The organism is Pseudomonas sp. HUK17 (genome assembly GCF_001566765.1).
In genome coordinates, this window is record NZ_LSMW01000015.1 from 112,978 (window position 1) to 167,086 (window position 54,109).

Sequence of the window (54,109 nt, forward strand, 5' to 3'; positions counted from 1 at the left end):
AGGCCCTGGACGCCCAGGTCAGCGAAGTCCGCGTTTCCCATCGTCTGACCGATTCGCCGGCGATCCTGGCCATCGGTGAGCAGGACCTGGGTCTGCAGATGCGCCGGATCCTGGAAGCCAGCGGCCAGAAGGCGCCGGACTCCAAGCCGATCTTCGAGATCAATCCGCAGCACCCGCTGATCGAGAAACTCGATGGCGAGCCCGATGAGGACCGCTTCGCCGACCTGTCGCACATCCTGTTCGATCAGGCTGCACTGGCCGCGGGCGATAGCCTCAAGGATCCCGCCGCCTATGTCCGCCGGTTAAACAAACTGCTGGTGGAATTGTCCGCTTAAAGATAGAGAAGCCCGCCTCGGCGGGCTTCTTTCTATCCACCCTTTGGAGGACCCCATGGTCGATGTCACTGTAAAACCCGTTGCCTACGAAATCGATGGTGAACCGTTCGAGAGCCAGCTGGTGTACGCCACCAGCGGTAATCCGACCCGTCCGGGCGTATTGTTTGCACCCAACTGGATGGGGGTGTCCCATGGCGCCGTCGAGCAGGCCAAGGCGCTGGCCGAGGCCGACGGCCTGGCTTACCTGGTAGTGGATTTCTACGGTCGCAATGTGCGTCCGCAGAACGCCGACGAGGCCCTGGCGGCCATGACGCCGATCCGCGGCGATCGCGCCCTGCTGCGCCAGCGCATGCAGGCAGCCTATGCGGCCCTGGTCGCCCAGGCCGAGACGGCGGCGGTGGACGTCCACCAGATCGCTGCTATCGGCTTCTGTTTTGGCGGCTGCGCGGCTCTGGAACTGGCGCGCGACGGGGCCCCGCTGAGCGCCGTGGTGACCTTCCACGCCAATCTGGATACGCCCAACCCGGCCGATGCGGCGCGTATCACCGGTCCGGTGCTGGTGCTGCACGGCGCCGCCGATCCCATGGTGCCTGACGAGCAGCTCGCTGGCTTCCGCCAGGAAATGGATGCCGCCCAGGTGGATTGGCAGTTGCTGAGCTATGGCGGCGCGGTGCATTCCTTCACCGATCCCGAAGCCAATAATCCGGGCAAGCAGCAGTACCACCCGGTTGTGGCCAAGCGCGCCTTCCTGGCGATGCACAACCTGTTCGACGAAGTCTTCGCCCAGGGCTGAGTGCTTTCCCTGCCTGCCGGTACCCGGAACGGGTCTGGCAGGCTCAGCCGCTGATCACTTCGTCGGTGAAGGCCAGCGGTCCATGGCAGCGTCGGCACAGATAGCGCCGTCCCTTGCGTACCAGGGCGTGCCGCTGGGCGGTGAACTCGAAGCGACCATCCGGGCAATTGCAGCGATATAGATAGAGCGTTCGGGCGCGCTGTGGCAGCTCATAGGTATGGCAGCGATCCGGCGGCAAGCCATAGACGCCCCGCATGATCAGCTGCCACTGCTCGCCATGGGGCCTGATACGGCCACCGAACAACTGATGCGCCACCAGATGCGCCACCTCGTGAGCGACGGTCTGTTCGAGAAAGTGGACGGTATTTTCCTGATAGAGCTGCTTGTTGAATCTCAGCCAATTCTCGGTGAGATGGGCAACGCCTGCGCGCTGGCCACGCAAGGCCAGGCTGACGTCGGGACGAGGAAAGCGGCGTTTGAAGAAGGCCTCGGCCTGGCGATAGCAGTCTTCGACCCGGTCTTTGAGTGGTTCAGGCATGGGCAACCTCTGGGGAACCGGGCAATTATGCCGAAGCTCGTGCCTGCGCCCTAGCGTCCGCGGTCGGCTGGTGACCGTAGTGCCGCCGTAGCGTATCCATGGCCGCGTTGATGGCTTGTAGCCGGCCGGTGCTGCCGCCGTGATCGGGATGATGACGGCTGGCGAGCTGGCGATAGCGGCGGCGGATCTGGCCGTAGTCGGCCGAGCGATCCAGGCCTAGCAGGCGCAGGGCTTCCAGCAGTTCCGACTCGCCATTGACCAGCGCCCAGAAGTGATTGAGCAGATCGGCCACGTCTTCCGGGGTGGTGGTTTCGAGCTGGGTGAGATCCAGGTAGTAGGCGCGCAACGGATCGGCCACCACCAGCCCGGCACGGGCGCGCAGGTAGGGCCGCAGTTCGATGCGCAGGGCGCTGATGATGAGTTCGGCGCGCTGTTCGGCGCGCAGTTGGTCACGCAGGCGGTAGAGCGCGTTGAAGACGCGAAAGTGCAGGCGGAAGAGTTCGTAGTTGTCGGTCACCGGGCGCGGGGGCACCAGGGGCGACCCCGCCCGGCGCAAGGCCTGCAGCAACTCGTACTCCGACAGGCCGGACTTGGCCCGGAGCAGTTCCTGATGGAGCGCCGTCATGAGCGCCTGGGTCTCGCTCATGGCTGCCGGTCGCTGCGGACTGACGTTCGGGGTAGGGCGGCGGACGCTTTGCGCGTAAAATGCCGGCCTTTCGTTTTTTCCTTTCGCGGATTCATCCATGGGCACCCTTTCGGTCAACCAGAACAAGCTGCAGAAACGCCTGCGCCGTCTTACCGGCGAAGCCATCGCCGACTACAACATGATTGAGGACGGCGACAAGGTCATGGTCTGCCTGTCCGGTGGCAAGGACAGCTACACCCTGCTCGACATGCTGCTCTATCTGCAGAAGGTCGCGCCGATTCGCTTCGAGATCGTGGCGGTCAACCTCGACCAGAAGCAGCCGGGCTTTCCTGAGCACGTTTTACCTCAGTACCTGAAGGAACTGGGAGTCGAGTACCACATTCTGGAACGTGATACCTATTCCGTGGTGAAGGAAAAGATCCCCGAGGGCAAGACCACCTGTTCGCTGTGCTCGCGCCTGCGGCGGGGCATCCTCTACACCTTCGCCGACGAGATCGGTGCGACCAAGATGGCGCTGGGCCATCATCGCGACGACATGGTAGAAACCTTCTTCCTCAATTTGTTCCATGGCGGCACGCTCAAGGCCATGCCCCCCAAGCTGCGGGCCGATGACGGCCGCAACGTGGTGATCCGCCCGCTGGCCTATTGCAACGAAAAGGACATCGAGGCCTACGCGCTCTTGCGCGAATTCCCCATCATTCCCTGCAACCTCTGCGGCTCCCAGGAAAACCTGCAGCGCAAGGTGGTCAAGGAGATGCTGCTGGAGTGGGAGCGCAAGACGCCGGGGCGTACCGAGATCATGTTCCGTGCCCTGCAGAACGTGGTGCCGTCGCAATTGGCGGATCGCGAGCTGTTCGACTTCGCCAGTCTCAAGATCGATGACAGCGCGACGCCGCGCTTCGTCCAGGTGATGAATCTCTGATGCGGGATTACGCCTGGCTGCTCGAATACGCTCTCAACCGCTGCGGCTCCCGCGCGGCCCTGGAGGCGCGGCTGCCGCAACCGGTGGACGCCGCGACCCTGAGGTCCGTGGGCGATGACCGCTATCTGTCGCTGCTGACCCGCCGCATCTTTCGCGCCGGACTCAAGCACAGCCTGGTGGATGCCAAGTGGCCGGCCTTCGAGGAGGTCTTCTTCGGCTTCGATCCGGAGAAGGTGGTGCTCATGGGCGGCGAACGCCTGGAGCGGTTGATGCAGGATGCGCGGCTGATCCGCCACCTGGGCAAGCTGCGTAGCGTGCCCATCAACGCTCAGATGGTGCTCGATTTCCAGCGCAGCCACGGCAGCTTCGGCCAGTTGCTGGCCGATTGGCCGGGGCAGGACATTGTCGGCCTGTGGGAGCTGCTGACCAAGCGTGGCAATCAGTTGGGTGGCCTGTCGGCGCAGCGCTTCCTGCGCATGGCCGGCAAGGACACCTTCCTGGCGACCGACGACGTGGTGACGGCCCTCAAGGCGCAGAACATCCTCGACAAGGCGCCCACCGCCAAGCGCGATCGGCAGAAGATGCAGGAGGCCTTCAACCTCTGGCAGGAACAGAGCGGGCGTCCGCTCTGCCAGCTGTCGGTGATGCTGGCTCTGACGGTGAATCATTGAGTGATGCCCTGACGCGCGCTCAAGGCCTGCTCGAACGGGCTGAGCGGGTGCTGTTCATCACCGGGGCAGGGCTGTCCGCCGACTCGGGCTTGCCGACCTATCGCGGCCTGGGTGGGCTGTACAACGGCCTCACCGAAGAGGGCGTTCCCATCGAGGCGGCGCTGTCGGGCAGCATGTTGCGGCAGCGTCCCGACGTCTGCTGGCGCTACCTGGCTCAACTCGGAAAGGCCTGCGCCGCGGCGGTGCCCAATGCGGCGCACCGGGCGATTGCCGCTTTCGGCGTGCGTCACCTTGGCAGCTGGGTGCTGACCCAGAACATCGACGGCTTTCATCGACAGTCGAGATTTCCAGCGGAGCGTTTGATCGAGATCCATGGGCAACTCGAACCGCTGGCCTGCATGAGGTGTGGCCAGGCGGTAGCGGATGCCCAGGCCTGTCTGGCAGGTCCGTTGCCACCGCGCTGTCACTCTTGCGGCGGGATCCTGCGGCCACCCGTGGTCCTGTTCGAGGAAGCCCTGCCGATCACCGAACTGCAGCGTCTGCAGGATGCAGCGGAGGAGGGCTTCGATCTGGTGATCGCCGTCGGCACCACGGCGGCCTTCGGCTATATCCAGGCGCCGATCGGGCAGACCCTGGCGCAGGGTGGTGACCTCATCGAGATCAATCCGGACCGTTCGTCGCTGAGTGGCTTGGCGACCGTTCAACTCAAAAAAAGGGCCGTAGACGTCCTTCCTCGGCTTTTAAGTCACATCGAGGGCTAAAAAAACTTGCCATCTGTGATCCAGGTCGGCAAGGTGTCGAAACTTTGAAAAAACGACACGGTCGTGCCCATGCCAAGGAACCGCCTCGCACCCCTCGTGCCCCTGTCTTTTGTCTGTCTGCTCGCCGCCTGTGCGAGTGCGCCGCAAAGTCCCGACACCACCATTACCCAGGATTCGCCCGTTACCTCCCGGACGTTCCAGACCGCTTCGCTGCATGGCCTGGGTGGCGCTGGCAACGGCTCCGCGCCTGTGGAGGCCGAGGGTGCTCAGCAACGCCCGGTCTTCCCTCATACCCAGTCGCCGCATCAGCTCGACTGGGAGCGCGAGGTCGGCCCGCGCCAGGCGCTGCCGAATCTGGCGGACCAGATCCTCGACCGTGCGACCCAGCTAGTGGGCACGCCTTATCGCCGTGGCGGCAGTAGCCTGGCCGGTTTCGATTGCAGCGGTTTCGTCAATTATGTGTTCCGCGAGCGGGCCGGCATGACCCTGCCGCGCTCCACCCGCGAGATCATCGATCTCGAAGTACCGGTAGTCAGCAAGAACGACCTGGAACCTGGCGACCTGTTGCTGTTCAATAGCAACGGCCGTGGCCGGGTCAGTCACACCGGTATCTACATGGGCGAAGGCAAGTTCATCCATTCCTCCAGTCGCCGGAGCGGCGGGGTGCGGGTGGACAGCCTGAACGACCAGTACTGGAAGGTGAGTTTCCTGGAAGGCAAGCGCGTATTGCGCTGAGGCGTATCGCCGCGATCTTCGCCGGTGCGCTTCGAGGACCCGTCGAGGCTGCGTGGCAGGCCGACGGTGATCGATGGATAACTAAGGATGTCTCCAATGCCGCATGCGGCTCGCCTCGGATTGTATTGCGCCTTTGTACTGCTGGCCGCCTGTGCCGGCAGGCCGCCCCAGGCCCCCGCACCGGCTGCCCCGGTCGTCTCTCGTCCCCTGCTGGAAAGCCAGGCCCAGGCAGCCAACGATGTACTCTTTCGGGCCATCGGCCTAGTCGGCACCCCCTATCGCTATGGCGGCAACACCCCGGCCGGCGGTTTCGACTGCAGCGGCCTGATCGGCTACGTCTATCGCGATGCGGCTGGGGTGACCCTGCCGCGCTCGACCCGCGAGATGATCACCCTGGGCTCGCCTAATGTGGCGCGCAATGCCCTGCAGCCCGGTGATCTGATCTTCTTCGCCACTGCCGGTGGCCGTCAGGTCAGCCATGCCGGCATCTATGTAGGGGAGGGGCGCTTCGTCCATGCGCCGCGCACCGGTGGCACGGTACGCCTGGACAGCCTGGCCAAACCCTACTGGCAGAACAGCTACCTGCAGGCCAAGCGGGTGCTGGTCACGCCGAGTCTCGCCGGCGGCTATTGAACCCCGTTTCGCCCGGGCCGCTCGAATAGGTATCCAGCCCATGCGGAGCCCATCATGCCCCAGGCGATACGTCTGCCGCCCCAGCCGGCTCGCTGCGAGCTGTGCGGTCGGGCGGCGCCGCTCACCCGCCATCACCTGATCCCTCGCTCGCTGCACGACAAGGCCTACGTGCGCAAGAGATTCGACCGCGTCAGCCGGATCACCGCCACCCTCTGGGTCTGCCGCCCCTGCCACAACCATATCCACCAGACCTTCGACGAAAAGACCCTGGCCCTGGAATACAACAGCCGCGAGTTGCTGCTCAGCGACGCGCGCATCCGCCAATTCGTCGACTGGCTGGCGGCCAAGCCCGATGGCTTCGTGCCCAAGCGATAAGTAATACCACCCCTATAATTGCTTAGATCTGCTGTCTTTGTCCTTCCTGTCCTGAGGGTAGGCAATCAGGAAAGGAGGCTGTCAGCGATCCGGTAATTCCGCGCCAGAACGCAGCCGGACCGGCACGGTAATGTAAAGGCCGCCGCTGACGCGCTGGCCGAAACTGTCGTCTGCATCTCACCTCCAGGGGTGAACGCCACCGCGGTTGGCCGCTGCGATTAGGATGACGGCGAAGCCGCGGCGACATCCGCCAGTCCGGTTCGATCTCACGAGGAGGGCCGATGAGATCCTTTGCCCTGCCCCTGCTGGCGGGGATGCTGCTCCTGTCTAGCGTCGCATCGGCCGGCGCCGATGAGGCGACCCTGGCGCGGGGCGAGTATCTGACGCGCCTGGGCAACTGCCAGGGTTGCCATACCCGCCCGGATGGCGCGCCCTTCGCTGGCGGGGTCGCCTTCGACACGCCTTTCGGTCGTCTCTATTCGAGCAACATCACCCCGGATCGCCAGCAGGGGCTGGGTGACTGGACGGTGGGTGAGTTTCGCCGCGCCTTGCATGACGGGCTGGGGCGTGAGGGCGAGCAGCTCTATCCCGCCTTTCCCTATACCGCCTTTACCCGGTTGAGCGACGAGGACGTCGCCGCCATCTTCGCCTTCCTGCAGATCCAGCGACCGCTGCCCTATGCGCCGCCGGCCAATGCGCTGCGCTTTCCCTTCGACCAGCGCGCGCTGATCCGTGGCTGGAAGTGGCTCAACTTCACGCCAGGTCCGTTACCGGCGACGGCCGATGCGCAGGTGGCGCGAGGCGCCTACCTGGCGGAGGCGCTGGGGCACTGCCAGGAATGCCATACCCCGCGGACCTGGAGTCAGGGGCTCGACAGCGGCCGGGCCTATGCCGGCGCGACCCAGCAGGGCTGGACCGCCTGGAATCTCACCGCGGATCCGCGTGGCCTCGGCGGCTGGAGCGATGCCAAGCTGGCCAGCTATCTGCGCGAAGGCCATCAACGCGGCGAAGCCGTGGCGGCCGGGCCAATGGCCGAGGTGGTCAGTGGTGGCACCCGTCATCTGGACGACGCCGATCTCGGTGCCCTGATCGCCTATCTGCGAACCCTGCCGGCGCAGCCCGGAGCGGTCCCGGCGCGCGCCGAGGTGCAGCCGCCCGGAGAGGCCGGACCTCTCACGGCCGCGGAGGCGGAAAGCGCGGCTTTGCTGCAATCCGCTTGCGCCAGCTGTCACGCACCGGATGACCAGGGGCCGGCGGGTCCCTATCCGCGGTCCTTCAGCAACTACTCGGTGGTGCGCGATCCCACAGGGACTAACCTGGTGCGCGTCCTGCTCGACGGTCTCGACCGCCAGGGGCGTAGCGAGCACGCCTTCATGCCAGCCTATCGGGAATTGCTCAGCGATCAGCAGCTCGCCGATCTGGCCACCTACATCGGCCGCCGCTTTGGCGGTCATGCCGCCGACATCCGCCCCGAGGATGTGGCAGCGGCGCGTAACGCGGAGAAATAGCGGTGGCGGTCATTGAATTGAAGGTCAACGGCGAGCCGCGACAGCTCGACGTCGACCCGCGCATGCCCCTGCTGGAGGCCTTGCGCGATGAACTGGGCCTCAAGGGACCGAAATTCGGTTGCGGCCTGGGTGAGTGCGGCGCCTGCACGGTGCTGGCGGATGGCAAGCCGGTGCGCGCCTGCCTGTTGCCGGCAGCCTCCTTCGTCGGTCGCGAGGTGCTGACCCTGGAAGGTCTGGGCACGCCCGAGGCCCCTCATGCGCTGCAGCAGGCCTTTATCGAGGAACAGGCGGCGCAGTGCGGCTATTGCATCCCCGGCATGGTGATGACCGCCCAGGCCCTGCTCGCACGGGTGGCGGATCCCAGCGATGCGCAGATCCGTCAGGCATTGGCCGCCAACTTCTGCGGCTGTGGTACCCACTATCGGATCCTGCGCGCGATCAAGCGCGCGGCGGTGCTGCTGCGCGACGGGAAGGCCCCGGCATGACGCTGTCACGCCGCACCTTTCTTGGCGGCGGTGCAGTCCTGCTGCTGGGTTTCAGCCTGCAGCGGCCGATCGCCGCCCAGGTGCTAGCAGCCCCGACTGACCATGCGAGCTTGGCCAAGACCCTCGATCAGCGCCAACTGGACGCCTGGCTGGCAGTGGATGCCCAGGGCCAGGTCACCGTCTACAGCGGCAAGGTGGAGCTGGGCACCGGGGTCAGCACGGCGCTGCGGCAGATCGTGGCCGAGGAGCTGTGCGTGTCTTTCGCCGCCACCCGGTTGATCCAGGGCGATACCCGGCTGACGCCGGACCAGGGCATTACCGCTGGCAGCAAGAGCTTGCAGGTAGGCGGTGCCCAGTTGCGCAAGGCCGCCGCCAGCGCGCGGCAATTCCTGTTTCTGGAGGGATCGCGGCGCCTGGGGCTGGATCTGGCCGTGGTGGACACGGTGGACGGCCGCGTGGTCTATCGCGGCGATCCCACCGGACGCTATGTCAGCTATGGCGAACTGGTAGGCGGACGGCCCCTGGGGCGGCTGGTCAATCAGGCCGTGCGCACCCGGGCCGTCAAGGATTACCGCCTGGTCGGCACCTCGGTGCCACGGGAGGATATCCCCGCCAAGCTGTTCGGCCATTTCGACTATGTCCACGACCTGCGTCTGCCCGGCATGCTGCACGGCTGTGTGGTGCGACCGCCCTGCACCGGCTCGGCGCGACTGGCAGGGGTAAGCATCCGCGGTATCGATGCCAGTGCGCTGCCCGCCGGCGCGCGACTGGTCTACGAAGGCGCCTTCGTCGCGGTGGTGGCGGAGCAGGCGTGGCTGGCGCGACAGGGCGCGGCGGCGCTACGGGTGGACTGGAGCCTGGTACCGGACCTGCCGCTGCCGGGCGAGCTCTATGCCCGACTGGAAGCCAAGGCCGGACCGGCCGACATCCAGCAGGAGACCGGCGATGTCGCGGGCGAACTGGCGAGCGCTGCGCAGCGCCTGGAGGCCGAGTATCGCTGGCCCTATCAGAATCACGATTCCATCGGTCCCTCCTGCGCAGTCGCGGACGTGGGGGCCGAGGGCGCTACCGTCTGGAGCGGTACCCAGGGCGTCTATCAGCTCAGGGCGGCACTGGCGGACCTGCTGGGGCTGCCGGAAGACGGTATCCATGTCATCTATCAGCAGGCGTCCGGTTGCTATGGCCACAACGGCGCCGATGATGCGGCGGCCGATGCGGCACTACTCTCCAAGTTGTGCGGCCGTCCGGTGCGGGTGCAATGGAGTCGGGCCGACGAGCACGGCTGGAATCCCAAGGGGCCGGCGATGCTGATGCGTCTGGCCGGCGGCCTGAGTGTGACTGGCGATCTGCTGGCCTGGCGCTTCGCCAACTGGACGCCCACCCATCTGACCCGACCCAATGGCCAGACCGGCAAGGCGGCGCTGCTCGCCGGGCAGTTGGCCTACAGCCTGCCGCTCAAGGGCGGTAGGGGCGGCGGCAATCGCAATGTGCCGCTGGACTACGATCTGCTCAATGTCCAGGTGGCCACTCATTGGCTGGAAGCCGGGGATTCACCGTTGCGGCCGTCGGCCTTGCGTGCCCTGGGGGCAGTCGGCAACACCTTCGCCAATGAATCCTTCATGGACGAGCTGGCCCTAGCGGCAGGTGTCGATCCACTGGAATTCCGCCTGCGCTATCTGCAGGACCCACGCGCGCGGGCGGTGCTACAGGCCGCCACCGCCAAGGCCGGGTGGCAACCGCCCGCCGCGCACGAAAAGGCCTGGGACGGCGCGTTGGTGAAGGGGCAGGGTTTGGCCTTCCTGCGCTACGAAAACGAGAACGCCTATGTGGCTGCGGTGGTGGAGGTGGCGGTGAGCGAGGCCACGGGTATCCGGGTCACGCGGGTGGTGGTGGCCCACGACTGCGGTCTGATCGTCAATCCGGACGGCTTGCGCAATCAGCTGGAGGGCTGCGTGGTGCAGGGCATCGCCCGGACCCTCAAGCAGGCGGTGCGCTTCGATCACCAGGGGGTGACGAGTCTGGAGTGGGGCGCCTATCCGCCGCTGACCTTCAATGAATTGCCCGAGCTGGAACTGGAGCTGATCGATCGTCCCGAGGAGCCGGCGGTGGGTGCCGGGGAGGCCTCCACTGCCGCCATCCCCGCGGCCATCGCCAACGCCGTGGCGGCGGCGACCGGTCTGCGGCTGCGCGAGGTGCCGCTGAATCGTGAGCGCCTGCGCGAGGCGCTGGCCGCCCGGCGTTAGGCGCGTTTCAGCCGCTGCTTGAAGAACAGCACGGCGCCGGCGCCCAGCAAGGCGACGACCCCCGCACCGATCCAGAGGGGTTCGTTGCCGGCAAAACTGAAATGGTTGGCGCCCTTGGCCGCGAGGTAGCCCGGGCCCATCATCAGCGGCGCCCAGACGATGGCCGACAACACGTTGGCCGACTGGAAGCGCAGTTGGTTCATCGCCATCATCCCGGCCACCAGGGGGACGGTGTTGCGGATCATGGTCAGGAAACGCCCGCCGAACACGGCGAAGAAGCCATAGCGGCGGAAGAACAGCCGGGTCTTGGCCACCTGCTTGCGATAGCGGCGAAAGGGCGGGCGGTGAACGATGCTGGGACCGAGCCAGCGGCCGATGATGTAGGAGCAGATGTCGCCGAGGATGGCGCCAACGATGGCAGCCAGCACCAGGGGCACGGGCGCGAGGACTCCGGAGCCGGCAAGACCACCGACTACCAGCATCAGCGCCGTGGCCGGAATGAAGACGCCCAGCAGCACCAGGGATTCGCCGAAGGCGAGCAGGCCGACGATCAGCGGCGCCCAGGCCTGGTGGGTTTCGATAAAGCCAAGCAGCGATTGCGTCAGGGATTCCATGGGAGGCTACTCTTGCCGAAAAGTCCTAAGACTACGCGGCGCCCGCAGTCTGTCCGCCGTTTCAACAGCTTGAATCAATTTCCTTGGCTGGAAGTGCGCAGGAGCGCGCATCGGCGCTCCGCGTGGACGCCTCAGGTCTCCGCCAGGGCATCCTGGGCGGCATGCCAGCGCAGTTCGTGACGCTCGCCGACCATGAAACGATCGCCATGGAAATCCCAGCGTTCCACGTCCACGGTCTTTTCCGCGCCTTCACCGACCAACAGGCGGTTGAAGGAGTTGGGCGAGGTGCCCCGCACGCGCGAAGAAAGCGCGGTGCCGGCCTGAACGATCCAGACCTCGCGGGGCAGGGTAGGGTACTGGCGACTCAAGGGCAGCACATAGGGCAGGTGGATATGCCCCCCCATCACCAGATCCAGGCCGGCATCGGCCCAGGTGGCAAGGGCGTGATCGGCGTTGTGCTGCAAATTGCTCAGGTCACTGAGTTCGAGGGCGCCAAAGGGCTGGTGGGCGATGACGATGCGCAGCTTGCCGGGACCGGCGCGGCGCAGGCGTTCGGCCACCCGCTCGATCTGCTCGGCACTCACCGCGCCATCCTTGTGGCGTTGCGGGGCGGTGGTGTTGAGCCCGACCAGCAGCAGCTCGTCGTTCTCGAAACTGGGTTCCAACTCCTGACCGAAATGGCGGCGATAGTTGCCATAGGGCATCAGGAAACGGGTGAAGAGGTTGTACAGCGGCAGGTCGTGATTGCCCGGGATCACCAGGGTACGCGGGATACCGTAGCTTTCCAGGCGTTCGATGAAGGTCTTGGCGGCAGCGAATTGCTCGCGCCGGGCGCGCTGGGTGATGTCCCCGGAAAGGATGAGGACATCGGCGCCGTGTTCGCGGACATGGGCTTCCAGGGCCGCGACCACAGCAGGTTGCTCGGTGCCGAAGTGGGTATCGGAGATTTGCAGAAGGGTCGTCATGAGGACCTGGTTTCCAACGGATTCCCCTTTACGACCGCAACGGGCGCCAAGCTATCCGACGAGGGTTGCCCAGAGGCTGTTCCAAGGCTCGCGAGCTAGAGCCACACAAGCCTAGGCGGCCCCGCGAAAATGGCTGAGGAAGCAGCGTTTACGAGTGGTAAACGAGCATTCCGAAGCCATTTTCAACGCCGTTTGGCCGACACGCAGCCGCCTTCGAACAGTCTCTTAGACTTCGCCGTCGTGGTGCCAGGCGTCATGCAACTCGGAGGCATTGGCTTCGCCAACTTCGGCGCGGGCCTTGAGCCAGTCCAGCAGAGCGGTACGGTCTTCCGCGGTGGGCGAGGTGTAGCGCTTGTTGGCCATGATGGTGCCTTCGACCCAGGCGTTGTCGAAGCCACCGATGTAGTCCAGCTTGCGCTCTTCGACGTAGTCGATGAAGTCGCCGAGGAAGGTGTCCAGGTCGTCTTCGCTGAGTTCGTTCTTGAAGCTCACCTTGATTTCGAAGGCCAGTTCCTGGAATTCACCCAGGTACTGCTTCTTGCGCAGGCGACGCTTCATGCGGCTCAAACGGGGATCTTGGTTGGTATCGGTCATGGCGAAGGCCTGGATATCGATGAAAGGGCGGGCATTATCCCTGGCGTCGACGGGTAATGCCAATGGTGGCCGCCAGGAGGGCCGGTTAGCATGGTGGTTTTGGCTGCGACCAGAGCGCGCAGGGGTGGAAGGATGACGGGCAAGACGAGAAGCCGCTCCGGTAGCGTGACCATCCGCGATGTGGCCAGCCTGGCCGGCGTCGCGCCGATCACGGTCTCGCGGGTAGTGAACGCGCCCGCAAGCGTCAAGGCGGCCACCCGTGAGCGGGTACTTACCGCCATAGCAGCAAGCGGCTACATGCCCAACCTGGTGGCTGGGGCCTTGGCCTCCAATCGCAGTCGGCTGGTGGCGGTGCTGGTGCCCATGCTGACCAATCCGCTGTTCGCCGACAGCTACCAGGCGGTGGCCGAGCGACTGGCCCAGGCCGGGTATCAGGTGTTGCTGGGCGTCACTGGCCACGATCCCAGGCATGAAGAGGCGCTTCTGGCGACCATTCTCAGTCGGCGGCCGGATGGCCTGATCCTGACCGGCGTTGATCACACGCCGGCCAGCCGTGCCCGGCTCCAGGCGGCGGGTGTGCCGGTGGTGGAAACCTGGGATCTCAGCGCTGAGCCCATCGATCAGGCGGTAGGGTTTCACCACGAGGCAGTGGGTGCCCTGCTGGCCAAGCGGGCGAACGCTGGCGGCTATGCCCAGGTCGCCCAGGTGGCGGTGGACGATCCCCGCGGTACCCGGCGACGTCTGTCATTGAGTCAGGCCCTGGCCACCCTCGGCATCGCCGAGACGGCGCCGGCGCTATTCACCGGACTGCCCAGCCTGGAGCAGGGGCGCCAAGCCCTGTGCCAGCTGCTCGCCCAAACCAAGGTGCGGCCGCTGCTGGTGGTCTGCACCTCCGACACCCTGGCCCATGGCGTGCTGACCGAGGCCCTGGCGCAGGGGCTGGCGGTGCCCGGCGACGTGGCGGTGATCGGTTTCGGCGATATGGCCTTCGCGGCCCATACCCTGCCTGCCTTGACCACGATACGGGTGGATGCCACGGCCTTGGGGCACACGGCAGCGGAACTGTTGTTGGCCCGTCTGGCGGGTAGTGATGGAGCGCCGCAGCAGCACGACCTGGGTGTCGCGTGGATCGAGCGCGCTAGCGCCTAAGAACAGATTGCGGTTGTCAGACGACTCCTTGGGCGCTAGGGTAATAAAAATGGTAGCGGTACCATTTTTTCTCAGCAGGGGGAGGAGCCGGATGAAGATCGTGATGATTGGCGAAGCCGCCACGCACCAGGAGACACTCGCCAGGGACCTGACCAGCCCGGCCACCTTTATTACCTTGCCTCGGGAAGCCCACGCATCAGCCGCCTGGGACGAGCGAATCGAGGGCGCCGATGTCCTGGTCGCTATGCGTCTGCAGCGTTCAACGCGGGCGCCCAGGGTACGGCTGCTGCAGGTACCTGGCGCTGGCCTCGATGGCATCGATTTCGGAGTGCTGGCAGCGGACTGTCGCGTCTGCAACGTCTTCGAGCACGAGATTCCCATGGCCGAATACGCCCTGGCCTGCCTGCTGGATCATGAGGTGCGCCTGGGTGAGGCCCAGGCGGACTTCGCCAGCGAGCGCTGGACCAATGCCTATCTGGGGCGCCAGCCGCGTGGTGAGTTGCAGGGCAGGACCCTGGCGATCCTGGGTTTTGGCAGGATCGGCCAGGCGGTGGCGCAGCGGGCGCGGGCCTTCGGTATGCGCATCCTGGCCATCACCCGTAGTGCCCGCGACGGCCGGGTGCCCGCCGGGGCCGATGCTGCCCTTGCGCCCGAGGCGCTGAACGAGGCCCTGGGCCTGGCCGATTACGTAGTACTGGCCTGTCCGCTGGACGAGACTACCCGGGGCTGTTTCGGCGCTGCCCAGTTCGCCGCCATGCGGCCGGAGGCCGTGCTGCTGAACCTGGCACGGGCGGCGGTGGTGGAAGAAGACGCCCTCTATCAGGCGCTCGCCGACCGGCGCATCGCCAAGGCGTACCTGGACGTCTGGTACCGCTACCCCAGTGGCGAAGGCGATCTCGTGGCACCCGCACGGCATCGCTTCGAAGAACTGCCCAATGCCGTCTGCACGCCGCATGTCTCGGGTTGGACCCACGGGCTGTTCGCGCGCCGCTATGCCTTCATCGCCGCCAACATCGAACGCCTGCGGCGGGACGAAACGCTGCTCAATCAGGTCCACGGACCGCGCTAGAGGAGGCGCCATGCGCATCACTCGTATCGAAACCACCAGGCTCACGCAATTGCCCAATCTGCTCTGGGTGGAGATCCACACCGACAGCGGCCTGATTGGCCTGGGTGAGACCTTTCGTGGCGCCGAAGCGGTGGAGGCGCAGATCCACTCGCTTTGCGCGCCGCTGCTGCTGGGTCGCGATCCCCTACAGATCGAAGCCCACAGCCGGGCGCTGCTGCGTGGCTATCTGGGCTTCAACGGCAGCGGCGTGGAAACCCGAGCGGCTTCGGCGCTGGACATCGCCCTCTGGGACCTGTTCGGCCAGACTATGGGCGTGCCCATCCATCAGCTGCTGGGTGGCCAGGTCCACGAGCGGATGCGCGCCTATAACACCTGCGCCAGTCCCAACTTCAATACCGGTGGTGACCAGCGCCGGCTGATCGCCAAGGGCGAGGCCCGCGTGGCCGGGCGCTACGACGATCAGGTGGCGGTGGTGGAAAACCCCGGTGAACTGGCCCAGAGTCTGGTGGACGAAGGGTTTGCCGCCATGAAGATCTGGCCCTTCGATGCCTTCGCCCTGGCCAGTGGCGGTCAGTATCTGTCCAGCACCGATTTGCGCCAGGGTCTGGAGCCCTTCGCGCGCATCCGGGAGGCGGTCGGCGATGGCATCGAGGTGATGTGCGAATTCCATTCCTTGTGGAATCCAACCTGCGCCCTGCAGATCGCCCGAGCACTCAAGGACTACAACATCTTCTGGGCGGAAGATCCGATCAAGATGGATCACGTTCAGGGGTTGGCGGATTTCCGGCGGCTGGCGGGCATTCCGGTCTGCGGCAGCGAGACCCTGGCGATGCGCGGCGCCTTCCGCGATCTGCTGGCGGCCGATGCGCTGGACTATGTGATGGTGGACCTGTCCTGGTGCGGAGGACTGAGCGAGGCGCGCAAGATCGCCACCTTGGCCGAGGCCTATCAGAAGCCCATCGCCCCGCACGACTGCACCGGGCCGGTGGTGCTGATGGCCTCGCTGCATCTGGGGTTGGCCTCAGCCAATGCCATCTTTCAGGAAGTGGTGCGAGCCTATCTGGCGGGCTTCTATCGTGAGCTGGTCACCGAGCTGCCGGTACTGGAGCATGGCTGGCTGCTACCGCCAACCGCACCGGGCCTGGGCACCGCCCTGCATCCGGCGCTGCGTCAGCGGCCGGACCGGATCGGGCGGGTATCAGCGCGGTAAGGGGTTCAGGCGGCCAAGGCCGCGCAGGCATCGGCGCAGGCTTCACAGGCCCGAGCGCAGGCCTGGCAGTGATCGGCCTTGTGCTTGCTACATTCGGCGGCGCAGGCGCGGCAGGTGGCCAGGCACAGGGCGCAGGCTTCGGCGACGCGATCGCTGCCGCGCTGCATGAAGGTGGCGGCCAGGCGACAGGCGTCGGCGCAGTCGCGATCCAGGCGGACGCAGTCGCGCATCATGTCCAGATTGGCTTCGCCCAGGCAGGCGCTGGCGCAGGTTTCGCAGGCGGCGGCGCAGTCGAGGCAGGCCTTGATGCAGGCGGCGAGGGTGGCATCGTTCATCCGGTAGCTCCTGGCGGTGGGTGCTTAGGGTGGACCCGTCCGCTCGACGCCGAGTTCGGGCGGTGCCATCGATTGACGCTCTCCCGGCTAGTCCGTACCCTGCGCCCTTGCACGTGGTGCCCCGCCTGGAGCGGGGTGAAACAGGGAAGCCGGTCGAGCCGGCGCTGCCCCCGCAACGGTAGTTGAGCAGTAGCTGCGCGATGCCCACTGGCCCTGGCCGGGAAGGGGCGCGGCGGATGCCACCAGGCATCGGCTCACCAGCCCGGAGACCGGCCACGCTTGCGCTCATCTCGGCGATGCGGAGGGCTTCGCGCGGCGTCGCCATCTGCCTTGCGCGGGTGGCGTCTCTGCCCGTTTCTCCGCCGCGCCCGCACCTGGAGAACCGCCCCATGACCGACACCCCCGATTCGACCAGCCCCGAGCGCGACGAACGCCACCGCGCGCGCATGGTGCGCAAGAAGGCGGTGATCGACGCCCGTATCGCCGACGCCCAGGACGAGCGTGGCCTGCTGCTGGTGCATACCGGCATCGGCAAGGGCAAGAGCAGCTCCGCCTTCGGCATGGCGGCGCGCGCCCTCGGCCATGGCATGCAGGTGGGCGTGGTGCAGTTCATCAAGGGCCGTCGTGACACCGGCGAGCAACTCTTCTTCAAGCGCTTCCCCGACGAGGTGCGCTACCACGTCATGGGCGAGGGCTTCACCTGGGACACCCAGGATCGTGCCCGCGACCTGCAGTCGGCTGCCGCCGCCTGGGCTGTGGCGGTGGAGCTCCTGCGCGATCCAGCCATCGGCCTGGTACTGCTGGATGAACTCAACATCGCCTTCAAGCACGGCTATCTGGACGTCGATCAGGTGCTGGCCGATCTGGCCGGACGTCCGGCGCACCAGCACGTGGTGGTGACCGGCCGCGGCGCCCCGCCGGCGCTGATCGAGGCCGCCGACACCGTGACCGACATGAGTCTGGTCAAGCATGCCTTCCAGTCCGGCGTCCGCGCCCAGCAGGGCATCGAATGGTAGGGGATACGCGGCACTGCCCGGCGCTGCTGATCGCCGCTCCGGCCTCCGGGCAGGGCAAGACCAGCGTCACCGCCGCCCTGGCCCGGCTGCATGCCCGCCAGGGGCGACGGGTGCGGGTGTTCAAGTGCGGTCCGGACTTTCTCGATCCGATGATCCTGGCCCGCGCCAGCGGCGCACCGGTCTACCAGCTCGATCTGTGGATGATAGGCGAGGCCGAGAGTCGGCGCCTGTTATGGGAAGCGGCGGCGGAGGCGGACCTCATCCTCATCGAAGGCGTCATGGGGCTGTTCGACGGGCAGCCGTCGGCGGCGGACCTGGCCGAGCGCTTTGGCGTACCGGTGCTGGGGGTGATCGACGCCGCGGGCCTGGCGCAGACCTTTGGTGCCCTGGCCTATGGCCTGGCCCACTATCGGCCGAGCCTGCCCTTCGCCGGGGTGCTGGCCAATCGCAGTGGCAGTCCGCGGCAGACCCAGTTGATCCGCGGCAGCCTGCCGGCGGGCATGACCTTCTTCGGTAGCCTGCCGCGCGATGCCGGCATCGAGTTGCCCAGTCGTCACCTGGGGCTGATCCAGGCCGACGAGGTCACCGACCTGGATCGCCGTCTGGACATGGCGGCCGACGCCCTGGGTGCCAGTTCCGACATCGAATTGCCAGCGCCGGTGGCCTTCGCCGCGCCGGAACCGGCCGTGGTCGAGCCGCTGCTGGCGGGGGTGCGCATCGGCGTGGCCCGCGATGCGGCCCTGGCGTTTCTCTACCAGGCCAATCTGGACTTGCTGCGCGCCCTGGGCGCCGAGCTGCAGTTCTTTTCCGTGCTCGCTGATCCGACGCTGCCGGAGGTGGACAGCCTCTATCTGCCCGGGGGCTATCCCGAGCTGCACCTGCAGACGTTGTCCAACAATCTGGGCATGCGCGCGGCCATCCGCGCCCATCACGCCGCCGGCAAGCCGATCCTCGCCGAGTGCGGCGGCATGCTCTATCTGCTCGACGAACTCACCGACAAGGCCGGCGAATCCGCCAGCCTGCTCGGGCTGCTGCCCGGCAGCGCGCGAATGCAGACGCGCCTGACGGCGCTGGCGCTGCAATCGGTGGAATTCGAGCAGGGCACCTTGCGCGGCCACACCTATCACCACTCCGCCCTGGAGTCGCCCGAGGCGCCCTGGGCGCGCGGGCTGTGTCCCAATGGCAAGGCGGTCGCCGAGGCGGTCTACCGCGACGGTCGCCTCACCGCCAGCTATATTCACTTCTACATGCCGTCGGCACCCGCCGCGGCCGCCGCGATGCTCAAGCCGTGACCACGACCCCCTATACCCCCGCCGAACAAGCCGCCGTCTACCGAGCCATCGCCGAGCGCCGCGACATGCGCCATTTCTGCGGTGGCGAGGTACCTCCCGAACAACTGGCCCGGCTGCTGGGTGCTGCGCACCAGGCCCCCAGTGTCGGGTTGATGCAACCCTGGCGCTTCCTGCGCATCAGCGATCCAGCCCTGCGCCAGCGCCTGCACGAGCTGGTGGAGGAAGAACGTTGCGCCACCGCCGAAGCGCTCGGCGAGCGCAGCGACGACTTCATGAAGCTCAAGGTGCAGGGCATCCTCGATTGCGCCGAGGTGCTGGTGGCGGCCCTCATGGACGGCCGCGAAGCCCATGTCTTCGGTCGCCGTACCCTCCCGGAAATGGACCTCGCCTCGCTGTCCTGCGCCATCCAGAATCTCTGGCTGGCGGCGCGCTGCGAAGGCCTCGGCATGGGCTGGGTGTCGCTGTTCGAACCGGAAGCCGTGCGCAACCTGCTGGAGATGCCCGAAGGCTCCCAGCCGGCGGCCATCCTCTGCCTGGGGCCGGTGGAAGCTTTCTATCCGCGACCCATGCTGGAAGAGGAGGGCTGGCGTCAGGGCCGGCCGCTGGAAGAACTGGTCTTCGAGAATCGCTGGGGCCAGAAGCCATGATGCTGGCCTTCGCGGTCGTCGGCGGCATGCTGCTTGACCTACTGTTCGGCGAACCCCGCCGTGCCCATCCTCTGGTGCTGTTCGGTCGCCTGGCCGACAGCCTGGAAGCCCGTTTCAATCCCGGTGGCCGCGGTTGGCGCAGTCATGGGGTGATGGCCTGGAGCCTGGCGGTGCTGCCCTGGGTGCTGCTCACCGCCTTGCTCTGCCAGATCGGCTGGCTGGCCTGGATCATCCAGCCCCTGGCGCTGTATCTGGCGGTGGGACTGCGCAGTCTGGGCGAGCATGCCGAACCGGTAGCGCGTGCCCTGCAACGCAACAATCTGCCCGAGGCGCGTCGCCGCGTCGGTTACCTGGTCAGTCGCGAAACGGGCGAGCTGGACGAGACCGCCGTGGCCCGCGCCGCCACCGAATCAGTGCTGGAGAATGGCAGTGACGCCGTCTTCGCCGCCTTGTTCTGGTTCGCCCTGCTGGGGGCGCCAGGCGTGGTGCTCTATCGCCTGGCCAATACCCTGGACGCCATGTGGGGCTATCGCACGCCGCGCCTGGAGCGTTTCGGCTGGGCCGCGGCGCGTCTGGACGACGTCCTCAACTATATTCCCGCGCGCCTGGTGGCCCTGACCTATGCCGGCCTTGGCCGCTTCTGGAGCGCCATCGAAAGCTGGCGCACCCAGGCGCCGCTGTGGGACAGCCCCAACGCCGGCCCGGTGATGGCGGCCGGTGCCGGCGCCATGGGCGTGAGCCTCGGCGGCGCGGCCCGCTACCATGGCGAGTGGCACGAGCGCCCGGTGCTGGGTCGCGGTCCGGCGCCGACCTTCCTGGCCATCACCCGCGCCCTCAAGCTGGTGCGCCGTGGTGCCTGGCTGTGGACCCTGCTGATCGCCCTGGGAGGGCTGCTGCTTGCTTGAGCACGGCGGTCGCCTGAGGCGCGCGGCGCGCACCTACGACATTCCCCTGGCCGACTGGCTGGATCTGTCCACCGGTCTGGCCCCCTGGCCCTGGCCGCTGCCGGAGATTCCCGCCAGCGCCTGGGCCCGGCTGCCGGAGCCCGACGATGGTCTGGTGGAAGCCGCCTGTGCCTGTTACCGGGCCGCCGCGCTGTTGCCAGTGGCCGGCTCCCAGGCGGCCATCCAGGCGCTGCCGACTCTGCGCCCGCCCGCGCGGGTCGCGGTGCTGGCACCTTGCTATGCCGAGCACGCCCTGGCCTGGCAACGCGCCGGGCACGAGGTGCTGGAGTGGAGCGAAGATCAGATCGCGACCCACCTCGACCAGCTGGACGTGGTGGTGGTGGTCAATCCCAACAATCCCACCGGGCAGCGCCTGTCGCCAGCCCGCCTGCTGGACTGGCACGCCCGGCTCGAACGCCGTGGCGCCTGGCTGGTGGTGGACGAGGCCTTCATGGATCCCACTCCGGCGGCGAGTCTGGCGCCTTTCAGCGATCTGCCCGGGCTGATCGTCCTGCGCTCCTTTGGCAAGTTCTTTGGGCTGGCCGGGATGCGCCTGGGCTTCGTGCTGGCGGCGCCAGCACTCTTGGCGCGCCTCGACGAGCACCTCGGGCCCTGGACGGTGAACGGCCCCAGCCGCTATCTCGCCCGGCAACTGCTGGCCGATCAGCAGGGCCAGCAGCGTCAGCGCGAGGCGCTGCTGCAGGCGGGCGAGCGCCTGGCCGCGTTGGTCGTCCGACACGCCCTGGCACCCAGCGGCGGCTGTGCCCTGTTTCAATTGCTGCGGCGTCCCGATGCCGCAGCCCTGCATGAACACCTGGCCCGCCAGGCCATCCTGACCCGCCTGTTCCCCGCGCTTGGCGCCCTGAGAGTCGGCCTGCCCGGCGACGAGTCGGGTTGGCAGCGGCTGGACGCCGGTCTAGCCGGATACCGGAGCCCCCTATGAGTACGCTGATGGTGCAGGGCACCACCTCCGACGCCGGCAAGAGCACCCTGGTAGCCGCCCTGTGCCGCTGGCTCTATCGCCAGGGCGTGGCCGTGGTGCCCTTCAAGCCGCAGAACATGGCGCTCAACAGCGCCGTGACTGCCGATGGCGGCGAGATCGGCCGCGCCCAGGCGGTCCAGGCCCAGGCCTGTGGCCTGGCGCCCCATACCGACATGAATCCGGTGCTGCTCAAGCCCAACACCGACGTCGGTGCCCAGGTGATCATCCATGGCCGTGCCGTCACCAGCATGGACGCCAAGGCCTATCACGCCTACAAGCCGATAGCCCGGGAGGCGGTGCTGGCGTCCCATGCCCGACTGGCCGAAGGCTATCAGGTGGTACTGGTGGAGGGCGCCGGTTCGCCGGCCGAGATCAACCTGCGCCAGGGCGACATCGCCAACATGGGCTTCGCCGAGGCGGTGGACTGCCCGGTGCTGCTGGTGGCCGACATCGACCGTGGCGGCGTCTTCGCCCATCTGGTCGGCACCCTGGACCTGCTCGAGCCCAGCGAGCAGGCGCGCGTCGCCGGCTTCATCATCAATCGCTTTCGCGGCGACCTGGCCCTGCTGCAGCCGGGCTTGGACTGGCTCGAAGCCCGCACCGGCAAGCCGGTAATGGGCGTGTTGCCCTATCTGCACGACCTGCACCTGGAAGCCGAGGATCGCCTGGCCACTGGCCAGGTCGCCAAGCAAGGTCCGCGGCTGCGGGTGGCGGTACCGGTGATGCCGCGGCTGAGTAATCACACCGACTTCGATCCCTTGCGTCTGCATCCCCAGGTGGAGCTGCTCTTCGTCCGCCAGGGTGAGGAACTGCCCGCAGCGGATCTGATCATCCTGGGCGGCTCCAAGAGCGTGCGTAGCGATCTCGCCTTTCTGCGCGCCCAGGGCTGGGACAAGGCCATCGTCCGTCACCTGAGATACGGCGGGCGGGTGCTGGGCATCTGCGGCGGCTTCCAGATGCTCGGCGAGCGGATCGCCGATCCCCTCGGCCTGGAGGGCACGCCCGGCGACAGCGCCGGTCTGGGCCTCTTGGCCATGACCACCGAACTGGCGGCGGAAAAGCAGCTGCGCAACGTGCACGGCTGGCTGAGCGACGGCGACGCCGAGGTGGCCGGCTACGAGATCCATGCCGGCGTCAGCCAGGGCGCGGCGCTGGCGCGTCCTGTGCTGCGCTTCGCCGATGGTCGCGTCGATGGCAGCCTCAGCGACGACGGCCAGGTGCTGGGCACCTACCTGCACGGCCTGTTCGAGTCGCCCGCCGCCAGCGTTGCCCTGCTGCGCTGGGCGGGTCTCGCCGAACCCCAGCAACTGGACTACCACGCTCTGCGCGAACGGGATCTGGAGCGCCTGGCCGATCTGGTCGAGCATCATTTGGACACCGGGCGCCTGCGCGCCCTCTGCGAGCTCTAGATGCGCGAATTCGTCCTCGGTGGCGCTCGCTCCGGCAAGAGCGCCCTGGCCGAGCGCCTGGCCGCCGAGTCCGGCCTTGCCGTCACCTATATCGCCACCGCCGGCGGCAGCGACGCCGAACTGGCGCGGCGCATCGAACGTCATGCCGCCCGCCGGCCGGCGCACTGGGCGCTGGTGGAAGAACCCCTGGCGCTGGCCGAACGCCTGCAAGCTCTGGCGGCGCCGGATGCCTGCCTGCTGGTGGACTGCCTTACTCTCTGGCTGACCAATCTGCTCTTGCTCGACGATCCCCGGCGCCTAGACAGTGCCTGTGCGGAGCTGCTTGACGTCGTGCCGCAGTTGCCCGGCCACCTTATCTTCGTCAGCAACGAAACCGGTCTGGGCGTCGTCCCGCTGGGCGAGCTGACGCGCCGCTATGTCGATGCCGCCGGCGAATTGCATCAGGCCCTTGCCGCGCGCTGCGAGCGCGTGGTGCTGACCGTCGCCGGTCTCCCCCTGACCCTCAAAGGAACCCCGCTATGAGCATGCCCTGGTGGCAAGGACCCTGCCGCCAACCCGATACCGCCGCGGCCGAAGCCGCACGCCAGCGGCAGACGGTATTGACCAAGCCGAGCGGTTCGCTCGGCGATCTGGAGGTGCTGGCCATCCAGCTGGCCGCCCTGCAGGGTACGCCCCGGCCGCTGCTGCAGCGCACCGCCATCGCCGTCTTCGCCGGTGATCACGGGGTGGTGGAGGAGGGCGTCTCGGCCTATCCGCAGGCCGTCACCGCCGAGATGGTGCGCAACTTCGTGCGCGGCGGCGCGGCCATCAGCGTGCTCGCCCGGCAGTTGGACGCGGCCCTGGAAGTCATCAACCTGGGCACCGTCACGCCCCTGGAAGCCTTGCCCGGCGTCATCGACCTGCCGCTCGGACGCGGTACAGCGAACTTCACCCTGACCCCGGCCATGACCCATGACCAGTGCCAGGCCGCGCTGCAGGCCGGGCGCGACGCCGTCCTGCGCGCCTGCGCCGGGGGTGCCGATCTGTTCATTGGCGGCGAGATGGGCATCGGCAACACCACCGCCGCCAGCGCCATTGCCAGTGTGCTGCTGGATACCTCGCCGCTGGCCCTGGCCGGACCCGGGACCGGGCTGGACGCCGATGGCGTGGCGCGCAAGGTGGCGGTCATCCAGCGCGCCCTGTTGCGCCATGGCGATACCCTGCAGGATCCCTATGAACTCTTGCGCCGCCTGGGCGGTTTCGAGCTGGCGGCCCTGACCGGCGCCTACCTGGCCTGTGCCCAGCAGGGCCTGCCGACCCTGGTGGACGGCTTCATCTGCTCGGTGGCCGCGCTCTGTGCCCAGCACCTGCAGCCCGACACCCGCGACTGGCTACTGTTCGCCCATTGCGGCGCCGAGCCCGGTCATGCGGCGGTGTTGCTGGCCCTGGGCGGCGAACCCCTGCTGGATCTCGGCCTGCGCCTCGGCGAAGGCAGTGGCGCGGCCCTGGCGGTTCCCCTGCTGCAACTGTCCTGCCGCCTGCACAGCGAGATGGCCACCTTCGCCGAAGCCAGTGTCTCCAGTCGCGCCCATGACTGATTGCTGGCTGCTGCGCCATGGCGTCACCGAGGGCCCCGAAGGCTTTCGTGGGCGCCTCGATCCGCCCCTGTCGGAACAGGGGTGGAAGCAAATGCGCGCCGCCGTTGCCGCGCAGCCACCGTTCGAACTCATCCTGACGTCGCCGCAGCAACGCTGCGCGCGCTTCGCCGAGTGGCTGGCGGCGGAGCAGGGCACCGAACTGATGGTGGAGGCGGATCTGCGCGAACTGGATTTCGGCGCCTGGGAAGGCCATAGCGCCGCGGAGCTCATGCAGGACCAGGCCGAGGCCCTGGGGCTGTTCTGGGCCGATCCCTATGCCTATACCCCCCCTGGCGGTGAACCCGTGGCCGCCTTCGCCGAACGAGTGCTGGGAGCGGTGGCGCGCTGGCGTCCACGCCTGCACGGGCGGCGCAGTCTGCTCGTCACCCACGGCGGCGTCATCCGCCTGTTGCTGGCTCGCCAGCGCGGTCTGGCGGCCAAGGACCTGCTGCAGGTCGAGGCGCCCTATGCGACCCTGCAGCCACTGGCGCTGGAGGAGAGCTGATGCCACTGCCGCTGCTGATCGCCGTGCAGTTTCTCACGCGACTGCCGATCCGGCTGCCCGGCCTGCCGCCCGCCGAGGCCGTCGGCCGCTCGGTGCTCTGGTATCCCGCAGTGGGCTTGCTGCTGGGCGCGCTCCTGAGCCTGATCGCCTGGTTGAGCGCGGCGGGCGGCGTCTTCCTGCAGGCGGCGCTGGTGCTGGCCGGCTGGGTGATCCTCACCGGCGGCCTGCACCTGGATGGCCTGGCCGACACGGTAGATGCCTGGATCGGCGGCTATGGCGATCGCGAGCGGACCCTGGCCATCATGAAGGATCCGGCCTGCGGCCCCATGGGCGTGCTGGCGCTGCTGTTGACCCTGCTGCTCAAGTGGAGCGCCCTGGTCGTCCTGCTACCGCATGCGCCGGCTGGCCTGTGGCTGGCGCCGCTGGCCGGTCGCCTGGCGCTGCCCTGGCTGTTGCTGACCACGCCCTATGTGCGCCCCGGTGGCCTCGGCGATCTGCTCAGTCGCCACCTGCCGCGGACTGCGCTCAAGGGAGTGCTGCTGCTGGGGGCCATTGGTATGGTCCTGCTACCCCAGGGCGTGACCGCGCTGCTGGTGACCGCCATGGTCGCGCTGCTGGTGCGTCGTGCCCTGCGCCAGCGTCTCGGCGGCACCACCGGCGATACCGCCGGAGCGCTGCTGGAGCTCGCCGAGAGCGGGGTGCTGGTCGCGCTGGCCCTGTCGCTGGGCTGAAAAATCGACCCAAGCGTGAGATACCCGGGATTTTGCGATCTCCGTCCTTGAACGACCCTGGTTAAACCGTTAAGAAGGCGCCTGGTTGCGCGCCCAGCGAAGCCACCTCGGCACGTGCGGGTCCAGAGGGAGTCGTCGTCAACTGGACAAGGAGCCCCAATGCCCGATGCGCCCCAAAGCGCCGCCTCGCCCCGGGAAGTCGCCCCCGCGTCGCGGCTCAGCCTCAAACCGCGCAGCCTGTTCGCCACCTTCTTTCTGGCGTTCATCCTGGTGGATGCCCTGGGCACCCTGTTGTTTACCCTGCACAGCTATCGCCAGGCCCGCGATGCCAGCAGCCAGAGCATCGACTATCGCTTGATGAGCGCGGCCTTGGCGCTGCCGGAAATTCTCGGCGAGGACTATCTCGCCCAATTGCAGGATCCGGCCCAGGCCGATCCCGAACGCTACCAGCGAACCCTGATCACCCTGGATCGCTATGCCCGCAAGGCCGGGCTGGCGTCGCTCTATGCCTTCGTCAAGGACGGTTCGAGCTTTCGCTTCATCATGGATTCGGCCAACGAGGAAGAAATCCGCGTTGGCTACTTCGGCGACTATCGCCAGCTCTACGATCAGGCCCCGCCGGAACTCGGCGCCGTGTTTGCCGATCATCAACCTCGTTTCGCGGAATACCAGGATAACTTTGGCAGTTTCCGTTCCCTGTTCCTGGCCATTCCCGGGCAGGACGGGCAAGCAGTCGTCATAGGGGCGGACATGTTCATGGAAGGAATAGCAGCGGCAGAGCAGTCGGCTCTGCTGGATTCGCTGCTGATAGGCGCGATCATCTTTGCCTTGGGGGCGTTGGTCAGTCGAATACTGGCAGGCGCCCTCAACCGCTATCTGGCCCGCCTCGGGCAGGCCACCGAACGCATCGCCGATGGCGACTATCAACTGGGCCTCAAGGAAGGGCGGGACCCGGTCGGTCGGCTGGGTCGCGCCATGAACCAGATGGGCGCCGCCCTCGCCGCGCGCGAGCGGCGCATTAGCCAGCTGGCCTTTCGTGACATGCTCACCCGCCTGCCCAACCAGGTGCGGCTAGTCCTGGAGATCCGCCAGCGCATCGAGCGCGCCGCAGCCGGGCGTTTCGCCGTCTTGCTGCTGGACGTGGCGAACTTCCGTAACATCAACGAACTGCTTGGCCAGGAGGGCGGCGACAAGATCCTGCGTCATCTGGCCCGCCGGCTAAGGGTCGCGGCGCCGGAAGAGAACGGCGTGGCGCGGATCGGCGCCGACACCTTCGTGTTGCTGTTGCCCTGGTTCGACGGCGCCTCGGCGGAGGCGGCGCTGCTGTCGCTGCGCAACCTGGTGGAGAAACCCTTCGTCAGTGGCAATCAGCGGGTATCCCTGCGCATCACCTTCGGCATCGCCTGCTACCCCGAACACGGCACCAGCGCCGAGGCCCTGCTGGCCAACGCCGAGACCGCCCTGCAGGATGCGCGCCGGCGGCAGCTGCCCTTCGCCTTCCATGATCCGGACCAGGAGCGCCAGCGGCAGCTCGGCATTGCCATGCTCGATGCCCTGGACCTCGCCGTGGATCACGACCAGTTACGGCTCTATCTGCAACCCAAGATCGCGCTGCCGGATGGCCGGGTCGAGGGCGCCGAAGTCCTGATCCGCTGGCAGCATCCGGAACTGGGCCTGCTCAAGCCGGACGCCTTCGTCGGTATCGCCGAACAGAGCCGCAAGATCTGCGACATCACGCTCTGGGTACTGGAACGTTGCATGCACCTGCAGCGCGAGCGGCAACTAGGTGCCCTCAAACTCAACGTCAATCTGTCGCTGCTGGACCTCGAGCACCCAGCCTTCATCGCCCGCATCGGCCGGCTGCTGGACGAGACGGGTGCCGTGGCCGCCGGCTTCTGCCTGGAGATCACCGAGTCCCGGGCCATGAGCAATCCGGTACAGGTGCTCGACTGCCTGCGCCAGCTCAAGGCCATGGGCTTCGAATTGTCGCTGGACGACTTCGGCGCCGGGCATTCCTCGCTGGCCTGCCTGAGCAGCTTTCCCATCGACGAGCTGAAGATCGATCGGCAATTCATCGAGCACTGCCAGCTACCCGGCGATCAGGAGGTGATCAGGCTGCTGGTCCAGCTGGGCCAGTTGCGTGGCCTGCGGGTGGTGGCCGAAGGCGTGGAGACCCACCAGGCGCTGCAGGTCCTCACCGAGCTCGGCTGCGACCAGATCCAGGGTCAACTGGTGGCAGGTGCCCTGTCGCTGGACGACTTCCAGCGCTGGTATGCCGGGCAGGAGCAGGGTTACTGGGCGCTCCGGGCCTAGGCAAGAGGTCAAGCTGGTGATCGCAGCCGGTAGCTGATGCTCGCTCTATATCCGGAAAAGCACGAAGCCGCCTGGCGGCGGCTTCGGCAGACGGACCCTGGCGCTCTTAGAAGCGGTAGGTCAGCTGGGCACCCAGGCCGTGGGCGCTGTTGTCGTATTTGGCGCTGTAGCCTGCCTTGGTCGAGGTAGCGGGGCGATTGATCGACACATCGTCTTCCCACAGATAGGCATAGGCCACATCGATGGTCATGTCCTTGGTCGGCGACCAGCCTGCGCCCACCGAGAAGGTCTTGCGATCGCCCACCGGGATGCGCACGTTGCGGTTGCCGTTGTCCGCCGGGGAGGGGTCGATGGCCATGCCGGCACGCAGCACCCACTGGGGATTCAGCTGATAGGCCGCGCCGATGGCGTAGGACCAGGTGTCCTTCCAGTTGAGCTCTTCCGTCACGGTTGCCAAGGGCGAGCCCAGCACCGGCAGGGTGGGGGTGCCCTCGTTCTCCACGTCGATCGACTTCAGGCGACTCCAGCGGGTCCAGGTGGCGCCGGCGTACATCGTCCAGTCGTTGTTCAGCCGATAGGTGAAGGAGGCATCGCTGCTCTCTGGCAGGGTGATGTTGAGGCTGGCGTCATACTTGCCATTGAGGCGGCTGACCAGGGCGTTGGTGATGGGGCTGGCCTGGCTGTTGGCGCCAGTCACCTCGGTGTTGCCCTTGAGCTTGTAGGTGACCTTGGAGTGGTAGGTCAGGCCGAAGGTCAGGTCATCGGTCAGGTCCGCCAGCAGGCCGACGTTGAAGCCATAGGCGGTGTCGTCGCCATCGATCTTGACCTGGCCATCCTGGGTGCTGCCGAAGTTGACGTTGCTGTTGAGCTTGCCTTCGATGCGGTTGATGGTCGGGCCAAAGCCGACGGACACCTTGTCGGTGATCTTGTAGCTGACGGTCGGCTGGATGGTGATGACTTCCACCTTGCTCGCCTGACCCTGGTAGCGACCCTGGAAGGCGTGCTCGTAGTTGCTGATCAGCGCATAGGGGACGTAGACACCCAGGCCGAAGTGCAGGCGGTCATCCACCGGCGTCACGAAATAGCCGAAGGGCACCACCGAGTTGGGCACCATGTCGCCGTCGTTGCTGCCCTGCACGGCCTGGCCGTTGGCGTAGCGACCACTGGCGTCCTTGATGTCGATCTTGGCGTGGATGTAGGCGCCACCCAGGGACACCTCACGGCCCAGGCGGGACATGCCAGCCGGGTTGCCATAGATGGTGGAAGCGTCCTGCGCGGAGGAAGAGCGTCCGGCGAAGGAGGTACCCATCCCGCTGACACTCTGTTCGTTGATAGCCAGACCGTTCGCCAGGGCATAGCCGGAAGCGCTCGAAACGGCCAATGCAAGTAGGGTCAGTTTTATTGTTTTCATGCTCTTGCAGCTCCATTGAAAGGCGAGAAGCGCTTACCTCCGCGGATTCCCAAGTCCGAGTGAGTACCTGCGCACACTCAGCTTTTAGCAGGCCCTGCTTGCGAATACAAAAAAAACTATTCGGTCACGTTTGGTTCGGGGCGGTCATCAGGCGTTCATCCGACGAACCCGCCTGGAAAGCCGCTGAATGCCACGTTTCCCGGTGTGTGACAGGGGCGTCAAGCGGCACCGAAGAACCGGCCCGGGTGGCTTATACTGTCGGCTCATCTGTTCGGAGTGCGCCCTTGACTTCTGCCCCTCACTGGATCCGCGACGATGCGGCACTGGCTGCCCTCTGCGAGCGCTGCCAGACCCTGCCCTTCATCGCCCTCGACACCGAATTCATGCGGGTCGACACCTTCTATCCCAAGGCCGGTCTGATCCAGATCGGCGACGGCGAAAAGGCCTACCTGGTCGATCCCCTGTGCATCGGTGACTGGACGCCTTTCGCCGCGCTGCTGGAGGACCCGGCGGTGGTCAAGGTGCTGCACGCCTGCAGCGAAGACCTGGAAGTGTTGTTGCGCCTGACCGGCAGCCTGCCGCAGCCGCTGTACGACACCCAGCTGGCGGCGGCCTATCTGGGGCTGGCCCATTCCATGGGTTATTCGCGGCTGGTCGCCGAAGTGCTCAAGATCGACATCCCCAAGGACGAGACCCGCTCCGACTGGCTGCAACGGCCGCTGACGCCGTTGCAGGAGCGCTACGCGGCAGCCGACGTGACCTATCTGGTCGACGTCTACCACTACCTGAACGCGCGTCTGGATGATCAGCGGCGCACCTGGCTACTGGAAGATGGCGCTGAACTGGTCGCCAATCTGCGGCGCATCAGCGATCCCTGGGAAGCCTACCGCGACGTCAAGCTGGCCTGGCGCCTGTCGCGCCAGCAGTTGGCGGTGCTGCGGGTGCTCTGCCACTGGCGCGAGGTCAGTGCCCGCGAGCGCGATCAGCCGCGCAACCATGTCCTGCGCGAACGCTCGCTGTGGCCGCTGGCGCGTTTCCAGCCGACCGACAAGCAGGCCCTGGCGCGCATCGACGACATGCACCCGCGCACCGTGCGCCAGGACGGCGATACCCTGCTGGCGCTGATCGCCGAAGGTGCGGCCACCCCGGCTGACCAATGGCCAGAGCTGCAGGCCGAGCCCTTGCCTCACGAGGCGTCGTCGCTGCTCAAGACCTTGCGTGCTATTGGCGAACGCGATGCCGAGGCCCTGGGCATGGCGCCGGAACTGATGTTGCGCAAGAAGGTGCTCGAAGCCCTGCTACTCACCGGTTGGCCCGATGGCGACTACCAACTGCCGGCGAACCTGCGCGGTTGGCGCCGCGAACGCTTCGGCCAGGCCCTTCTCGATCACCTGCAGGCGCAGCGCACCCCGCCGGCGCCCCTGGAAGACACCCCATGAAACTGCTCTGCTCCATCTACCGAAGCCCGCGCAAGCCGGAAATGTACCTCTATGTCGACAAGCTCAAGGGCCTGACTCTGGTCCCTGAAGGCTTGCTCGCGGCTTTCGGGCCTCCGGCACTGGCCTTCGAGTTCGTGCTCACCCCGCAGCGCACGCTGGCCCGGGAAGACGTCGCCAAGGTCCTCGAGAACATCGCCAAGCAGGGCTATCACCTGCAGATGCCACCGCCGGAGCTGGAGCGCGACGACTACATCGAGCACCTGCCCGAAGAACTGCTGCGTCTCAACGATCCGCTATGACCGCCGTCCTGCTGCTGGAAGACGCGGCGGCCGGCTATGTCGAGGCCTGGCGCCAATTGGCGCCGGCGCTGGAACTGCAGGTGCCGACGGACCCGGTCGAGGCCGTGCGTCTTGCCCAGCGGCCATGCTACTGGCTCGGCCAGCCGGATCGTGCCGCAGCCCTGCTGCGCGAGGGCGTCAAGCCGCTCTGGCTGCAATCCACCTGGGCCGGCTATGCGCCGTTGCTGGCGGCGGACCTGCCAGACGATTATCGCTTCAGCAGAGCAGTAGGGCTGTTCGGCCAGAGCATCGGCGAATACGTCCTGACCTATCTGTTGCAGCATGAGCGCCAGGTGGCCGCGCGTCAGCTCAGCCAACGCGAGGGGCACTGGGACACCCGGGTGCCGGGCACCCTGGCCGGGCGGCGTCTGCTGCTGGTCGGGGCAGGGGACATCGGTCAGGACATCGCTCGTCTATTCGCGCCGTTCGGCATGATCCTCACCGGCGTCGCCCGCAGTGCACGAACCTCGCCTGGCTTTGCCCGGGTGGTGCCGCTCGCGGAACTGCACCAGGTGGCGCGGGATGCGGACTTCGTGGTCAATCTGTTGCCGGACAGCGGCAGCACCCAGGATCTCTACGATGCGGACTTTTTCGCCGCCTTGCCTGCGGGTGCCTTGTTCATCAATGCCGGACGCGGCACCAGCGTGGTGGACGCCGAGCTGATCGCCGCGTTGGAGAGCGGGCAGCTGGCCGGGGCGGTGCTCGACGTGTTCCGTCAGGAGCCGTTGCCGGCCGAGCACCCTTTCTGGCGGACGCCCAACCTGCACCTCACCGCCCATGTCGCCGGGCCCACGCCGCCGGCGGCGGCGGTCCGGTTGTTTCTCGACAATCTCCAGCGCCTGCAACAGGGGCAGCCCCTGCGTGGCGCCGTCGAGTTGGCCGCTCAGTCGAAGGTATAGGGGCCGGCCACCGCCAGCTCCTCGACGGTCAGGCGCGGACTGGGCAACTCGCGCCCCTGCAGGGACTCCGGCAGGCTGGCCTTGTCGCCCAGCTTGCCGATGGCGACCGCCAGCTCGACCTTGAACGCCGCCGGCACCTTGAGTTCGCGCTGGATGCCTTCGCGGTCGATCCCGGCCATGCCGTGGGCGTGCCAGCCCGCATTGGTCGCCTGCAGTGCCAGGTAGGCCCAGGCCGCACCGGCATCGAAGCTGTGGCTGGGGAAGGGGACTTCCTCGCCACTGCTGGCGCGCAGCAGGGTGGTCTTCGACAGGATGATCACCAGCGCCGAGGCGTGCTGCGCCCAGCCGCGGTTGAATTCACTAATCAGCGACAGGAACAGCTCCCAATGGGCGTCGTCGCGACGTGCATAGAGGAAGCGCCAGGGCTGGGCATTGAAGGCTGACGGCGCCCAGCGCGCGGCCTCGATGAAACCGAGCAGGGTCTCTTCCTCGATGGCGACCGGGTCGAAGGCGCGGGGCGACCAGCGCTGGACGAACTGGGGATCGACGGGATACTGGGGCGTACGGCTGCTGCTGGTCATGGCTTCACCACGGGAGGAAAGGGGAGTCCGGCACGGTAATCCGGTCGGGCGGCGTCGACAAGGGCGCGAACGGTGCTTGGCGCTCGCGGCGTGCGGCACTAGACTGCGCGCCCCCTTTCCTTGCCACGATCTCTGCCATGGCCGCCATCACCCAGCCGTTCTGGAAGCGCAAGACCCTCGATCAGCTCGATGCCCTGGAATGGGAGTCGCTGTGCGACGGCTGTGGCCTGTGCTGCCTGCAGAAGCTCGAAGACGAGGACGACGGCGCCGTTTATTACACGCGCATCGCCTGCAAGCTGCTGGATCTCAAGACCTGTCAGTGCAGTCGCTACGCCGAGCGCACCCGCTTCGTCCCCGACTGCATCCAGCTCACCCCGGCCCAGGCCGACCAGTTCGCTTGGCTGCCGCCTACTTGCGGCTATCGCCTGGTGGCCGAGGGCAAGGATCTGCCGGAGTGGCACCCGCTGATCTGCGACGACCGCGAGGCGGTGCACAAGGCCGGCATTTCCCAGTCTGGCCGCATGCTCAGCGAAACCCAGGTCGCCGAAGACGACTGGGAAGACTATCTGATCTTTCGCGCAGGCTGATCCCGGCCTCAGACCGCCGCGGGGCTGGTCCGCAGCGGAGCGGTCAGGCCTGTTGCGCGATGGCAGCGTACCTCCGCCAACTCACCTGGCAGCAGTGCCTGAGGTCGCTCGCAACCGGTGCCCGCCTGCGGACAGCGATCCCGAAAGAAACAGCCCGTCGGCAGTACTCGGTTGCCCGGTAGCTCGGTGCGCTGTGCCGCGGCATTGCCCGTGAGCGGCTGATCCAGCCGCGGCACCGCCTCCAGCAATAGTCGGGTATAGGGGTGGCTGGGCTGCTCCAGCACCTCTGCCGCCGCCCCCAGCTCGATGATCTGCCCCAGGTACATCACCGCTACCCGGTCGGCCAAGTGGCGCACCACCGAGACGTTGTGGGAGATCAGTACGAAGGTCAGGCCGCGATCGCGTTGCAGCTGGGCCAGCAGGTTGAGGATCTGCGCCTGCACCGAGATGTCCAGGGCCGAGGTGGGCTCGTCGAGAATGATGACGTCCGGATCCGACGACAGCGCCCGGGCGATGGCAATGCGCTGGCGCTGGCCGCCGGAGAATTGGTGCGGGTAGCGATCCAGGTCTTCGGGACGGATACCGACCTGCACCGCCAGGCGCTCGGCCAGGGCGCGCAATTCGACAGAGGAGCTGCGACCCCGCACCACCAGCGGCTCGGTGATCAGCTTCCACACCGGCAGGCGCGGATCCAGCGAGGACTGGGGGTCCTGGAAGACGATCTGGATGTTGCGTTCGCCACGGGCCGAGCCTTGAAGGGAGCCGCTCACCGGCTCCACCAGCCCCATCAGGACCTGGGCCAGGGTGCTCTTGCCGCAGCCGGATTCGCCGAGCACGCCCAGGGTCTCGCCGGAAAATAGTCGCAGGTCGATGCCGTTGAGGGCATGGGCCTGGCCCTTGGTACGCCCGAGCCAGTCGCGGCCCACCGGATAACGTACCTCGATGCCGCTGAGCTCCAGCAGTGGTACGGCGGGCGGGGAAAAGGTGTTCATGCCGGGGCGTCCTCCGCCTGCAGCCAGCAGGCGCTCAGGTGATCGGGGGTGTCCGTCGGCAGCAGTGCGGGGCGCGTCTCGCAGCGCTCATGGCGCCGACTGCAACGATCCTTGAAGCTGCAGCCGCCAGGTAGCTGGGCCAGGTTGGGCACCTGTCCGGGGATGCTGGCCAGGTCGCTGCCGGGCACCGCCTTTTCCGGCAGGCAGGCCAGCAGGCCCTGGGTATAGGGATGCCGGGGTGCCTGCATGACCGCCGCGGTAGCCCCCTGTTCGACGATGCCGCCGGCGTACATCACATAGACGCGATCGCAGAATTGCGCGACCAGTGCCATGTCATGGGTGATTAGCAGGATGGCGGTACCCCGGGCCCGTGCCTTTTCGCGCAGCAGGAGCAGCACCTGGCGCTGCACCGTGACGTCCAGCGCGGTGGTCGGCTCATCGGCGATCAATAGCTGCGGATCGCAGGAGAAGGCCAGGGCGATCATGATGCGCTGGCGCATGCCGCCGGACAGCTCGAAGGGATAGCGTTCGAGGATCTGCTCGGGATCGGCGATATGCATGTCCTTGAGCAACTCGATTGCCTTGGCGCGGGCCTGGGCGGCATCCAGCGCGGTATGGCGGCGAATTACGTCCAGCAGCTGGCGACCGATGCGCCGCGTCGGATTGAGCGCCGTCATCGGCTCCTGGAAGATCATCGCCGCCTCGCGGCCGCGTACTTCCATCAGCTGGCGCTCGCTCAAGGCGAGCATATCGTGGCCCACCAGGTTGACGCTGCCGCCGGTGACCCGGTAGCTGCCGGGGGGCAACAGGCCGAGGGTGAGCATGGCGGTGACCGATTTGCCCGAGCCTGATTCGCCCACCACGCCGACGATCTCGCCGGGGGCCACACTCAGGCTGACGCCGTTGAGCGCCTTGGCGCTGCTGCGAAAGCCGGGGAATTCCAGATTCAGCTGGTCGATGTGCAGAACGGACTGGCCCATGTCATTTGCCCTTTTGGCGAGGATCGAGCAGATCGCGGATGCCATCGCCCAGCAGGTTGAAACCGATGGCGGTGACCAGGATCGCCAGGCCCGGGAAGGTCGAGTACCACCACTGGTCGAGGATGAAATTGCGGCCGCTGGCGACCATCACGCCCCATTCCGCGGTGGGCGGCTGGGCGCCCAGGCCGATGAAGCCCAGCGCCGAGGCCATGAGAATGGCGTTGCCGATGTCCAGGCTGAATTGCACCAGCAGCGGCGGCATGGCGTTGCGGGCCACGTGCCAGTGCACCAGGTGCCATTTGCCGGCGCCGAAGGTGCGTGCTGCCTGGACGTAGGCCAGTTGGCGGATGCTCAGGGTCTGGCCGCGCGCCAGGCGCACATAGAAGGGGATGCGCACCAGGGTGATGGCCAGCATGGCGTTGAACAGACTCGGCCCGAGGGCGGCGGCCAGGGCCATGATCAGCACCAGCGAAGGCACCGAGAGGATGATGTCCATCAGGCGCATCATCAGCCGGTCGAAGGCACCGCCGACGATGCCCGACAGGCAGCCGAGCAGGCCGCCGATGGCGCAGGCGGCAAAGGCCACGAACAGGCCGACGCCCACCGATTGGCGGCTGCCGTAGATCACCCGGCTGAGCAGGTCGCGACCCACCTCGTCGGTGCCGAACCAGTGCAGGGCGCTGGGTGCCTGCAGGCGGGCGGTGAGTTTCAGCGCGTTGGGCTGATAGGGGGCCAGCCAGGGCGCGGCGACCATGCACAGCAGCACCAGCAGGGTGATCACCAGCCCCGTGAGCATCAGCGGATTGCGGCGGATCCGCCAGGCCAGCCAGGCGGTCTGCTCGCGCCAGCGGGGGCGCGCAGCGGTGAGGGTCGTCATGCTAGTTCACCTTGCCGATGCGGGGATCGACCAGCCGGTAGAGCAGGTCGATGAAGCGGTTGAGCAGGACGTAGATGAAGGACACCACGATGGCGAAGCCCATGACCGCCGGGAAATCCAGCGCCTGGATCGACTTGACCACATAGGCGCCCATGCCCGGCCAGGCGAACACGGTCTCGGTGAGCACCGCGCCATAGAGCAGGTCGCCCAGGGCCAGGCCGATCACCGTGATGGAGGGAATCAGCGCATTGGGCAGCGCATGGCGCAGCACCACGGTGGTCTGCGACAGGCCATAGGCGCGGGCGGTGCGGATATAGTCCTCGCCCAGCTGTTCGAGCATGGCGCCGCGGATCTGCCGGGTGATGACGCCGAGATTGACGAAGGCTAGGGTCACCGCCGGCAGCAACAGGTGTCTGGCCGCACTGACGAAGCCGGTGAGATCGCCCGCCAGCAGGGTATCGATCAGATAGAAGCCGGTCACCGTCGGCGGTGGCGTCAGCCCCTGGTCCAGCCGCCCGCCGCCCGGCAGCCAGCCGAGATGCCCGTAGAACAGCACGATCAGCCCCAGGCCCAGCCAGAAGGCTGGGGTGGAGATGCCGGCCACCGCCAGGGTACGGCTGATGTGATCGATCCAGCGGTTGTTGTAGACCGCCGAGAGCACGCCCAGGGGTACGCCAATGAGGATCGACAGCAGCAGCGCCGCCAGGGCCAGCTCCAGGGTGGCCGGAAAGAACAGCTGGAGGTCTTCCAACACCGGGCGATGGGTGCGGATCGACTGGCCCAGATCGCCCTGCAGCAGGTCCCCCATGTAGCGGAAGTATTGCTGGTAGAGCGGCAGGTCCAGACCCAGCTGCTGACGGATACCGGCGACGATTTCATCGCTGGCACGCTCGCCGGCGATCAGCCGCGCCGGATCGCCCGGGATCAGGTGGGAGATGACGAAGGTGATCAGGGATACCCCGATCACCACGATGAGGATATCGGTCAGCTGCTTGCGCAGCAGATGGAAGAAGGCCATGGCATACCTCGCGAGGCGGGTGCCGGAGCGCGCCGGCACCCGTCGCCCTTACTTGGACATCGCAGCGAAATTGAAGACCTGCTCGAGCATGGGGTTGAACACGTACCCCTTGACCGCGGCGCGCATCGGCACCGTGTAGGCCTTCTGGTAGAGGTAGGCGTAGGCGGCGTCGCCCACCACGATCTTCTGGGCCTCCTGGTACAGCGCCTTGCGCTGAGCCACGTCACTGACGCTGGCGGCGTCGCGTAGCAGCTGATCCACCTTGGGATTGCTGTAGAAGGCGCGGTTGCCCGCTAGTCCCGCATTGGTGCTGTCGAACCAGAAGTTCATGAACATGTAGGGGTCGGCGAAGTCCGGACTCCAGTTGCCGATGGCGACGTCGAAGTCGCCCTTGCCCAGGCGTTCGCGGAAGGTGGCGTTGGCCAGCTTCTCCATCTTCAGGTTGACGCCAAGGGTGCCCAGGCCCGCCTGCAGGGTCAGGCCGATGGGCTCCCAGGCCGGATCCTTGTCCGAGTAGAGGAATTGCAGCTCCCGCACCTTGGGCGCCTTGCCCAGGGCGGCCTGGGCGGCTTCCAGGTCCTGCTTGGGCATTGGCAGACTCGGATCATGCCCCCACATGCCGTCCGGGATCGGGCCGTTCATGAGCTTGGCCTTGCCCATGGCGATGCCATCGACGATGCCCTGGTAGTCGAGGGAGTCGACCACCGCCTTGCGCGCGTTGACGTCGTTCAGGGGCGCGCGCCTGTTGTTGAGGTAGAGGTAGGTCACCCGCAGCGAGGGGTAGGCGGTGGTGACGAAGCCGGACTTCTGCGCCAGCGCCTTGACCTGGTCTTCGGGCAGGTCCTCGATGATGTCCAGATCGCCCTGTTCCAGTTGCAGGCGCCGTACCGAAGGCTCGGCGATGATGCGGATCACCACCTGTTTGAGCGTGGGCGCCTGGCCGGCGTAGTGCGGGTTGGGCTCCAGGGTCAGCGACTGGCCCTTCTGCCAGGCGGCCAGGCGATAGGCGCCGGAGCCGGCGGTATGGCCGGCCAGCCAGGCGTCCACGTCCTTGCCGTGGGTGCTGGCCACCTTGGGGTTGATCACGCTGGCGCCGTCGTGGGCCAGGGCGAAGAGGAAGGGCGCGAAGGGCTTCTGCAGGGTGAATCTGATCGTCTGCGGATCCACCACGGTCACCGCCATGTCCGCCGGGAAGATGCTGGACGGGCCCTGCTTGAGCTTCATCAGGCGCTCGACCGAGAACTTGACCGCCTCGGCGGTGACCTCGCTGCCATCGTCGAATTTGTTGCCGGGCTTCAGGGTGAAGGTCCACACCAGGTTGTCGGGGGAGACGGTCCAGCCGCTGGCCAGGTCGCCCTCGACGTCGGTGCTGCCCTTGCCGTCTTCCACCTTGTAGCGCATCAGGCGCTGGTAGGCCGGATAGGTCACGGTCCAGTCGTTGTTGTCGAAGGTCACGCCCGGATCGACGGTCTGCAGATCCGCAGGCTTGCCGATGACCAGGGTGTCGGTCGCGGTGGCGGCGCTGGCCGGTTGCCAGGCGCCGAGGCCCAGCAGGGAAACCAGGGCGAGCACGCGGGACGCCGATGAAACGCAGGTGCGCGAAGACGAGAACATGCCGGTACCTCGGATTGTTTGGGTTTATGGGTGTTTCGGCAGTGGGCAAGGCGGTCGAGCGATGGGCTCGCGGCGCCGGATTCGAATGACCCGGTCGCCGGCAGGATCAGTTCAGCAGGGCGGCGAGCTCCTCCTGGCTGAGATGGTGGTAGTCGATCAGCGCATAACGACGGGCGTCGGGCAGTTCGAAGTGCCACCACTCGCTGGGGATGAAGGTGAAGCCGGCGCTCTGCATGATGCCCAGCAACAGCAGGCGGTTGCGCTGGGCGGCAGCGGGTAGCGCCGGATTGAACAGATGCGACAGCTCGCGCATGTCGTCGAAGCCGGTACCCATATCCAGCGGTTCACCGGCCTCGTCGAGCAGGGTCACGTCCACGGCCACGCCGCGGCTGTGGTGCGAACCCTGCGCTGGATCGCTCACGTACTGGGCGTCGGGCAGCACCCGCCACAGCAATTGCTGGGCATAGGGCGGGCGGTAGGCATCCAGCACCTGCAGGCGCAGACTGGCCTGTTGCGCCAGCGCGCTGGCGCGCTGCAGGCGGGCGGCGGCATCCCGGTGCAGCAGGCAGTGGGCGTCCTGATAGAGCACCTTGCCGGCCAGGTTGTCGGCGGTCGCATAGACCAGGTGGATGTCCACACCATAGTGGTGGGCGTCGATCTCGACGAGTTCCGGATGGTTCACGGTACGGGATGCTTCCTTGGAGTAAAGAGGGGTGCCGGCGCTCATTCGAATTGCCCGAAGCGCTGCTGCAGGGCGCGGTTGCTGGCCAGACGCTGTTCCAAGGCATCGCCCGAGCGATCCGCCACCGCTGACACCAGCAGGTTCAGCAGGCAGGCCAGCGGGGCCAGGGAGTCCCAGAACTGGTCGACTTCCAGGCGCAGTTGCAGCAGGTCGGCGGGGTAATCCCGCGCCCAGGGGCAGTGGTAGTCGGTGATCAGCGCCATGGGCAGCTGGGCATCGCGTGCGGCTTCGCAGAGCTTGCGGGTCACGCTGGAATAGGCGCGAAAGTCGGCCACCACCAGGTAGGGCTGGGCGAAGCCGCTGTTGAAGATGTCGGCGTAGGTGCCCGACAGACCGTCGACGTAGAAGGCCTTGGGGCGGATGTATTCCAGCAGGCTGTGAAAGCTACCCAGGACGCCGCGGGTGGTCTGGATACCGGCGATGAACACGGCGTCCGCACCGGTCAGCTGCCGGACCACCTGCTCGAACACCGGACCGCGGGCCAGCTGGTAGACGTCCTCGATGGCGGCGAGCTCGGCGGCCAGAGAGCGGTCCAGGGCGTCGCTGCGTCCGCTCTGCTGGCGAAAGGCACTGAAGCGGTCGGTGATGCGCCAGCCCTCCAGGCCTTCGTTTCTCAAGCTCTGCTTGACGTCGTCGAGGTTGCGATAGCCCAGCGAGCGCAGCAGCCGACCCACGGAAATGCCGGTGGTGTTGGTGCGTTGGGCGATGCTGTCGGCGGTCTCGAAGGGCAGCTTCTCCGGATTGGCCAACAGGTAGCCCGCGACGCGTTTGCCGGTGGGCGTAAGGTCGGCGAAGGCGCCTTCAAGGGCTTGGAAGAAGAGTGGCTTGGTCACACCGGATAGCCTGCAATGTTATCGAGTTGTCATTAACTGCTCTGATGTTCGAAAGCTAACATTGATTTTCCAGGCGTCGCAAGCGGCTGCACGCCGGTTGTTATCGCGGTGTCGCAAAGCGGGGTTTGGGGTCGTTACGAGATAAGCCGGTACAGGCTGAATGGCTTGGGAGGAGGGTGGCGGCGTCCCGAGCGAGACGCCGCGGTACAGCCGAAGATCAACCCAGCGGCGACTCCATGTGCGAGGTGCGCTCGACGGCGCCATAGCGATCGCCGACCGCATGGGCGCGTTCCAGCAGCACCTTCAGCTCGGCCAGGTCCTGGGCGATGCGGGTGCCAGGGTCGCGGCGCAGCAGGCGGGCGAACAGGTGGCCGAGGCGACCGGCTGGCGGCTCGTAGGCCATGACGGCCGTCACCTCGGTGCCGCCGGGCACATCGGCGAAGCTGACCCAGCCCAGGTTGTTCAGACCGGCATAGCCACAGGAGCGCCAGCCGATCAGGCGGCCCGGCACGTCGTCGGTGACTTCGGCATCCCATTCGAAACGGCCCATGGGCGCCTTGACCACCCAGTGGGAATAGCGGTCGTTGAGCACGTCCACGCGTTCGATGTGGCGCATGAAGATCGGCAGGTTGGAGAAGTCGCGCCAGAAGCGATAGAGCTCATCGCGGGGACGGGCGATGACGATCCGGCGGGTCTGGGAGGCCGCCGAATGCCAGGCCAGCGAGCGACGCACGTCGCGCTCGAAGCGCACCTTGGTCAGGGTGCGCTTGATCGAGCAATGGCCGCGCAGGCCGCGATTCAGCAGCCAGGCGCCGGTGGCGCCTGTGAGCAGGCCGAGCAGACCGCCACGCGCCAGGCCGCGGCTGATCAGCAGGCCACCGCCGGCCACGGAGGCCAGGCGTTCGACGCCCTGGATGGCAGCGGCGTCGCGAGGCGGAGGAGCGAGAGGGGGAGTGGGGGCATCTAGGTGCATGGCAGATTCTCCTTTGGCTGTGGAAAAGACCTGCCCAGAGCCCCTGCCGTTCCCTAGCCGGTCAGGCCCAGTACCCGGAAGACGAAGGCGTATTCCAGGGCCACGTCGCGCAACGCCTGGTAACGCCCGCTCATGCCGCCGTGTCCGGCGCCGAATTCGGTCTTGAGCAGGAGCAGAGGGGCCTGATCGGTCCGTCGCTCGCGCAGCCGCGCCACCCACTTGGCGGCTTCCCAGTACTGCACCCGGGTATCGTGATAGCCCGCCACCGCCAGGATGGCCGGATAGGCCTGGGCCTTGACGTTTTCGTAGGGCGCGTAGCTGGCGATGCGCGCCCTCACCTCGGGCTCGTTCGGATCGCCCCACTCGTCGTACTCGGTCACGGTCAAAGGCAGGTCCGGCTTGAGCATGGTGTTGAGCACGTCGACGAAGGGCACCTCGGCAATGGCCGCGGCATAGAGCTCGGGCCGCTGGTTGAGCACGGCGCCGATCAGCAGACCGCCGGCACTGCCGCCGCTGATGACCACCTGTTGCGGCGTCGTCAGGCCCTGTTCCAGCAGATGCTCGGTGCAGGCGATGAAGTCATCGAAGGTGTTCTGCTTGTGTTCCAGCTTGCCGCTGCGATACCAGGCTTCCCCTAGTTCGCCGCCGCCGCGCACATGGGCGATGGCGAAGCGCACGCCACGATCCAGCAGGCTCAGGCGCGCATGGGAGAACCAGGGGTCCAGGCTGTGGCCGTAGGCACCATAGCCATAGAGGTAGAGCGGGGCGCTCTGCGGCAGATCGCGCCGACCGACCAGGCTGATGGGAATGCGCGTGCCGTCCGCGGCGGTGGCCCACAGGCGGCGGCTCTCGTAGGCGTCGGCGTCGAAGGGGCCTTCCACCGGGACCTGCTTGAGCACTCGCTGAGTACCGCTTACCAGGTCCAGTTCGCGGATCTCGGCCGGGCGATTGAGCGCCTCGTAGCGCAGGCGCATGACGGGACTGTCGAATTCCAGTACGTCCATCGCATCGAGGCTGTAGACCTCGTCCGGCAGGTCGACCCGGTAGGAGGCCTGACCATAGGGGCGAACCTCCAGGATCGGCAACCCGGCGGTGCGCAGGCTCAAGACCAGCGCCTGGGCGCCGAGGCTGGCGTCCTCCAGCATCACCGCGGGATCGTGAGGTACCAGCAGCTGCCAGTGCGAGCGCGTGGGACTCTCCTCGGCGGCCTGGTAGAGCGCGAAGTTGATGCCGTCCTGGTTGCTGCGGATGTACCAGCCATCGACGCCATGATCGGGGAAATACTCATGACCTTCTTCGCGGGGCGCCAGGCAGACGAAGGCCTCGTCCGGCCGATCCGCGTCCAGCACCCAGGCTTCGCTGGTGGTCTTGCTATGGGACAGCAGCAGCAGCTTGCGTTCGGAGCTCGAACGATAGCAGCCGAGAAAGAAGCGCCCGTCGGTCTCGTGGAAGACCAGTTGCGGCTCGGCATCGCCCAGGTGGTAGCGATAGAGCTTGTGCGGACGATGGGATTCGTCGCGCTCGCCAAAGAACAGGGTGCGGCTGTCGTTGGCCCAGGTCAGGCTGCCGTCGCACTCCTCGAAGGGCAGTTCGGTCACCAGGCCGGTGGCCAGTTCCTTCACATAGAGCCGGTAGGTCTCGTCACCGACCTGGTCGAGGCTGTAGGCGAGCCGGGTCTGGTCCGGACTGATGGTGAAGCGGCCGACCGAAAGAAAGCCGCCGTCGGCGATGGCATTGCCGTCGAACAGCAATTCTTCGGTCGCCGGATCGGGCGTGAGGTCGCCATTGGCGGGGCGACGGCAGCGATAGTTACGGCCGTATTCGTCACCGGCCTGGGTGCGCTGGTAGTAGAGATAGTCGCCGCGGGGGACGGGCAGCGACATATCCGTCTCGCGAATGCGCGCGCGGATCTCTTCGAACAGCTGTTCGCGCAGGGCGGCCTCGGGTGCCAGCTCGGCTTCCAGGTAGGCGTTCTCGGCTTCCAGGTGCGCCAGCACCTCGGGGGCGTCGCGGCTCTCCAGCCAGGCGTAGGGATCGTCACCGGGGGCGCGGCGGGCAATGGGGGCTTGGGTCATGCGGGCTCCTTGGGCGCCGCGCAAGAGCACGCGGGCGGGGCAAAACCGCTATCATAGGCTTCTCCTTTCCGCTATCGCCATGGATCGCAATGACCGAGCAAGAGTACCTGATCGCCTGGGCCGTCTACGCCGTCGCCGCGCTGCTGCTGTTGGTGGTGTCTTTCAAGGCCACCGGTTGGCTCTGGCGCTGGTTGCGCGAACCTATCCGCTTGGTGGTGGCCGTGCTGCTGGTGACCCCGGCTCTGGTGGATGCCGAGCATGGCCTCTATGCGCCGGCCATCGCCGTGACGGTGCTGGACCTGGTGTTCAAGGTCGGCAACAGTGCCTGGTCGGCCGTGGCCAATCTGGCGGCGGCTGGCACCATCGGCGTGGTGCTCTACCTGATCTTCGTCCTTTGTCGCTGGCTGTACCGCCGCTCCCATCCGCGTCCTGCGTCGGTCGCCGCGGAAAGCCCTGCGGATGATCCACAGCCGGAATCGCCGACGGCACTGCGCAGCCCGGCAGCACCTGCGGAGCGCCGTGAGCCCCGTGGCCGCAGCGAGCGCGTCGAACCCCGTCTGTAATCCAGGCTTGCGCCTGGGCCGTGACCCCTTCAGCATGACCGCGAAGGGCAGCGGCTGCAGCCGCCGTTGAACCAGGCAGCCACCCCGGAGGGACGGACATGTGCGAATTGCTGGGCATGAGTGCCAACGTGCCCACGGATCTGGTCTTCAGTCTCCAGGGCCTCATGCAGCGCGGCGGTCGTACCGGTCCGCATCGAGACGGCTGGGGCGTGGCCTTCTACGAGGGTAGGGGCCTGCACCTGTTCAAGGATGCCTTGCCGGGCGCCGATTCCGAAGTGGCCAAGCTGGTCCAGGGCTATCCGATCAAGAGCCACACGGTGATCGGCCATATCCGCCACGCCAATGTCGGGGCGGTCAATCTGGCCAACACCCATCCCTTCGTGCGCGAGCTGGGCGGGCGCTATTGGAGCTTTGCCCACAATGGCCAGCTGCAGGATTTTCATCCCGAGCCGCGTTTCTACCGACCGGTAGGCACTACCGACAGCGAGACGGCCTTTTGCAGTCTGCTGGATCAGGTTCGCGAGCGCTTTCCCGAACCCGTCCCGGTGGAGATGCTGCTGCCGCAACTGGTGAACGCCTGCGATGGTTTTCGCAAGAAGGGCGTCTTCAACTGCCTGCTCAGCGATGGCGACTGGCTGTTCAGCTTCTGCACCACCAAGCTGGCCCATATCACCCGCCGTTCCCCCTTCGGTCCGGCCCAGTTGCGTGATGCGGAAGTACGCATCGACTTCAAGGCCGAGACCACGCCCAATGATGTCGTCACCATCATCGCCACCGAGCCGCTGACCTGCGACGAGGTCTGGACCCTGCATCAGCCGGGGGAATGGCATCTCTGGTGGGATGGCGAGATCGTCACCCAGGGTCGCGTCTAGACAGGAACCTACCTCACGATGCTGCGCAGCTATATTCGTCTGCTGTTGTTCACCCTGGCCTTGCTGGTAGGGGTGCAGATCCCCGGTTTCATGCTCGACTACGAGCAGCGCGTGGACGCCCATCGCCTGGAGTCCGATCAGGCCCTGGGCGGCTTCCGGCGGACCGCGCAACAATATTTCGAGGGCAGTCTCGACGGCCTGCTGGCCCACTATCAGACCAGTGAGGATCCGGTTTTTCGCAGCGACGCCGACAGCCTTGGCGTACTGATGCGCCGTAACGCGCTGTTCAACGAAGAATGGCAGGCCTTGCAAGGCCCCTGGTACCAGCGGGCCTGGCACATCCTGGTACGGCCCAACGGCGAGCTGCGTGACGAGACCCTGCGTCAATATCGCTATCAGGTGGTCCTTACCCCCGAAGCCATCGGCTGGGGAATAGGGCTGGGATTGGCGCTGGCGGTGACAGTGGAAACCCTCGCGCTCTGGCTTTCCATCCTGCTCTATCCACGGCGCCCAGCCCGGCGTCTTTCCTAGACCTCAAAAAAATTTCACGTTTTCAGGCGTTTAGCTGAAAAAAGGGCTTGACGCTAAAGTTTCGCGCTGTAGAATGCGCACCCACAGCAGGCACGTAGCTCAGTTGGTTAGAGCACCACCTTGACATGGTGGGGGTCGTTGGTTCGAATCCAATCGTGCCTACCAAACAAAACCCGCACTGCTGGCGGGTAAGAAGAAGGGCGATCCGAAAGGGTCGCCCTTTTTTCGTTTGGGGATGAGATGGGAAGGCGTCCAGCTGTCAGGGCTGCTGATCCGTCCCGGCGTCCTGATACTCAACGACCTGTTCGCCTTGGCCTTCTTGGTGACAGCGAAACGCTGTCGGATCGACATGCCCATCTGGCGTTTGGTGTGTTCCTTTGAAAAGGGGCCTGAGCCGAGAGCCTGGTGCTCGATCCGCATGGAAGAAGGAGCAGTGACCGGCGACTATGCCATTCCGCCGTTGCCAAGGGCTCGATCGCGGCTGCCAGGCTCTGGCGAAGGTGAAGCGCTAGGCATTTTGTTGTCTTGCGGTCATCGGCCAGGTGAGCGCAACAAACGCCATCCCGCCCCCCACCAGCACCAGCGCTGCACTCAAACTCCAATGCTGGGCCACGAAACCGATCGCTGCCGGACCGATGAGAATGCCGGCGTAGCCGATGGTGGTGATCGCGGCAATGGCGTGGCTTGGAGGCATCCGGGTCTGCCGTCCTGCGGCACTGAAGAGCACCGGGACGATGTTGGAGGCTCCGAGACCAACGAGCAGAAAGCCGGCGAAGGCAAAGGGCTGGCTGGGTGCCAGCACCGCCATCAGAAAGCCTGCCGCGGCGAGTAGGCCGCCGCCTACGACCACTTTCAGCCCGCCCAGCGTCTTCACGATCCAATCCCCAGTCAGACGACCAAGGGTCATGGCCAACGCGAATACCGTGTAACCAAAGCCGGCCTGTGCCGGGGCGACGTCATGGGCATCGATCAGGAACAAGGCGCTCCAGTCAAGGATCGCGCCTTCCCCGAGAAAAATTAGAAAACACAGCAAGCCGATGAAGGCGACGATCCCGCGGGGCAGTGTAAACAGCGGGGTATGCTCCGCGTCATGATTACCGTAGGGCAGCAGGCCCCTGAAGGAAGTGGCGAGGAGAGCGATCAGCAGTGCGCTGAATACCAGTGTCGCCACCAGAGGTTGCATTCCTGCTCCCAGTAGAACGCTCATGCCGCCGGCGCCGACAATGCCGCCCACACTGAACAAGCCGTGGAAGCCGGACATCATGTTGCGACCGCTGTCCTTCTCGACCATCACCGCCTGAATGTTGATGGCGACGTCCAGAGCGCCAACGCTTGCCCCGAACAAAGCCAAGGCGATGGCCATACCGAAAATCGAATCGGCGACGGCCAGCAGCGGCAGCACGAGGGCCAGTGCCACCGAGCTGGTCGCGATCACCGCGCGGCACCCAAAGCGGCTGGCGAGGATGCCGACGATGGGCATCGCGACAATGGATCCCAGGCCCAGGCAAAGCAGCAGGAGGCCAAGCGTCGAATCATCGGCGCCGATCCTCGCCTTGGCGACGGGCACCAGGGGTGCCCACGCGGCCATGGCCGAACCCGCAATGAGGAAGCCGGCGCGGGTCGCCCATTGCTCGATCGCTCCCGAAGGCTGTTGGGCGGCGAGTTGCACATGTTGCATTGGAGAGGCTCCGAAATAAGACGGCAGTAGGGGTAATCACACCTCATACCAGTGTTAGCTGATCATGCATGATTAAGCAAGATTACGCACAATCGTGCATTTCAGGACGATATGCGCAGAGCTGGATGGCCATGTTTGATCCGAGCGTTGGCAGCCGCCTGGCGGGGAGGTATCGGCGGGGCTTGGTTGCTCTGCCTGCAGGGAGGTGAAGGCCTGTACGAACTTGTGGGCGAAGTGGAGCTGCAACGCGCCAACAGGCCTGGGTGTCATCTGCACACCGACTGCCTTTCCTGCAGCGGCAGCCCATGTTTGGCGCCTTGAAGTTTTAGGTGCCGGCGGCTGTGGACAGGTCTCGCCAAGGCTTATGCGGGGAGGGGTATGGGTTTGGGATCAGCTGGACCTGGCAAAACGAAATTCCCATCGGTGGCGGGTAATAGAAAGGGCGATCCAAGAGATCGCCCTTTCTATTACCCATGCTGCACGCCGTGATCGAGGCGGACTTGCCCGGCATGGAGTCGTTTAACCGGGCGACCTTGCGATCGCCCTGTTGTGCGTCCCAAGCCATCAGCTGCTCGGGGTGACGGTCTTGGTGAAGGAGCCCGCCGGCTGCAGCCCGTGCTTGTTCGCCGTGAAGTCCAGCGCCGTCGAGGCGTAGCGCACGCCATCCTGAACCTGCTTGAGCGTCAGGTTGGCCTCATAGAACTTGTCGCTGGCCAGTTGCTTGGCCGCCTGGTCGACGTCCGTCATGGTCTGCTTGAGTGGTGCCAGGGCGATGGCGGTGTCGATATCGACGTTGGCCAGACGCAGGGTTTCCGCGGCGCCCTTGGCGTCGCCGTGTTTGAGCTTGTTGTTGGCGTCCGCCACTGCTTTCACTTTTTGCGGGCTGGCCATATAACTGTCCTGCACCACGGTGTCACCCCAAATCGGTAGCCAGGAGGTTACGGTCGTGCTGGTGTCGGCCTTGCCCTGATTATCCTTGACCTGCAACTCACTCGCGGCTTTTTCCAGCGCCGTATTATCCGATTGTGCAAGTTTGAGTGCCTGTTGCGCATCCTTGACATGGCTTACCGCTTTCTTCGTTTGCCCTTGAAAGAGTTCCAGGCGTGCGGCGGATATATCGGTGAAGGCTCTTTGGCCTTGAGTGGACAGCGCCTGGAAATTGCCCAGTTCGCTGGGCGAGGGGGCTTGGGTGGCGGCGAAGGCCGCAGACGAGCAGGCGGCTACGACGGCGACGACCAGCAGGCTCTTTGCCAGTTTATTCTTGACGTTCATGTGCTGCCTCCAGCGGATATGCAATTGAAGTAAGGCTATCGCTCAGGTACCAGAACCAGGTTCTGCAGTGCCTGGAATCGATACTCCGCCGTATCGCTTAACACTGGATTAATAAAAGCGGGGCTTACTTGAATAGCTGCTGAACGAGTTTGTGTGGCTAATCTGGGTGATCTTGCTGCTCATTAATCAAGGTGAGTATTTGATCGAGCCCGGCATAAGTTTGTTTTGCGCGGTAAAACTTTTCTTAAGTCCACGTCGGTCTTCCGTGGATCATTCGAATAGGGGTGTGACTGCTTGCCTCGGTCGTGAGGCCCTAGGTTTTCACGTAGACTGACGGACGATTTTTCTTGGGCTTCGTTGCTTCGCCAGGCGCGAGCAGGGCCCGTTACCGCGAGGAGCGAGTGATGACGCAGGGTGGTGAAGGCCGGCAGATCGGCAAGGGTGGTTGCCTGGGATTGATCCTGCTGTCGATCCTGTTCGCGGTCGTGGTCTTCGGCTCCATCATCTACGTCTATCGCCACAATGCGACGCCGGTCAGCCGCGCCAACGAGCAGCAGGCCATCGACCAGTGCCTGGCGCGGGCCAACGCCGCGGACGCCTCGCCGGCCGATCGCCAGGCGCTGATGGAAAACTGCCAGGAAATGCAGAAGCAGTTCCTCAAGAAGTACCCCGATGCGGCGCGCTAGGTAGATGACAGTCCCTTGCGAGGTTGCGCTAGGTCTCAGTTTCTGAAAGGATTTCCGTCCCAAACTTTCCAGTGATCCTTTCGCGTCGCCCGGAATGCCTTGCGGCCCTGCCACTGTGCGGCGGGATTTCCAGCGGTGCGGCTGCTTACTGGCCAATCCCACCATGTGGCCCTTGGTATGGGTCACCACTGAGTTGAGGAGGCGCCATGCCTGTCATTACTCTCCCCGACGGTAGCCAACGTCCATTCGACAAGCCCGTCACCGTAGCCGAAGTCGCCCAGTCCATTGGTGCCGGTCTTGCCAAGGCGACCATTGCCGGTCGCGTCGACGGCCAGCTGCGCGATGCCAGCGATCTCATCGAGCAGGATGCCAACCTGCAGATCATCACCGCCAAGGACGAGGACGGTCTGGAGATCATCCGCCACTCCTGCGCCCACCTAGTGGGTCATGCGGTCAAGCAGCTGTTCCCGACCGCCAAGATGGTCATTGGCCCGGTGATCGACGAAGGCTTCTACTACGACATCTCCTTCGAGCGTCCCTTTACCCTGGATGACCTCTCGGCCATCGAGACGCGGATGCGCGAGCTGATCGACAAGGACTACGACGTCATCAAGAAGATGACGCCGCGCGCCGAAGTCATCGAGGTGTTCAAGGCCCGGGGTGAGGAGTACAAGTTGCGCCTGATCGACGACATGCCCGAGGAGCAGGCCATGGGCCTGTACTACCACGAGGAATACGTCGACATGTGCCGGGGCCCGCACGTGCCCAACACCCGCTTCCTCAAGGCGTTCAAGCTGACCAAGCTGTCCGGCGCCTACTGGCGTGGCGACGCCAAGAACGAGCAGCTGCAGCGTATCTATGGCACCGCCTGGGCGGACAAGAAGCAGCTGGCGGCCTACATCCAGCGCATCGAGGAAGCCGAGAAACGCGACCATCGCCGCATCGGCAAGCAGCTCGATCTCTTCCACCTGCAGGAAGAAGCGCCCGGCATGGTGTTCTGGCACGCCAATGGCTGGACCGTCTACCAGGTGCTCGAGCAGTACATGCGTAAGGTCCAGCGCGACCACGGCTACCAGGAGATCAAGACGCCCCAGGTGGTCGATCGCATCCTCTGGGAGCGCTCGGGTCACTGGTCCAACTACGCCGAGAACATGTTCACCACGGCGTCGGAAAACCGTGACTTCGCGGTCAAGCCAATGAACTGCCCCTGCCACGTGCAGGTGTTCAACCAGGGTCTGAAGTCCTACCGCGACCTGCCGCTGCGCCTGGCCGAGTTCGGTGCCTGCCACCGCAACGAGCCGTCCGGCGCCCTGCACGGCATCATGCGCGTACGCGGCTTCACCCAGGACGACGCCCACATCTTCTGTACCGAAGAGCAGGTAGAGAAGGAAGCGGCCGACTTCATCAAGCTGACTCTGCAGGTCTATGCCGACTTCGGCTTCACCGACGTGATCATGAAGCTCTCCACCCGACCGGCCAAGCGCGTCGGTTCCGAAGAGCTGTGGGATCGCGCCGAGAAGGCGCTGGCCGATGCCCTGGACGCCTCGGGTCTGGAGTGGGAATACCAGCCGGGCGAGGGCGCCTTCTACGGGCCCAAGATCGAATTCACCCTCAAGGACTGCCTGGGGCGTAACTGGCAGTGTGGTACCCTGCAGTACGATCCCAACCTGCCGGAGCGCCTCGACGCCAGCTACATCTCCGAGGACAACAGTCGTCAGCGCCCGGTGATGCTGCACCGTGCCATCCTCGGTTCCTTCGAGCGCTTCATCGGCATGCTCATCGAGCACTATGCCGGTCTATTCCCGGCCTGGCTTGCTCCGACTCAGGCGGTGGTACTCAATATCACCGACAAACAGGCCGATTTCGCCCAGCAGGTCGTCGGCGAATTGAACGCTGAGGGCTTCCGGGCCAAAGCCGACTTGAGAAACGAGAAGATCGGCTTTAAAATCCGCGAGCATACTTTGCTCAAGGTTCCCTATCTCCTGGTTATTGGAGACCGGGAGGTTGAGACACGATCCGTTGCCGTGCGTACCCGTGAAGGCGTAGATCTGGGCTCCATGCCCGTCGAGCGTTTCCGCGAGCTGCTCACGCAAGCGGTTTCCCGGCGTGGCCGGCAAGATTCGGAGTAATCACTATCAAGCAGCGTGACATGAGACAAGACAAGCGAGCCGCACCCCGGGCACCGATCAACGAAAATATCACCGCCCGGGAAGTTCGCCTTATTGGCGCCGATGGTCAGCAAGTAGGCATCGTCTCCATCCAGGAGGCCCTGCAGGCTGCTGAAGACGCCAAGCTGGATCTGGTGGAAATCACCGCCGACGCCGTACCCCCGGTCTGCCGGATCATGGACTACGGCAAGCACGTCTTCGAGAAGAAGAAGCAAGTCGCGGCGGCGAAGAAGAACCAGAAGCAGGCTCAGGTCAAAGAAATCAAGTTTCGTCCAGGGACGGAAGAAGGGGATTACCAGGTAAAACTACGCAACCTGGTACGTTTCCTAACCGAGGGGGACAAGGCCAAGGTCTCGTTGAGATTCCGCGGCCGGGAGATGGCCCACCAGGAGCTGGGCATGGAGCTGTTGAAGCGGGTCGAAGCAGACCTCGTCGAACACGGCGCCGTTGAGCAGCATCCTAAGATGGAAGGACGTCAACTCATCATGGTCATCGCCCCCAAGAAGAAAAAGTAACTACCAGGGCACTGGCAGGCCTTGCTGTTATGCGTAATCACTCAATGCGGAGTATCCGAACATGCCAAAGATGAAAACCAAAAGCGGCGCTGCGAAGCGCTTCGTGAAAACTGCTGGTGGCATCAAGCACAAGCACGCTTTCAAGAGCCACATTCTGACCAAGATGACCACCAAGCGTAAGCGTCAGCTGCGCGGTACGTCGCTGATGCATGCATCCGACGTCCAAAAGGTCGAGCGCATGCTGCGCCTTCGTTAATCCTGGTCAAGAATTTAAAGGAAGTTACCCATGGCTCGTGTTAAGCGTGGCGTCATCGCTCGTCGCCGTCACAAGAAAATCCTGAAGCTCGCCAAAGGCTACTACGGTGCCCGTTCGCGCGTCTTCCGCGTCGCTAAGCAAGCGGTAATCAAGGCAGGCCAATACGCCTACCGTGACCGCCGCCAGAAGAAGCGTCAGTTCCGCGCTCTGTGGATCGCTCGTATCAACGCTGGTGCTCGTATCAACGGTCTGTCCTACAGCCGTCTGATCGCCGGCCTGAAGAAAGCGGCCATCGAGATCGACCGTAAGGTACTGGCCGATCTGGCCGTGAACGAAAAAGCGGCGTTTGCTGCGATTGTCGAGAAAGCTAAAGCTTCGCTGGCTTAAGCCCCCCGGCAATCTCGCGCCCCTGGCGCGAAGCAACGTTATCAATAGGGGAAGAGCCTCATAGCTCTTCCCCTATTTTGTATCTGGAGTCCCTAGATGGAAAACCTGGATGCGCTGGTCTCCCAAGCACTGGAGGCCGTGCGGCACACCGAAGACACCAATGCCCTGGAACAGCTCCGGGTCAATTACCTGGGCAAGAAGGGTGAACTGACCCAGATCATGAAGACCCTGGGCCACCTCACGGCGGAGGAGCGTCCCCAGGCTGGCGCGCTGATCAACGCCGCCAAGGAACGTGTCCAGGACGCAATCAACAGCCGCAAGGCGACGCTGGAGCAGGCCGCCCTGGCCGCTCGCCTCGCCGCGGAACGCATCGACGTGACCCTGCCCGGGCGTGGTCAGGCCTCCGGTGGCCTGCATCCCGTCACCCGCACCCTGGAGCGTATCGAGCGCCTGTTCGCCAACATCGGCTATGGCGTCGCCACCGGTCCCGAAATCGAAGACGACTACCACAACTTCGAAGCGCTCAACATCCCCGGCCACCACCCGGCACGGGCGATGCACGACACCTTCTACTTCAACGCCAACATGCTGCTGCGCACCCACACATCGCCGGTGCAGATCCGCACCATGGAGAGCCAGCAGCCGCCGATCCGCATCATCTGCCCGGGTCGCGTGTACCGCTGCGACAGCGATCAGACCCACTCGCCGATGTTCCATCAGGTCGAAGGCCTGGTGATCGACGAGGAAGTCAGCTTCGCCGACCTCAAGAGCACCCTGGTGACTTTCCTGCGCGAATTCTTCGAGGAAGAGCTGGAAGTCCGCTTCCGTCCCTCCTACTTCCCCTTCACCGAGCCATCGGCCGAGGTGGACATCCGCCGTCCGAGCCGCGACGGCGAACCGGCTTCGCGCTGGCTCGAGGTGCTGGGCTGCGGCATGGTCCATCCCAACGTCCTGCGCATGGCCGGCATCGATCCGGAGAAGTACCAGGGCTTCGCCTTTGGCATGGGCGCCGAGCGCCTGGCCATGCTGCGCTACGGGGTCAACGACCTGCGCCTCTTCTTCGACAACGATCTGCGCTTCCTGGCGCAATTCCGCTAGCTGCCAGACGGGAGTCCTATGAAATTCAGTGAACAATGGCTGCGTAGCTGGGTGAACCCTGCGGCTACGCACGAGGATCTGGTTGCCCGGCTGTCCATGGCCGGCCTGGAAGTGGACGGCGTCGAAGCGGCGGCCGGGCGCTTCCAGGGCGTCATCGTCGGCGAGGTGGTTTCCGTCGAGCGCCATCCCGATGCCGACAAGCTCAACGTCTGCCAGGTCAGCAACGGTCAGGAGTCTTTCCAGGTGGTCTGTGGTGCACCCAATGTGCGCGCGGGCCTGAAGGTGCCTTTCGCCACCGTCGGCGCCACGCTACCCGGTGACTTCACTATCAAGAAGGCCAGGCTGCGCGGCGTGGAATCTCACGGCATGCTCTGCTCGGCCAGCGAACTGCAGATTAGTGACGACAACAGCGGCCTGCTGGAGCTGCCGGCCGGCGCGCCGGTGGGCGAGAGCATCCGCAGCTACCTGCAGCTGGATGACGCCATCATCGACGTCGACCTGACGCCCAACCGTGGTGACTGCCTGTCCATCGCCGGTCTGGCGCGGGAAGTGGGTGCCCTGTACAACGCCACCGTCGAGCCCCTGCAGGTCGAGGCCGTAGCGGCTACGCACCAGGAGACCCGTCCGGTCGAGGTGATGGCTCAGCAGGCCTGCCCGCGCTACCTGGGTCGCGTGGTCAAGAACGTCG

Annotated in this window: 58 protein-coding genes, 1 tRNA gene and 1 riboswitch (2 of these 60 running past the window's edge); of the genes, 40 read left to right on the forward strand and 19 right to left on the reverse strand. The window is 65.8% G+C overall.

The genetic code is table 11. The features are described 5' to 3' along the window. Together htpG and AX284_RS10790 are read left to right on the forward strand one after the other, a co-directional pair. Window positions 1-335, forward strand: the 3' end of a protein-coding gene (gene htpG, locus AX284_RS10785) for a molecular chaperone HtpG (protein ID WP_064306644.1). It extends 1,570 nt beyond the left edge of the window; 335 of the gene's 1,905 nt are visible here — the last part of the coding sequence; its start codon lies beyond the left edge, outside the window; it ends in the stop codon at window positions 333-335. 55 nt (window positions 336-390) lie between these two features. Further along, entirely contained in the window at window positions 391-1,128 is a 738-nt protein-coding gene (locus AX284_RS10790) for a dienelactone hydrolase family protein (RefSeq protein WP_068385307.1), read from the forward strand. 43 nt (window positions 1,129-1,171) lie between these two features. Here the strand turns inward: AX284_RS10790 and AX284_RS10795 are convergent, their stop codons facing one another. Both AX284_RS10795 and AX284_RS10800 read right to left on the reverse strand, forming a co-directional pair. Then, window positions 1,172-1,666, reverse strand: a complete 495-nt coding sequence (locus tag AX284_RS10795; protein ID WP_068385310.1) for a SprT family zinc-dependent metalloprotease — start codon at window positions 1,664-1,666, stop codon at window positions 1,172-1,174. A 25-nt stretch (window positions 1,667-1,691) separates the two neighbouring features. Beyond that, window positions 1,692-2,312: a DNA-J related domain-containing protein gene (locus AX284_RS10800; RefSeq protein ID WP_017638881.1), complete on the reverse strand. Its 621-nt coding sequence runs from the start codon at window positions 2,310-2,312 to the stop codon at window positions 1,692-1,694. Window positions 2,313-2,409: 97 nt separating this feature from the next. Between AX284_RS10800 and ttcA the strand changes: the two genes are divergently transcribed. The 9 genes from ttcA (at window position 2,410) to AX284_RS10845 (ending at window position 10,645) form a co-directional block, all read left to right on the forward strand. After that, window positions 2,410-3,234, forward strand: coding sequence for a tRNA 2-thiocytidine(32) synthetase TtcA (ttcA, locus tag AX284_RS10805; protein WP_068385313.1), 825 nt, complete (start codon window positions 2,410-2,412; stop codon window positions 3,232-3,234). Continuing rightward, window positions 3,234-3,905 (forward strand): DNA-3-methyladenine glycosylase I, encoded by a 672-nt coding sequence (locus tag AX284_RS10810; RefSeq protein ID WP_017638880.1) that lies wholly within the window; start codon window positions 3,234-3,236, stop codon window positions 3,903-3,905. Before ttcA ends, AX284_RS10810 begins: the two co-directional genes overlap by 1 nt. Beyond that, window positions 3,902-4,666 (forward strand): NAD-dependent protein deacylase, encoded by a 765-nt coding sequence (locus AX284_RS10815; protein WP_068385316.1) that lies wholly within the window; start codon window positions 3,902-3,904, stop codon window positions 4,664-4,666. Before AX284_RS10810 ends, AX284_RS10815 begins: the two co-directional genes overlap by 4 nt. A gap of 96 nt (window positions 4,667-4,762) precedes the next feature. Then, window positions 4,763-5,401, forward strand: coding sequence for a C40 family peptidase (locus tag AX284_RS10820; RefSeq protein WP_153015341.1), 639 nt, complete (start codon window positions 4,763-4,765; stop codon window positions 5,399-5,401). Between the two features lie 96 nt (window positions 5,402-5,497). Continuing rightward, complete coding sequence (locus AX284_RS10825) at window positions 5,498-6,034, forward strand: C40 family peptidase (protein WP_068385323.1); 537 nt, start codon at window positions 5,498-5,500, stop codon at window positions 6,032-6,034. A 54-nt stretch (window positions 6,035-6,088) separates the two neighbouring features. Further along, window positions 6,089-6,409 (forward strand): hypothetical protein, encoded by a 321-nt coding sequence (locus AX284_RS10830; protein ID WP_007159236.1) that lies wholly within the window; start codon window positions 6,089-6,091, stop codon window positions 6,407-6,409. A gap of 281 nt (window positions 6,410-6,690) precedes the next feature. After that, window positions 6,691-7,917 (forward strand): c-type cytochrome, encoded by a 1,227-nt coding sequence (locus AX284_RS10835; RefSeq protein ID WP_068385326.1) that lies wholly within the window; start codon window positions 6,691-6,693, stop codon window positions 7,915-7,917. Window positions 7,918-7,919: 2 nt separating this feature from the next. Beyond that, entirely contained in the window at window positions 7,920-8,402 is a 483-nt protein-coding gene (locus AX284_RS10840; RefSeq protein WP_068385330.1) for a (2Fe-2S)-binding protein, read from the forward strand. Continuing rightward, the gene (locus AX284_RS10845) at window positions 8,399-10,645 is read left to right on the forward strand and encodes a xanthine dehydrogenase family protein molybdopterin-binding subunit (RefSeq protein ID WP_068385333.1); all 2,247 of its coding nucleotides are present in this window, start codon (window positions 8,399-8,401) and stop codon (window positions 10,643-10,645) included. The genes AX284_RS10840 and AX284_RS10845 overlap by 4 nt, the downstream gene beginning before the upstream one ends. Here AX284_RS10845 and AX284_RS10850 read toward each other — a convergent pair. The 3 genes from AX284_RS10850 to AX284_RS10860 form a co-directional block, all read right to left on the reverse strand. Beyond that, window positions 10,642-11,259: a DedA family protein gene (locus AX284_RS10850; RefSeq protein ID WP_017638873.1), complete on the reverse strand. Its 618-nt coding sequence runs from the start codon at window positions 11,257-11,259 to the stop codon at window positions 10,642-10,644. The two genes, AX284_RS10845 and AX284_RS10850, sit on opposite strands and share 4 nt — an antisense overlap. 131 nt (window positions 11,260-11,390) lie before the next feature. Then, window positions 11,391-12,224 (reverse strand): metallophosphoesterase family protein, encoded by an 834-nt coding sequence (locus AX284_RS10855; protein WP_068385337.1) that lies wholly within the window; start codon window positions 12,222-12,224, stop codon window positions 11,391-11,393. A gap of 225 nt (window positions 12,225-12,449) precedes the next feature. Continuing rightward, window positions 12,450-12,818, reverse strand: coding sequence for a YggL family protein (locus tag AX284_RS10860; RefSeq protein WP_007159230.1), 369 nt, complete (start codon window positions 12,816-12,818; stop codon window positions 12,450-12,452). A gap of 132 nt (window positions 12,819-12,950) precedes the next feature. On the opposite strand from AX284_RS10860, the gene AX284_RS10865 reads away from it, so the two are divergent. The 3 genes from AX284_RS10865 to AX284_RS10875 all read left to right on the forward strand — a co-directional run bounded on the left by AX284_RS10865 (window position 12,951) and on the right by AX284_RS10875 (window position 16,246). Beyond that, a complete protein-coding gene (locus AX284_RS10865; protein ID WP_068385340.1) occupies window positions 12,951-13,967 on the forward strand; it encodes a LacI family DNA-binding transcriptional regulator in 1,017 nt (338 codons plus the stop codon). 91 nt (window positions 13,968-14,058) lie between these two features. Beyond that, on the forward strand, window positions 14,059-15,036 hold the full coding sequence (locus AX284_RS10870) for a 2-hydroxyacid dehydrogenase (RefSeq protein WP_068385343.1): 978 nt from the start codon (window positions 14,059-14,061) through the stop codon (window positions 15,034-15,036). A 10-nt stretch (window positions 15,037-15,046) separates the two neighbouring features. After that, on the forward strand, window positions 15,047-16,246 hold the full coding sequence (locus AX284_RS10875) for a mandelate racemase/muconate lactonizing enzyme family protein (protein WP_068385346.1): 1,200 nt from the start codon (window positions 15,047-15,049) through the stop codon (window positions 16,244-16,246). 5 nt (window positions 16,247-16,251) lie between these two features. Here AX284_RS10875 and AX284_RS10880 read toward each other — a convergent pair whose 3' ends face one another. Then, entirely contained in the window at window positions 16,252-16,581 is a 330-nt protein-coding gene (locus tag AX284_RS10880) for a four-helix bundle copper-binding protein (protein ID WP_068385349.1), read from the reverse strand. 95 nt (window positions 16,582-16,676) lie between these two features. Further along, window positions 16,677-16,873, forward strand: a riboswitch (cobalamin riboswitch). 97 nt (window positions 16,874-16,970) lie between these two features. Here AX284_RS10880 and cobO point away from each other — a divergent pair. The 11 genes from cobO (at window position 16,971) to AX284_RS10935 (ending at window position 28,036) form a co-directional block, all read left to right on the forward strand. Beyond that, window positions 16,971-17,597, forward strand: a complete 627-nt coding sequence (gene cobO, locus AX284_RS10885) for a cob(I)yrinic acid a,c-diamide adenosyltransferase (RefSeq protein WP_064306628.1) — start codon at window positions 16,971-16,973, stop codon at window positions 17,595-17,597. Next, window positions 17,591-18,889, forward strand: coding sequence for a cobyrinate a,c-diamide synthase (locus tag AX284_RS10890; RefSeq protein ID WP_068385352.1), 1,299 nt, complete (start codon window positions 17,591-17,593; stop codon window positions 18,887-18,889). The genes cobO and AX284_RS10890 overlap by 7 nt, the downstream gene beginning before the upstream one ends. After that, window positions 18,886-19,536, forward strand: a complete 651-nt coding sequence (gene bluB / locus AX284_RS10895) for a 5,6-dimethylbenzimidazole synthase (protein ID WP_017638865.1) — start codon at window positions 18,886-18,888, stop codon at window positions 19,534-19,536. The genes AX284_RS10890 and bluB overlap by 4 nt, the downstream gene beginning before the upstream one ends. Beyond that, window positions 19,533-20,441 (forward strand): adenosylcobinamide-phosphate synthase CbiB, encoded by a 909-nt coding sequence (gene cbiB, locus AX284_RS10900; RefSeq protein WP_068385355.1) that lies wholly within the window; start codon window positions 19,533-19,535, stop codon window positions 20,439-20,441. Before bluB ends, cbiB begins: the two co-directional genes overlap by 4 nt. Further along, window positions 20,434-21,423 carry a threonine-phosphate decarboxylase CobD gene (gene cobD, locus AX284_RS10905; RefSeq protein WP_068385357.1) on the forward strand — a complete coding sequence of 330 codons (990 nt, stop codon included), beginning with the start codon at window positions 20,434-20,436 and terminating at the stop codon, window positions 21,421-21,423. Before cbiB ends, cobD begins: the two co-directional genes overlap by 8 nt. Then, window positions 21,420-22,871 carry a cobyric acid synthase gene (locus AX284_RS10910; RefSeq protein ID WP_068385359.1) on the forward strand — a complete coding sequence of 484 codons (1,452 nt, stop codon included), beginning with the start codon at window positions 21,420-21,422 and terminating at the stop codon, window positions 22,869-22,871. Before cobD ends, AX284_RS10910 begins: the two co-directional genes overlap by 4 nt. Further along, window positions 22,872-23,393 carry a bifunctional adenosylcobinamide kinase/adenosylcobinamide-phosphate guanylyltransferase gene (gene cobU, locus AX284_RS10915; protein ID WP_068385362.1) on the forward strand — a complete coding sequence of 174 codons (522 nt, stop codon included), beginning with the start codon at window positions 22,872-22,874 and terminating at the stop codon, window positions 23,391-23,393. It begins immediately after the preceding gene. Beyond that, window positions 23,390-24,448 (forward strand): nicotinate-nucleotide--dimethylbenzimidazole phosphoribosyltransferase, encoded by a 1,059-nt coding sequence (gene cobT / locus AX284_RS10920; protein ID WP_068385365.1) that lies wholly within the window; start codon window positions 23,390-23,392, stop codon window positions 24,446-24,448. Before cobU ends, cobT begins: the two co-directional genes overlap by 4 nt. Next, window positions 24,441-24,992: a histidine phosphatase family protein gene (locus tag AX284_RS10925; RefSeq protein ID WP_017638859.1), complete on the forward strand. Its 552-nt coding sequence runs from the start codon at window positions 24,441-24,443 to the stop codon at window positions 24,990-24,992. The genes cobT and AX284_RS10925 overlap by 8 nt, the downstream gene beginning before the upstream one ends. After that, window positions 24,992-25,723, forward strand: a complete 732-nt coding sequence (locus tag AX284_RS10930) for an adenosylcobinamide-GDP ribazoletransferase (RefSeq protein WP_068385367.1) — start codon at window positions 24,992-24,994, stop codon at window positions 25,721-25,723. The genes AX284_RS10925 and AX284_RS10930 overlap by 1 nt, the downstream gene beginning before the upstream one ends. A 159-nt stretch (window positions 25,724-25,882) precedes the next feature. Continuing rightward, window positions 25,883-28,036: a putative bifunctional diguanylate cyclase/phosphodiesterase gene (locus tag AX284_RS10935; protein WP_068385370.1), complete on the forward strand. Its 2,154-nt coding sequence runs from the start codon at window positions 25,883-25,885 to the stop codon at window positions 28,034-28,036. Between the two features lie 106 nt (window positions 28,037-28,142). Here AX284_RS10935 and AX284_RS10940 read toward each other — a convergent pair whose 3' ends face one another. Further along, on the reverse strand, window positions 28,143-29,447 hold the full coding sequence (locus AX284_RS10940; RefSeq protein ID WP_064306621.1) for an OmpP1/FadL family transporter: 1,305 nt from the start codon (window positions 29,445-29,447) through the stop codon (window positions 28,143-28,145). Between the two features lie 284 nt (window positions 29,448-29,731). Here AX284_RS10940 and rnd point away from each other — a divergent pair, with 284 nt between their 5' ends. From rnd to AX284_RS10955, 3 genes are read left to right on the forward strand one after another with little or no spacing between them, the layout of a single operon-like run. Beyond that, window positions 29,732-30,886: a ribonuclease D gene (gene rnd, locus AX284_RS10945; protein WP_068385373.1), complete on the forward strand. Its 1,155-nt coding sequence runs from the start codon at window positions 29,732-29,734 to the stop codon at window positions 30,884-30,886. Further along, a complete protein-coding gene (locus tag AX284_RS10950; RefSeq protein ID WP_017638854.1) occupies window positions 30,883-31,185 on the forward strand; it encodes a YcgL domain-containing protein in 303 nt (100 codons plus the stop codon). Before rnd ends, AX284_RS10950 begins: the two co-directional genes overlap by 4 nt. Then, on the forward strand, window positions 31,182-32,123 hold the full coding sequence (locus AX284_RS10955; protein WP_068385375.1) for a D-2-hydroxyacid dehydrogenase: 942 nt from the start codon (window positions 31,182-31,184) through the stop codon (window positions 32,121-32,123). Before AX284_RS10950 ends, AX284_RS10955 begins: the two co-directional genes overlap by 4 nt. On the opposite strand, the gene AX284_RS10960 is transcribed toward AX284_RS10955, so the two are convergent. Further along, on the reverse strand, window positions 32,108-32,704 hold the full coding sequence (locus tag AX284_RS10960) for a nitroreductase family protein (RefSeq protein ID WP_017638852.1): 597 nt from the start codon (window positions 32,702-32,704) through the stop codon (window positions 32,108-32,110). The genes AX284_RS10955 and AX284_RS10960 overlap by 16 nt on opposite strands. Before the next feature lie 137 nt (window positions 32,705-32,841). Between AX284_RS10960 and AX284_RS10965 the strand changes: the two genes are divergently transcribed. Beyond that, entirely contained in the window at window positions 32,842-33,291 is a 450-nt protein-coding gene (locus AX284_RS10965) for a YcgN family cysteine cluster protein (protein ID WP_068385378.1), read from the forward strand. Window positions 33,292-33,299: 8 nt separating this feature from the next. On the opposite strand, the gene AX284_RS10970 is transcribed toward AX284_RS10965, so the two are convergent. The 9 genes from AX284_RS10970 to AX284_RS11010 form a co-directional block, all read right to left on the reverse strand. Further along, window positions 33,300-34,283, reverse strand: coding sequence for an oligopeptide/dipeptide ABC transporter ATP-binding protein (locus tag AX284_RS10970; RefSeq protein WP_068385382.1), 984 nt, complete (start codon window positions 34,281-34,283; stop codon window positions 33,300-33,302). Continuing rightward, window positions 34,280-35,263, reverse strand: a complete 984-nt coding sequence (locus AX284_RS10975) for an ABC transporter ATP-binding protein (RefSeq protein ID WP_017638850.1) — start codon at window positions 35,261-35,263, stop codon at window positions 34,280-34,282. Before AX284_RS10975 ends, AX284_RS10970 begins: the two co-directional genes overlap by 4 nt. A gap of 1 nt (window position 35,264) precedes the next feature. Next, window positions 35,265-36,140, reverse strand: a complete 876-nt coding sequence (gene ddpC / locus AX284_RS10980) for a D,D-dipeptide ABC transporter permease (RefSeq protein ID WP_017638849.1) — start codon at window positions 36,138-36,140, stop codon at window positions 35,265-35,267. A 1-nt stretch (window position 36,141) separates the two neighbouring features. Next, window positions 36,142-37,158: an ABC transporter permease gene (locus tag AX284_RS10985; RefSeq protein WP_068385385.1), complete on the reverse strand. Its 1,017-nt coding sequence runs from the start codon at window positions 37,156-37,158 to the stop codon at window positions 36,142-36,144. A gap of 48 nt (window positions 37,159-37,206) precedes the next feature. Further along, window positions 37,207-38,772, reverse strand: a complete 1,566-nt coding sequence (locus tag AX284_RS10990) for an ABC transporter substrate-binding protein (RefSeq protein ID WP_068385388.1) — start codon at window positions 38,770-38,772, stop codon at window positions 37,207-37,209. A 106-nt stretch (window positions 38,773-38,878) separates the two neighbouring features. After that, window positions 38,879-39,454: a D-alanyl-D-alanine dipeptidase gene (gene ddpX / locus AX284_RS10995; protein WP_068385392.1), complete on the reverse strand. Its 576-nt coding sequence runs from the start codon at window positions 39,452-39,454 to the stop codon at window positions 38,879-38,881. Between the two features lie 41 nt (window positions 39,455-39,495). Further along, entirely contained in the window at window positions 39,496-40,347 is an 852-nt protein-coding gene (locus tag AX284_RS11000; protein WP_068385395.1) for a MurR/RpiR family transcriptional regulator, read from the reverse strand. A 217-nt stretch (window positions 40,348-40,564) separates the two neighbouring features. Further along, window positions 40,565-41,320, reverse strand: coding sequence for an SRPBCC family protein (locus tag AX284_RS11005; RefSeq protein ID WP_068385398.1), 756 nt, complete (start codon window positions 41,318-41,320; stop codon window positions 40,565-40,567). A gap of 53 nt (window positions 41,321-41,373) precedes the next feature. Next, the gene (locus tag AX284_RS11010; protein ID WP_068385401.1) at window positions 41,374-43,395 is read right to left on the reverse strand and encodes a S9 family peptidase; all 2,022 of its coding nucleotides are present in this window, start codon (window positions 43,393-43,395) and stop codon (window positions 41,374-41,376) included. 89 nt (window positions 43,396-43,484) lie between these two features. Between AX284_RS11010 and AX284_RS11015 the strand changes: the two genes are divergently transcribed. The 4 genes from AX284_RS11015 to AX284_RS11030 all read left to right on the forward strand — a co-directional run bounded on the left by AX284_RS11015 (window position 43,485) and on the right by AX284_RS11030 (window position 45,526). After that, window positions 43,485-43,958, forward strand: coding sequence for an MFS transporter (locus AX284_RS11015; protein WP_068385404.1), 474 nt, complete (start codon window positions 43,485-43,487; stop codon window positions 43,956-43,958). Between the two features lie 98 nt (window positions 43,959-44,056). Beyond that, window positions 44,057-44,830, forward strand: a complete 774-nt coding sequence (locus AX284_RS11020; protein ID WP_017638841.1) for a class II glutamine amidotransferase — start codon at window positions 44,057-44,059, stop codon at window positions 44,828-44,830. 18 nt (window positions 44,831-44,848) lie between these two features. After that, window positions 44,849-45,361: a DUF2937 family protein gene (locus AX284_RS11025; RefSeq protein ID WP_068385407.1), complete on the forward strand. Its 513-nt coding sequence runs from the start codon at window positions 44,849-44,851 to the stop codon at window positions 45,359-45,361. An 88-nt stretch (window positions 45,362-45,449) separates the two neighbouring features. Further along, a tRNA-Val gene (locus AX284_RS11030) sits at window positions 45,450-45,526 on the forward strand. Between the two features lie 343 nt (window positions 45,527-45,869). Here the strand turns inward: AX284_RS11030 and AX284_RS11035 are convergent. Further along, the gene (locus tag AX284_RS11035) at window positions 45,870-47,039 is read right to left on the reverse strand and encodes an MFS transporter (protein ID WP_068385411.1); all 1,170 of its coding nucleotides are present in this window, start codon (window positions 47,037-47,039) and stop codon (window positions 45,870-45,872) included. Window positions 47,040-47,603: 564 nt separating this feature from the next. Then, the gene (locus tag AX284_RS11040) at window positions 47,604-48,311 is read right to left on the reverse strand and encodes a YfdX family protein (protein WP_068385414.1); all 708 of its coding nucleotides are present in this window, start codon (window positions 48,309-48,311) and stop codon (window positions 47,604-47,606) included. Window positions 48,312-48,715: 404 nt separating this feature from the next. Here AX284_RS11040 and AX284_RS11045 point away from each other — a divergent pair, with 404 nt between their 5' ends. From AX284_RS11045 to pheT, 7 genes are all read left to right on the forward strand, one after another. Beyond that, window positions 48,716-48,997: a hypothetical protein gene (locus tag AX284_RS11045; protein WP_068385417.1), complete on the forward strand. Its 282-nt coding sequence runs from the start codon at window positions 48,716-48,718 to the stop codon at window positions 48,995-48,997. 206 nt (window positions 48,998-49,203) lie between these two features. Next, entirely contained in the window at window positions 49,204-51,126 is a 1,923-nt protein-coding gene (gene thrS / locus AX284_RS11050; RefSeq protein ID WP_017638836.1) for a threonine--tRNA ligase, read from the forward strand. 20 nt (window positions 51,127-51,146) lie between these two features. Then, complete coding sequence (gene infC / locus AX284_RS11055; protein ID WP_017638835.1) at window positions 51,147-51,680, forward strand: translation initiation factor IF-3; 534 nt, start codon at window positions 51,147-51,149, stop codon at window positions 51,678-51,680. Window positions 51,681-51,741: 61 nt separating this feature from the next. Next, window positions 51,742-51,936 carry a 50S ribosomal protein L35 gene (rpmI, locus tag AX284_RS11060; protein ID WP_007159200.1) on the forward strand — a complete coding sequence of 65 codons (195 nt, stop codon included), beginning with the start codon at window positions 51,742-51,744 and terminating at the stop codon, window positions 51,934-51,936. Between the two features lie 30 nt (window positions 51,937-51,966). Beyond that, complete coding sequence (gene rplT, locus AX284_RS11065) at window positions 51,967-52,323, forward strand: 50S ribosomal protein L20 (protein WP_007159199.1); 357 nt, start codon at window positions 51,967-51,969, stop codon at window positions 52,321-52,323. Between the two features lie 96 nt (window positions 52,324-52,419). Then, entirely contained in the window at window positions 52,420-53,421 is a 1,002-nt protein-coding gene (pheS, locus tag AX284_RS11070) for a phenylalanine--tRNA ligase subunit alpha (protein ID WP_017638834.1), read from the forward strand. An 18-nt stretch (window positions 53,422-53,439) separates the two neighbouring features. Then, window positions 53,440-54,109, forward strand: partial view of a phenylalanine--tRNA ligase subunit beta gene (gene pheT, locus AX284_RS11075; RefSeq protein ID WP_068385421.1) — the start only. 1,709 nt of this gene lie beyond the right edge of the window; 670 of the gene's 2,379 nt are visible here — the first part of the coding sequence; it begins with the start codon at window positions 53,440-53,442; its stop codon lies off the right edge, out of view.

What these genes read in the sequence shown, in the direction of transcription:
- AX284_RS10790 (WP_068385307.1), top strand. Translation starts at nt 391, where the DNA reads ATGGTCGATGTCACTGTAAAACCCGTTGCCTACGAAATCGATGGTGAA.
- AX284_RS11015 (WP_068385404.1), top strand. Translation starts at nt 43,485, where the DNA reads ATGACCGAGCAAGAGTACCTGATCGCCTGGGCCGTCTACGCCGTCGCC.
- AX284_RS11005 (WP_068385398.1), bottom strand. Translation starts at nt 41,320, where the DNA reads ATGCACCTAGATGCCCCCACTCCCCCTCTCGCTCCTCCGCCTCGCGAC.
- rplT (WP_007159199.1), top strand. Translation starts at nt 51,967, where the DNA reads ATGGCTCGTGTTAAGCGTGGCGTCATCGCTCGTCGCCGTCACAAGAAA.
- AX284_RS11040 (WP_068385414.1), bottom strand. Translation starts at nt 48,311, where the DNA reads ATGAACGTCAAGAATAAACTGGCAAAGAGCCTGCTGGTCGTCGCCGTC.
- AX284_RS10795 (WP_068385310.1), bottom strand. Translation starts at nt 1,666, where the DNA reads ATGCCTGAACCACTCAAAGACCGGGTCGAAGACTGCTATCGCCAGGCC.
- ddpC (WP_017638849.1), bottom strand. Translation starts at nt 36,140, where the DNA reads ATGACGACCCTCACCGCTGCGCGCCCCCGCTGGCGCGAGCAGACCGCC.
- AX284_RS10880 (WP_068385349.1), bottom strand. Translation starts at nt 16,581, where the DNA reads ATGAACGATGCCACCCTCGCCGCCTGCATCAAGGCCTGCCTCGACTGC.
- cobU (WP_068385362.1), top strand. Translation starts at nt 22,872, where the DNA reads ATGCGCGAATTCGTCCTCGGTGGCGCTCGCTCCGGCAAGAGCGCCCTG.
- AX284_RS10960 (WP_017638852.1), bottom strand. Translation starts at nt 32,704, where the DNA reads ATGACCAGCAGCAGCCGTACGCCCCAGTATCCCGTCGATCCCCAGTTC.
- AX284_RS10890 (WP_068385352.1), top strand. Translation starts at nt 17,591, where the DNA reads ATGGTAGGGGATACGCGGCACTGCCCGGCGCTGCTGATCGCCGCTCCG.
- AX284_RS10985 (WP_068385385.1), bottom strand. Translation starts at nt 37,158, where the DNA reads ATGGCCTTCTTCCATCTGCTGCGCAAGCAGCTGACCGATATCCTCATC.
- cbiB (WP_068385355.1), top strand. Translation starts at nt 19,533, where the DNA reads ATGATGCTGGCCTTCGCGGTCGTCGGCGGCATGCTGCTTGACCTACTG.
- AX284_RS10965 (WP_068385378.1), top strand. Translation starts at nt 32,842, where the DNA reads ATGGCCGCCATCACCCAGCCGTTCTGGAAGCGCAAGACCCTCGATCAG.
- AX284_RS10830 (WP_007159236.1), top strand. Translation starts at nt 6,089, where the DNA reads ATGCCCCAGGCGATACGTCTGCCGCCCCAGCCGGCTCGCTGCGAGCTG.
- AX284_RS10870 (WP_068385343.1), top strand. Translation starts at nt 14,059, where the DNA reads ATGAAGATCGTGATGATTGGCGAAGCCGCCACGCACCAGGAGACACTC.
- AX284_RS11020 (WP_017638841.1), top strand. Translation starts at nt 44,057, where the DNA reads ATGTGCGAATTGCTGGGCATGAGTGCCAACGTGCCCACGGATCTGGTC.
- AX284_RS10970 (WP_068385382.1), bottom strand. Translation starts at nt 34,283, where the DNA reads ATGAACACCTTTTCCCCGCCCGCCGTACCACTGCTGGAGCTCAGCGGC.
- AX284_RS10825 (WP_068385323.1), top strand. Translation starts at nt 5,498, where the DNA reads ATGCCGCATGCGGCTCGCCTCGGATTGTATTGCGCCTTTGTACTGCTG.
- AX284_RS10975 (WP_017638850.1), bottom strand. Translation starts at nt 35,263, where the DNA reads ATGGGCCAGTCCGTTCTGCACATCGACCAGCTGAATCTGGAATTCCCC.
- AX284_RS10835 (WP_068385326.1), top strand. Translation starts at nt 6,691, where the DNA reads ATGAGATCCTTTGCCCTGCCCCTGCTGGCGGGGATGCTGCTCCTGTCT.
- AX284_RS10865 (WP_068385340.1), top strand. Translation starts at nt 12,951, where the DNA reads ATGACGGGCAAGACGAGAAGCCGCTCCGGTAGCGTGACCATCCGCGAT.
- AX284_RS10935 (WP_068385370.1), top strand. Translation starts at nt 25,883, where the DNA reads ATGCCCGATGCGCCCCAAAGCGCCGCCTCGCCCCGGGAAGTCGCCCCC.
- AX284_RS10940 (WP_064306621.1), bottom strand. Translation starts at nt 29,447, where the DNA reads ATGAAAACAATAAAACTGACCCTACTTGCATTGGCCGTTTCGAGCGCT.
- AX284_RS10850 (WP_017638873.1), bottom strand. Translation starts at nt 11,259, where the DNA reads ATGGAATCCCTGACGCAATCGCTGCTTGGCTTTATCGAAACCCACCAG.
- AX284_RS11010 (WP_068385401.1), bottom strand. Translation starts at nt 43,395, where the DNA reads ATGACCCAAGCCCCCATTGCCCGCCGCGCCCCCGGTGACGATCCCTAC.
- AX284_RS10990 (WP_068385388.1), bottom strand. Translation starts at nt 38,772, where the DNA reads ATGTTCTCGTCTTCGCGCACCTGCGTTTCATCGGCGTCCCGCGTGCTC.
- rpmI (WP_007159200.1), top strand. Translation starts at nt 51,742, where the DNA reads ATGCCAAAGATGAAAACCAAAAGCGGCGCTGCGAAGCGCTTCGTGAAA.
- AX284_RS11025 (WP_068385407.1), top strand. Translation starts at nt 44,849, where the DNA reads ATGCTGCGCAGCTATATTCGTCTGCTGTTGTTCACCCTGGCCTTGCTG.
- AX284_RS10860 (WP_007159230.1), bottom strand. Translation starts at nt 12,818, where the DNA reads ATGACCGATACCAACCAAGATCCCCGTTTGAGCCGCATGAAGCGTCGC.
- cobO (WP_064306628.1), top strand. Translation starts at nt 16,971, where the DNA reads ATGACCGACACCCCCGATTCGACCAGCCCCGAGCGCGACGAACGCCAC.
- cobT (WP_068385365.1), top strand. Translation starts at nt 23,390, where the DNA reads ATGAGCATGCCCTGGTGGCAAGGACCCTGCCGCCAACCCGATACCGCC.
- AX284_RS10855 (WP_068385337.1), bottom strand. Translation starts at nt 12,224, where the DNA reads ATGACGACCCTTCTGCAAATCTCCGATACCCACTTCGGCACCGAGCAA.
- thrS (WP_017638836.1), top strand. Translation starts at nt 49,204, where the DNA reads ATGCCTGTCATTACTCTCCCCGACGGTAGCCAACGTCCATTCGACAAG.
- AX284_RS11035 (WP_068385411.1), bottom strand. Translation starts at nt 47,039, where the DNA reads ATGCAACATGTGCAACTCGCCGCCCAACAGCCTTCGGGAGCGATCGAG.
- AX284_RS10925 (WP_017638859.1), top strand. Translation starts at nt 24,441, where the DNA reads ATGACTGATTGCTGGCTGCTGCGCCATGGCGTCACCGAGGGCCCCGAA.
- AX284_RS10800 (WP_017638881.1), bottom strand. Translation starts at nt 2,312, where the DNA reads ATGAGCGAGACCCAGGCGCTCATGACGGCGCTCCATCAGGAACTGCTC.
- AX284_RS10910 (WP_068385359.1), top strand. Translation starts at nt 21,420, where the DNA reads ATGAGTACGCTGATGGTGCAGGGCACCACCTCCGACGCCGGCAAGAGC.
- AX284_RS10810 (WP_017638880.1), top strand. Translation starts at nt 3,234, where the DNA reads ATGCGGGATTACGCCTGGCTGCTCGAATACGCTCTCAACCGCTGCGGC.
- ttcA (WP_068385313.1), top strand. Translation starts at nt 2,410, where the DNA reads ATGGGCACCCTTTCGGTCAACCAGAACAAGCTGCAGAAACGCCTGCGC.
- AX284_RS10845 (WP_068385333.1), top strand. Translation starts at nt 8,399, where the DNA reads ATGACGCTGTCACGCCGCACCTTTCTTGGCGGCGGTGCAGTCCTGCTG.
- AX284_RS10955 (WP_068385375.1), top strand. Translation starts at nt 31,182, where the DNA reads ATGACCGCCGTCCTGCTGCTGGAAGACGCGGCGGCCGGCTATGTCGAG.
- AX284_RS10930 (WP_068385367.1), top strand. Translation starts at nt 24,992, where the DNA reads ATGCCACTGCCGCTGCTGATCGCCGTGCAGTTTCTCACGCGACTGCCG.
- AX284_RS11045 (WP_068385417.1), top strand. Translation starts at nt 48,716, where the DNA reads ATGACGCAGGGTGGTGAAGGCCGGCAGATCGGCAAGGGTGGTTGCCTG.
- AX284_RS10875 (WP_068385346.1), top strand. Translation starts at nt 15,047, where the DNA reads ATGCGCATCACTCGTATCGAAACCACCAGGCTCACGCAATTGCCCAAT.
- pheS (WP_017638834.1), top strand. Translation starts at nt 52,420, where the DNA reads ATGGAAAACCTGGATGCGCTGGTCTCCCAAGCACTGGAGGCCGTGCGG.
- AX284_RS10950 (WP_017638854.1), top strand. Translation starts at nt 30,883, where the DNA reads ATGAAACTGCTCTGCTCCATCTACCGAAGCCCGCGCAAGCCGGAAATG.
- infC (WP_017638835.1), top strand. Translation starts at nt 51,147, where the DNA reads ATGAGACAAGACAAGCGAGCCGCACCCCGGGCACCGATCAACGAAAAT.